The organism is Streptomyces yatensis, assembly GCF_018069625.1.
Lineage (GTDB): Bacteria > Actinomycetota > Actinomycetes > Streptomycetales > Streptomycetaceae > Streptomyces > Streptomyces yatensis.
The window spans coordinates 6,178,843-6,236,014 of the sequence record NZ_CP072941.1 but is presented as its reverse complement, the minus strand read 5'-3'; the positions used below and the strand labels follow the sequence as shown (position 1 = coordinate 6,236,014).

51 protein-coding genes and 1 other RNA gene (1 of these 52 cut by a window edge) are annotated in these 57,172 nt (G+C 71.7%); 34 read left to right on the top strand and 18 right to left on the bottom strand.

Annotated elements, in window-relative coordinates; genetic code table 11:
* Positions 1–812: 812 nt before the first annotated feature.
* Positions 813–1,181, top strand: a complete 369-nt coding sequence (locus J8403_RS26185) for a DUF6247 family protein (RefSeq protein WP_211125296.1) — start codon at positions 813–815, stop codon at positions 1,179–1,181.
* A complete protein-coding gene (locus tag J8403_RS26180; protein WP_211125295.1) occupies positions 1,178–1,462 on the top strand; it encodes a hypothetical protein in 285 nt (94 codons plus the stop codon). Before J8403_RS26185 ends, J8403_RS26180 begins: the two co-directional genes overlap by 4 nt.
* Here the strand turns inward: J8403_RS26180 and J8403_RS26175 are convergent.
* Positions 1,437–2,426, bottom strand: a complete 990-nt coding sequence (locus J8403_RS26175) for a LysR family transcriptional regulator (RefSeq protein WP_211125294.1) — start codon at positions 2,424–2,426, stop codon at positions 1,437–1,439. The genes J8403_RS26180 and J8403_RS26175 overlap by 26 nt on opposite strands.
* Positions 2,427–2,554: 128 nt before the next feature.
* Between J8403_RS26175 and J8403_RS26170 the strand changes: the two genes are divergently transcribed.
* The 3 genes from J8403_RS26170 (at position 2,555) to J8403_RS26160 (ending at position 4,556) form a co-directional block, all read left to right on the top strand.
* On the top strand, positions 2,555–3,865 hold the full coding sequence (locus J8403_RS26170; RefSeq protein ID WP_211125293.1) for an MFS transporter: 1,311 nt from the start codon (positions 2,555–2,557) through the stop codon (positions 3,863–3,865).
* An 85-nt stretch (positions 3,866–3,950) separates the two neighbouring features.
* Positions 3,951–4,307: a hypothetical protein gene (locus J8403_RS26165; RefSeq protein WP_211125292.1), complete on the top strand. Its 357-nt coding sequence runs from the start codon at positions 3,951–3,953 to the stop codon at positions 4,305–4,307.
* A gap of 72 nt (positions 4,308–4,379) precedes the next feature.
* Positions 4,380–4,556 (top strand): hypothetical protein, encoded by a 177-nt coding sequence (locus J8403_RS26160; protein WP_343245307.1) that lies wholly within the window; start codon positions 4,380–4,382, stop codon positions 4,554–4,556.
* 10 nt (positions 4,557–4,566) lie between these two features.
* Here the strand turns inward: J8403_RS26160 and J8403_RS26155 are convergent, their stop codons facing one another.
* Entirely contained in the window at positions 4,567–5,487 is a 921-nt protein-coding gene (locus tag J8403_RS26155; RefSeq protein ID WP_211125291.1) for an alpha/beta fold hydrolase, read from the bottom strand.
* A 93-nt stretch (positions 5,488–5,580) separates the two neighbouring features.
* Here J8403_RS26155 and J8403_RS26150 point away from each other — a divergent pair, with 93 nt between their 5' ends.
* From J8403_RS26150 to yicI, 5 genes are all read left to right on the top strand, one after another.
* On the top strand, positions 5,581–6,474 hold the full coding sequence (locus tag J8403_RS26150) for a LysR family transcriptional regulator (RefSeq protein ID WP_211125290.1): 894 nt from the start codon (positions 5,581–5,583) through the stop codon (positions 6,472–6,474).
* Between the two features lie 160 nt (positions 6,475–6,634).
* Positions 6,635–7,939, top strand: coding sequence for an extracellular solute-binding protein (locus tag J8403_RS26145; protein WP_211125289.1), 1,305 nt, complete (start codon positions 6,635–6,637; stop codon positions 7,937–7,939).
* Between the two features lie 7 nt (positions 7,940–7,946).
* Positions 7,947–8,879, top strand: coding sequence for a carbohydrate ABC transporter permease (locus J8403_RS26140; RefSeq protein WP_211125288.1), 933 nt, complete (start codon positions 7,947–7,949; stop codon positions 8,877–8,879).
* Between the two features lie 71 nt (positions 8,880–8,950).
* Positions 8,951–9,715 (top strand): carbohydrate ABC transporter permease, encoded by a 765-nt coding sequence (locus tag J8403_RS26135; RefSeq protein WP_059144561.1) that lies wholly within the window; start codon positions 8,951–8,953, stop codon positions 9,713–9,715.
* Between the two features lie 13 nt (positions 9,716–9,728).
* Positions 9,729–11,996 (top strand): alpha-xylosidase, encoded by a 2,268-nt coding sequence (gene yicI, locus J8403_RS26130; protein WP_211125287.1) that lies wholly within the window; start codon positions 9,729–9,731, stop codon positions 11,994–11,996.
* 109 nt (positions 11,997–12,105) lie between these two features.
* Here the strand turns inward: yicI and dacB are convergent, their stop codons facing one another.
* Complete coding sequence (dacB, locus tag J8403_RS26125; protein ID WP_211125286.1) at positions 12,106–13,689, bottom strand: D-alanyl-D-alanine carboxypeptidase/D-alanyl-D-alanine endopeptidase; 1,584 nt, start codon at positions 13,687–13,689, stop codon at positions 12,106–12,108.
* 174 nt (positions 13,690–13,863) lie between these two features.
* Here dacB and J8403_RS26120 point away from each other — a divergent pair, with 174 nt between their 5' ends.
* Positions 13,864–14,265, top strand: a complete 402-nt coding sequence (locus J8403_RS26120; protein WP_211125285.1) for a DUF3592 domain-containing protein — start codon at positions 13,864–13,866, stop codon at positions 14,263–14,265.
* Positions 14,266–14,487: 222 nt separating this feature from the next.
* Here the strand turns inward: J8403_RS26120 and J8403_RS26115 are convergent, their stop codons facing one another.
* The gene (locus J8403_RS26115) at positions 14,488–15,162 is read right to left on the bottom strand and encodes a TetR/AcrR family transcriptional regulator (RefSeq protein WP_246585993.1); all 675 of its coding nucleotides are present in this window, start codon (positions 15,160–15,162) and stop codon (positions 14,488–14,490) included.
* Between the two features lie 98 nt (positions 15,163–15,260).
* Between J8403_RS26115 and J8403_RS26110 the strand changes: the two genes are divergently transcribed.
* Complete coding sequence (locus J8403_RS26110) at positions 15,261–16,187, top strand: zinc-binding dehydrogenase (RefSeq protein WP_211125283.1); 927 nt, start codon at positions 15,261–15,263, stop codon at positions 16,185–16,187.
* A gap of 232 nt (positions 16,188–16,419) precedes the next feature.
* Positions 16,420–16,737, top strand: a complete 318-nt coding sequence (locus J8403_RS43790; RefSeq protein ID WP_246585992.1) for a methyltransferase domain-containing protein — start codon at positions 16,420–16,422, stop codon at positions 16,735–16,737.
* Between the two features lie 101 nt (positions 16,738–16,838).
* On the opposite strand, the gene J8403_RS26100 is transcribed toward J8403_RS43790, so the two are convergent.
* Positions 16,839–17,597 carry a TetR/AcrR family transcriptional regulator gene (locus J8403_RS26100; RefSeq protein ID WP_211125282.1) on the bottom strand — a complete coding sequence of 253 codons (759 nt, stop codon included), beginning with the start codon at positions 17,595–17,597 and terminating at the stop codon, positions 16,839–16,841.
* A 90-nt stretch (positions 17,598–17,687) separates the two neighbouring features.
* On the opposite strand from J8403_RS26100, the gene J8403_RS26095 reads away from it, so the two are divergent.
* A complete protein-coding gene (locus J8403_RS26095) occupies positions 17,688–18,839 on the top strand; it encodes an FAD-dependent oxidoreductase (protein WP_211125281.1) in 1,152 nt (383 codons plus the stop codon).
* Between the two features lie 57 nt (positions 18,840–18,896).
* On the opposite strand, the gene ssrA is transcribed toward J8403_RS26095, so the two are convergent.
* The 5 genes from ssrA to ftsE all read right to left on the bottom strand — a co-directional run bounded on the left by ssrA (position 18,897) and on the right by ftsE (position 22,861).
* Positions 18,897–19,266: a transfer-messenger RNA gene (ssrA, locus tag J8403_RS26090) on the bottom strand.
* A 206-nt stretch (positions 19,267–19,472) separates the two neighbouring features.
* The gene (gene smpB, locus J8403_RS26085; protein WP_211125280.1) at positions 19,473–19,952 is read right to left on the bottom strand and encodes an SsrA-binding protein SmpB; all 480 of its coding nucleotides are present in this window, start codon (positions 19,950–19,952) and stop codon (positions 19,473–19,475) included.
* A gap of 18 nt (positions 19,953–19,970) precedes the next feature.
* Positions 19,971–21,182 (bottom strand): S41 family peptidase, encoded by a 1,212-nt coding sequence (locus tag J8403_RS26080; RefSeq protein WP_211125279.1) that lies wholly within the window; start codon positions 21,180–21,182, stop codon positions 19,971–19,973.
* A 68-nt stretch (positions 21,183–21,250) separates the two neighbouring features.
* On the bottom strand, positions 21,251–22,162 hold the full coding sequence (gene ftsX / locus J8403_RS26075; RefSeq protein ID WP_211125278.1) for a permease-like cell division protein FtsX: 912 nt from the start codon (positions 22,160–22,162) through the stop codon (positions 21,251–21,253).
* A 9-nt stretch (positions 22,163–22,171) separates the two neighbouring features.
* Positions 22,172–22,861 carry a cell division ATP-binding protein FtsE gene (ftsE, locus tag J8403_RS26070; protein ID WP_078641768.1) on the bottom strand — a complete coding sequence of 230 codons (690 nt, stop codon included), beginning with the start codon at positions 22,859–22,861 and terminating at the stop codon, positions 22,172–22,174.
* A gap of 329 nt (positions 22,862–23,190) precedes the next feature.
* Here ftsE and J8403_RS26065 point away from each other — a divergent pair, with 329 nt between their 5' ends.
* Complete coding sequence (locus J8403_RS26065; RefSeq protein ID WP_059144539.1) at positions 23,191–23,385, top strand: hypothetical protein; 195 nt, start codon at positions 23,191–23,193, stop codon at positions 23,383–23,385.
* A 127-nt stretch (positions 23,386–23,512) separates the two neighbouring features.
* Here J8403_RS26065 and J8403_RS26060 read toward each other — a convergent pair whose 3' ends face one another.
* The 4 genes from J8403_RS26060 to J8403_RS26045 all read right to left on the bottom strand — a co-directional run bounded on the left by J8403_RS26060 (position 23,513) and on the right by J8403_RS26045 (position 28,881).
* Positions 23,513–24,175: a hypothetical protein gene (locus tag J8403_RS26060; RefSeq protein ID WP_211125277.1), complete on the bottom strand. Its 663-nt coding sequence runs from the start codon at positions 24,173–24,175 to the stop codon at positions 23,513–23,515.
* Positions 24,176–24,466: 291 nt separating this feature from the next.
* Entirely contained in the window at positions 24,467–25,579 is a 1,113-nt protein-coding gene (gene prfB, locus J8403_RS26055) for a peptide chain release factor 2 (RefSeq protein ID WP_211125276.1), read from the bottom strand.
* 40 nt (positions 25,580–25,619) lie between these two features.
* Entirely contained in the window at positions 25,620–26,963 is a 1,344-nt protein-coding gene (locus J8403_RS26050) for a serine/threonine-protein kinase (RefSeq protein WP_211125275.1), read from the bottom strand.
* 208 nt (positions 26,964–27,171) lie between these two features.
* Positions 27,172–28,881: a serine/threonine-protein kinase gene (locus tag J8403_RS26045; RefSeq protein ID WP_211125274.1), complete on the bottom strand. Its 1,710-nt coding sequence runs from the start codon at positions 28,879–28,881 to the stop codon at positions 27,172–27,174.
* 535 nt (positions 28,882–29,416) lie between these two features.
* On the opposite strand from J8403_RS26045, the gene J8403_RS26040 reads away from it, so the two are divergent.
* The 15 genes from J8403_RS26040 (at position 29,417) to J8403_RS25970 (ending at position 47,516) form a co-directional block, all read left to right on the top strand.
* A complete protein-coding gene (locus J8403_RS26040; RefSeq protein WP_211125273.1) occupies positions 29,417–34,366 on the top strand; it encodes an FtsK/SpoIIIE domain-containing protein in 4,950 nt (1,649 codons plus the stop codon).
* Positions 34,367–34,654: 288 nt separating this feature from the next.
* Complete coding sequence (locus tag J8403_RS26035; protein WP_211125272.1) at positions 34,655–36,013, top strand: ABC transporter substrate-binding protein; 1,359 nt, start codon at positions 34,655–34,657, stop codon at positions 36,011–36,013.
* A 24-nt stretch (positions 36,014–36,037) separates the two neighbouring features.
* A complete protein-coding gene (locus tag J8403_RS26030) occupies positions 36,038–37,411 on the top strand; it encodes a carbohydrate ABC transporter permease (protein WP_211125271.1) in 1,374 nt (457 codons plus the stop codon).
* Positions 37,408–38,289, top strand: a complete 882-nt coding sequence (locus J8403_RS26025; RefSeq protein ID WP_211125270.1) for a carbohydrate ABC transporter permease — start codon at positions 37,408–37,410, stop codon at positions 38,287–38,289. Before J8403_RS26030 ends, J8403_RS26025 begins: the two co-directional genes overlap by 4 nt.
* Positions 38,290–38,511: 222 nt before the next feature.
* Positions 38,512–39,171 (top strand): TetR/AcrR family transcriptional regulator, encoded by a 660-nt coding sequence (locus tag J8403_RS26020; RefSeq protein WP_211125269.1) that lies wholly within the window; start codon positions 38,512–38,514, stop codon positions 39,169–39,171.
* Positions 39,172–39,514: 343 nt separating this feature from the next.
* Positions 39,515–40,558, top strand: a complete 1,044-nt coding sequence (locus J8403_RS26015) for a medium chain dehydrogenase/reductase family protein (protein ID WP_211125268.1) — start codon at positions 39,515–39,517, stop codon at positions 40,556–40,558.
* A 283-nt stretch (positions 40,559–40,841) separates the two neighbouring features.
* Entirely contained in the window at positions 40,842–41,453 is a 612-nt protein-coding gene (locus J8403_RS26010) for an ABC transporter permease (RefSeq protein ID WP_211125267.1), read from the top strand.
* Between the two features lie 62 nt (positions 41,454–41,515).
* Positions 41,516–41,929, top strand: coding sequence for a Dabb family protein (locus J8403_RS26005; protein ID WP_211125266.1), 414 nt, complete (start codon positions 41,516–41,518; stop codon positions 41,927–41,929).
* Between the two features lie 192 nt (positions 41,930–42,121).
* A complete protein-coding gene (locus tag J8403_RS26000) occupies positions 42,122–42,664 on the top strand; it encodes a DUF4232 domain-containing protein (protein ID WP_211125265.1) in 543 nt (180 codons plus the stop codon).
* Between the two features lie 308 nt (positions 42,665–42,972).
* Entirely contained in the window at positions 42,973–43,839 is an 867-nt protein-coding gene (locus J8403_RS25995; protein ID WP_211125264.1) for a hypothetical protein, read from the top strand.
* A 103-nt stretch (positions 43,840–43,942) separates the two neighbouring features.
* The gene (locus tag J8403_RS25990) at positions 43,943–44,170 is read left to right on the top strand and encodes a hypothetical protein (protein WP_211125263.1); all 228 of its coding nucleotides are present in this window, start codon (positions 43,943–43,945) and stop codon (positions 44,168–44,170) included.
* A complete protein-coding gene (locus tag J8403_RS25985; RefSeq protein ID WP_211125262.1) occupies positions 44,148–44,660 on the top strand; it encodes a DUF6879 family protein in 513 nt (170 codons plus the stop codon). Before J8403_RS25990 ends, J8403_RS25985 begins: the two co-directional genes overlap by 23 nt.
* A gap of 27 nt (positions 44,661–44,687) precedes the next feature.
* Positions 44,688–45,533 (top strand): helix-turn-helix domain-containing protein, encoded by an 846-nt coding sequence (locus J8403_RS25980; protein WP_211125261.1) that lies wholly within the window; start codon positions 44,688–44,690, stop codon positions 45,531–45,533.
* Between the two features lie 189 nt (positions 45,534–45,722).
* Entirely contained in the window at positions 45,723–46,616 is an 894-nt protein-coding gene (locus J8403_RS25975; protein ID WP_246585991.1) for a radical SAM/SPASM domain-containing protein, read from the top strand.
* Positions 46,617–46,688: 72 nt separating this feature from the next.
* Entirely contained in the window at positions 46,689–47,516 is an 828-nt protein-coding gene (locus tag J8403_RS25970; RefSeq protein WP_246585990.1) for a protein kinase family protein, read from the top strand.
* 47 nt (positions 47,517–47,563) lie between these two features.
* Here the strand turns inward: J8403_RS25970 and J8403_RS25965 are convergent, their stop codons facing one another.
* Complete coding sequence (locus J8403_RS25965; RefSeq protein WP_211125260.1) at positions 47,564–48,088, bottom strand: MarR family winged helix-turn-helix transcriptional regulator; 525 nt, start codon at positions 48,086–48,088, stop codon at positions 47,564–47,566.
* Positions 48,089–48,140: 52 nt separating this feature from the next.
* Between J8403_RS25965 and J8403_RS25960 the strand changes: the two genes are divergently transcribed.
* A complete protein-coding gene (locus tag J8403_RS25960) occupies positions 48,141–49,088 on the top strand; it encodes a DMT family transporter (RefSeq protein ID WP_211128433.1) in 948 nt (315 codons plus the stop codon).
* A gap of 31 nt (positions 49,089–49,119) precedes the next feature.
* Here the strand turns inward: J8403_RS25960 and J8403_RS25955 are convergent, their stop codons facing one another.
* A complete protein-coding gene (locus J8403_RS25955; protein ID WP_211125259.1) occupies positions 49,120–49,440 on the bottom strand; it encodes a winged helix-turn-helix domain-containing protein in 321 nt (106 codons plus the stop codon).
* Entirely contained in the window at positions 49,427–49,951 is a 525-nt protein-coding gene (locus J8403_RS25950) for a hypothetical protein (protein WP_211125258.1), read from the bottom strand. Before J8403_RS25950 ends, J8403_RS25955 begins: the two co-directional genes overlap by 14 nt.
* A gap of 254 nt (positions 49,952–50,205) precedes the next feature.
* Here J8403_RS25950 and J8403_RS25945 point away from each other — a divergent pair, with 254 nt between their 5' ends.
* From J8403_RS25945 to J8403_RS25930, 3 genes are all read left to right on the top strand, one after another.
* The gene (locus J8403_RS25945; RefSeq protein WP_246585988.1) at positions 50,206–52,857 is read left to right on the top strand and encodes a bifunctional glycosyltransferase/CDP-glycerol:glycerophosphate glycerophosphotransferase; all 2,652 of its coding nucleotides are present in this window, start codon (positions 50,206–50,208) and stop codon (positions 52,855–52,857) included.
* A gap of 89 nt (positions 52,858–52,946) precedes the next feature.
* Positions 52,947–54,788: a stealth family protein gene (locus J8403_RS25935; protein WP_211125257.1), complete on the top strand. Its 1,842-nt coding sequence runs from the start codon at positions 52,947–52,949 to the stop codon at positions 54,786–54,788.
* A complete protein-coding gene (locus tag J8403_RS25930) occupies positions 54,761–55,843 on the top strand; it encodes an FkbM family methyltransferase (RefSeq protein WP_211125256.1) in 1,083 nt (360 codons plus the stop codon). Before J8403_RS25935 ends, J8403_RS25930 begins: the two co-directional genes overlap by 28 nt.
* 506 nt (positions 55,844–56,349) lie before the next feature.
* Here J8403_RS25930 and J8403_RS25925 read toward each other — a convergent pair.
* Positions 56,350–57,172, bottom strand: the 3' portion of a protein-coding gene (locus J8403_RS25925) for an NsdA family TPR-like regulatory protein (RefSeq protein ID WP_211125255.1). The gene runs 431 nt beyond the window's last position; only the last 823 of its 1,254 coding nucleotides appear in the window; the start codon falls outside the window, past its right edge; the stop codon is at positions 56,350–56,352.

Below are 57,172 nucleotides of genomic sequence, written 5' to 3'. Positions count from 1 at the left end.
GGGTGCGGTCCCGGGGCCGGGGTGCGGTCCCGGGGCCGGGACCGGCGCCGGAGCCCCGCAGGGGCCCGGGCCTCGGGGTCCGGTCCCGGAGCCCCGGAGCCTCGGGATCCCGGAGCCCCGGGACGCCGGGATCCCGAGGCCGGGGTGTCGGGGCTGGAGTCCTGGGGCCGGTGTCCCGAGGCCAGGAGCCGAGGTCCCGAGGCCGGGAGCCGGTGCCCCGAGGCCGGGAGCCGGGGCTGGGGTCCTGGGGCCGGGGTCCCGAGGCCGGGGTGCCGGGACCGGCGCCGGGATCCCGAGGCCGGGGTGTCGGGGCTGGAGTCCTGGGGCCGGTGTCCCGAGGCCAGGAGCCGAGGTCCCGAGGCCGGGAGCCGGTGCCCCGAGGCCGGGAGCCGGGGCTGGGGTCCTGGGGCCGGGGTCCCGAGGCCGGGGTGCCGGGACCGGTGCCGGAATCCCGGGGCCGGGCCCGGTGCCGGAGTCCCGCCGGGGCCCGGGCCTCGGGGTCCGGTCCCGGAGCCCCGGGACGCCGGGATCCCGAGGCCGGGGTGCCGGGGCTGGAGTCCTGGGGCCGGTGTCCCGAGGCCGGGGTGCCGAGGCTGAGGTGCCGGGGTCCCGAGGCCCGGCCGCCAGGGTCCCGAGGCCCGGCCGCCAGGGCCCTGGGCCTCGGGGTCCGGACCCGGAGCCCCGGGAGGCCGGGACGCCGGGATCCCCGGGACTCCCTCATGCGGTGGAGTCGTGGCCATCGCATACGCGACGCGAGGTATCGCCCGGTACCGTACGCGGTGCACCGCCCGCCCGCCCCGCCGGAGGATCGCATGAGCAGCCAGCCGGACCACCCGCACGACCCGGTGGTGCCACAACCCGCCAGCACACCGGAGGCGCTGCGCGCGGCAGTGGCGCAGGTCGCCCCTGGGTCCCTGGCCGCCTTCGACGCCGAGCGCGCCGAAGCGGTGGGGCAGGCCCGCGCCGATGTGAGCGCGGCCCCGCTGCGCCGCTTCACCCGGCAATGGGCGGTCAATGTGGCGATCGCGCGCCACCCGGCGCGCGCTGCCCGTCTCCGCAAGTTGGAAGCGCTGATCGCGGAAACGGACGACCTCGTCCAGGCTCGCGAGGCCGCCACGGAAGTCGGCCGGATCCTGGACGTCGCGTTCGCCGAGGCCGGGCTGAAACGAGGAGACGCGTGAGCGACGCATGGCGCTGGGAGTACGACCCGGACGAAGCGCATGTCGTCGCCGGGTCGCCCGGCCACGTGATCAGTGAGGTCGAGCGCCTCGCGCATGAACTGGTCGACCTCGCCGGCCTGGGCGTCGACGTCGCCGATATCGGCAAGGGCCCTCAGCCGGGTGTCCCGGGCGGGCTGCGCCGCCTCGGTATCGGCGGGGATGGCTGGCTGTACTTCCTGGCCATGCCACGCCTGCGGCTCATCGTCATCACGCGCGTCATTCCGCCATACGAAGATCTCTGATCCCGCCCGCCTCCGGGCCTGGCAGCCAGGCGCCCGGTGGGCGGGTGAGCCAGTCGGACGTGGTGGCGAGCGTGTGGGCCGCCGCGTGGAGGGCGTCCAGGCCGGGGTGGTGCAGGTCGCGGCGCCAGAGCAGGGAGACCGGGGAGAGCGGGACCGGGTCGGTGAGGGGGCGCAGCACCGTGCCGGGGAGGTGGATGAACACCTCGCTGGCCAGCACCGACCAGCGGCGTTTGGTCACCACCCGGATGAACTCCTCGTCCCCCTCGATCTCCGGGAACGGCTCCGCCATCGCGATCCCGCGCCCCGCGAAGAGCTGTGCGGCCAGGTCGGTCCACTCGGTGGTGGTGGGGTTGCCCGCCGCCGCGTACAGGGTCTCGCCCGCGAGCGCGGCCAACGGGATCTCCTCGAGTCCGGCCAGCGGATGGTCCTCGCGCAGGACCACGGCGATGCGCTCATAGCGGATGAGGCGGTGTTCCAGCCGGGCGAGCAGGGCGGGGTCGAGGCCATGGGCCCGGCCGAAGGAGACGTCGAGGCGGCCGGCGAGGAGTTCGCCGGCGGCCCCGGCCAGCCCGCTGTGGAAGCGGGCCACCAGCTCGGTCTCGGGGCCGAGGCGGCGCCGCGCCTCCGTCAGCACCTGGCTCCCCGTGCTCACCGGTGCGCCCACGTCCACCAGCAGCGGGCGGCGCTCGGCCCCGCTGAAGGCCGCCGCCAGGTCGTCCTGGGCGTGGAGCACCCGCCGGGCGTACGGGAGCAGCCGCTCGCCCGCGGCCGTGAGGGCGACCTGGCGGGTGGTGCGGACGAACAGCTCCGCGCCCAACTCCCGCTCCAGACGGCGGATGTCGCGGCTGAGGGCCTGCTGGGCGACGTAGAGGCGGGCGGCGGCGCGGGTGAAGTGCAGTTCGTCCGCGACGGCGGTGAAGGCGCGCAACAGGCGCGGTTCGATGTCCCGGTTCACCCGCACCATGGTGGCCGACGCGATCCTCGGCCCTTCACCCGACCGGCATCACCCGCTCCGCATTGACAACGGTTATGCGTGAATGGGCCCGGATCAGGTGTTGGACCGGCCCCGGGCGGCCCCGCGACCGTGGTGGGGTGATCCTCTTCCTCGCCTCCCGGCCCGTCGTGCCGCGTCCCACCCGCCCCGCCTCCCGGCCCGCTTCCCGGCCAGCTTCCCGGCCCGGCGCCGCTCCCGCCCCACCGCGCCGCCGCCGGTCGCCGCTCGCCCCGTACCGCCGGCTCTTCGCCGCCCCCGGTGCGCTCGCCTTCACGCTCGCGGCCCTCGTCGGACGGCTGCCGGGCTCGATGCTCGGCGTCTCCACGGTGCTGATGATCGCCACGGTGCGGGACTCCTACGCGCTCGCGGGCGCCGTCTCGGCGACCGGAGTCGCGGTGACGGCGGTCGCGGGGCCGCTGCTGGGGCGGCTGGTCGACCGGTACGGGCAGGCCAGGGTCGCGGTTCCCGCCGTCCTCGTCTTCGTGGCCGGGGCGACCGCCATGGTGCTGTGCGTCCACCTCGCCGCCCCGGCCTGGGCGCTGTTCTGCTGCGCGGCGGGCTCGTCCGGCGTGCCCAGCCTGGGCGCGATGACCCGCGCCCGCTGGGCCGCGCTGCACCGCGACGACCCGGCCGCCCGGCACACCGCCGCCTCCTTCGAGCAGGTCGTCGACGAGGTCTGCTTCATGGCCGGGCCCGCGCTGGCCATGGTGCTGTGCACGGCGGTGCTACCCGAGGCGGGGCTGGTCACGGCGGCGGCGCTGCTGCTCACCGGCACCCTGCTGTTCGCCGCCCAGCGCCGCACCGAACCACCGCCGGAACCGCACTCCACCCGGGGCCGCGTGCTCCTCACCCCCGCCCTGCGGGTCGTCCTGCTGACCTTCCTCGCGACCGGTGCGGTCTTCGGCTCGATGGAGGTGGCGACGGTCGCCGCCGTCGGCTCGTACGGGGGCTCCACGGCGAGCAGCGCCGTCCTCGCCCTCCAGGCCGCCGGGTCCTGCGCCGCCGGGCTGGTCTTCGGCGCGCTGCCACCGCGCGGTACGGCCGGGGGCCGCATGGTGGCGGGCGTGGCCGCGATGGCCCTGGCCGTCCTCCCCCTCCTGACCGCCCACAGCCTCGCCACCCTCGCCCCGCTGCTCTTCCTGGCGGGCATGGCCACGGCCCCCACGATGATCACCGGCATGACCCTGGTCCACCGTCTGCTCCCGTCGTCCCGCCTCAACGAGGGGATGACCACCGTGTACACCGGCCTGCTCATCGGCATCTCCACGGGCGCCGCGGTGGGCGGCTGGACGGTGGACCACCTGGCCCCCACCTCGGCCTATCTCACCCCGGCGACGGCAGCCGCCCTCGCCTTCACCATCGCCTGGTCGGGCCGGGGTCGTCTGCGGGCCCCGCTACCGTCGGCCTGATTCCTCATACACGTCACCGAGCCGCGCGCGGGCCTCCTCAAGGCCAGTACGGTGCGTACGGACACCGATCAGCCCGGAGGAAACCATGAGCGCACATCCCGTCGAGCCGCCCGCCGATGGCCTCATCCCCCGGCCAGAACGCACCCCACAAGCGCTGCGCCTCGCACTCGCCCGGGTAGCGCCCCATCGGCTCGGCGAGATGGACCTTCAGAAGGATGAGGCGTTCGCATTGGCCGCCGAACATAACAACCTCGGCCCCATCCGTCAGTGGCTGACCATCTGGGCCGGGGAAGTCGAGATCGAACGCCGCCCAGACCTGGCCGCGCGACGGCGTAACGCGGAGCACGCGGTGCACACTCTCGACAAGGACGATCCAGCCTGGCGGGCCGCTACCAAGGAGCTCCTGGCCGTGGTGAACGAAGCTCGGGAGAACACGGCGTGAGCTGGGCTTGGGAGTACGAGCCCAGCGAAGATCATGTCGTGGACGGCGCCCCCACCAGCTCTGATCGCCGAAGTGGAGAAGAAGGCGGACGAACTGGTCCGCGCGGCTGCCGCCCTGTACCTGGACGGCACGGCTTACCAGGGATCCTCCCCTCGCGGCGAGAACGTTCTTGTGCCCGGCGGCATGTTCTTCTGCCAGGTGGTTCCCCGGCATGAGCGTGTCTACATCTTCCAGATCACTGTCTGGTGATCTGGAAGCGTCATAGCGGTACGGACCCGTCCGCCTCCGCCAGGAAGGGCCTGAGCAGCGACAGCAAGGGGCCCGGGCGCTCCTCCGGGAGGTAGTGGCCGCTGTCGTCGAGCACGGCACCGCGGGTCGCCGGGGCGACCTGGCCGAGGCTGTGGAGAGGGGCCGCGCCCCCGGCCCGGCCGCAGCCGACGGCCAGGGTGGGCATCGGCAGCCTCGTGCGGGCGAGTTCGGTGAGGGCGGCCGTGTCCGCGGGGGCGTTGCGGTAGTACGCGAAGCCGTTGGCCAGCCGGCCCGGCCGGGTGTAGCTGCTCAGATAGGTGTCGACATCGGCGGGGCGGATGGCCCCGCTCTCCATGGCGTGTGCGTAGAAGTGCTCCAGCAGGATCCGCTCCCGGCCCGCCGCCAGCTGCTCCGCGAGACCGGGCACCGAGAAGAAGCCGAAGTGCCAGAGCCCGGCGCGGGCGATCAGCTCACTCAGCCCGAAGCCGTGCAGCGGCACGGCGAGCAGGGTGAAGCTGCGCACATGGGCGGGGTGGGCGGCGGCCCACGCATAGCCGATGGGGCCGCCCAGATCGTGGCCGACGACATGGACCTGATCCAGGCCCAGTCCGGCGCGCCAGTCGTCGAGGAGGTCGGCGGCGATCCGGACGCCGTGGCCGCGCGGGGAGGAGCCCGAGTCGCCGAGGCCCGGCAGGTCCACCGCGAACACCTCGTGGTCGCGGGCGAGTTCGGGGATCACCTTGCGCCAGGCGTACCAGGTCTGCGGCCAGCCGTGGAGCAGGACGACGGGGGTTCCCGACCCCGCCCGTACCCAGTGCAGCCGTACGTCCTCGATCGTCGTTTCGCAATGTTCTTGGTGGTCTTGGTGCTGTTGGTGCTCTTGGTGTTCCCGGCGTTCCTGGTGCTCTCGCTGTTCTCGTGTCACGTTCATGCGGGCCAGTCGAGCACCGGCACCCCGGTACTTTCTCCTTTGATATATGAGAGGTGAAGGGATTATTCGCGATCAGATATAGGCTTGGCCCTCATGGAGCTGCGCCATCTGCGTTATGCGCTCGCCCTCTCCGAGCACGCCCACTTCGGCCGGGCCGCCGCCGCGCTGGGCATCCGGCAGCCGCCGCTGTCCCAGCAGATCAAGGCGCTGGAGACCGAGTTGGGCGTACAGCTCTTCGACCGCACCGGGCACGGGGTGCGGCCCACCGCCGCGGGTGAGGCGTTCCTGGCCCGGGCCCGGCAGGTGCTGGACCATCTCGACCTCGCCGTACGGGACGCGGCCGACGCCGGCCGGGGCGAGACCGGTTCGCTCGCCATCGGCTTCCTCGGCACCGCGCTGGCCGCCGTGCTGCCCGAGGTGCTCACCGCCTTCCGGACCCGCCGCCCGCAGGTCCGGCTGGAGCTGCGCGAACTCCCCAGCACCCGGCAGATCGAGGCGCTGCTGGACGGCAGCCTGGACGCCGGGGTCATCTGCGGCCCGCCGCCCGCGGCCGCCCGGCGGCGGCTGGCCAGCGTCCCACTGGGCCGGGAGACCCTGGTGGCGGCGGTGCCGTCCGGCCATCCGCTGACCGGCGCCGCGTCCGTGCCCGTACGGGCGCTGGACGGCGAGCCGCTGATCCTCTCCTCGCGGCAGGCCGAGCCCGCCGCCGCCGATGTGGCGCTCGCCGTTTGCCGCGCCGCCGGGGTCGAGCCGAGGATCGCGCATGAGGCTCACAATCTGCACACCCTGCTCGGGCTGGTCGCCTGCGGGCTGGGGATCGGCATCGGACCGGCGGGGATGCGGCGGTTCCGGCATGTGGGGGTGACCCTGCTGCCGCTGGAACCGGCCGCCGCCGGGCTGGAGTTCCACCTCGCGCATCGCTTCGGCACGGTGCCGAGCGTCCTGGGCGCCTTCCTCCGCACGGTGCGCCAGGTCCATCGGGGCTGAGACCTTCCCGCAACGCTCATGCCCGCTCCCTGCCCGTTTTGTCAATGGCATTGACATATTCATCCCACCCCTCGTATACCTCTCCCCATCGAAGCGCTTCGACGAACCTCGACGAACGTTGCACGTGCGCCATTCCTTCCCACCCTCCCGGAGGCAGCGGATGTTGACGGCACGGAAACGGACGAAACGAACGGTGGCCTTCATCGCGGCCGCACTCGCGGGAGCCCTGGTCATGGCGGGTTGCGGGGGCGGCGGGGACGAGGCCGGGGACGGCAAGTCGCTCAGGCTGTGGCACTACGAGGCGCCCAACAGCGCCATGGGCATCGCCTGGAAGCAGGCGATCGCGGAGTTCAAGAAGAGCCATCCGGGCGTCACGGTGAAGGTCGAGGAGAAGGGCTTCGAACAGATCCAGAAGACCGCCTCGATGGTCCTCAACTCCGGTGACGCACCCGACCTGATGGAGTACAACAAGGGCAACGCCACCACCGGGCTGCTCTCCAAACAGGGCCTCCTCACCGACCTCACGCCCCAGGTCACCAAACACGGCTGGGACAAGCCGCTCAGCCCCGGGGTGCGCACCACCAGCCGCTACGACGCCCAGGGCGTGATGGGCTCCGGCAATTGGTACGGGATTCCCAACTACGCCGAGTACACGATGGTCTTCTACAACAAGACCCTCTTCGCGAAGCACCACATCAAGGTCCCGACCACCTTCGCCGAATTCACCGCCGCCCTCCAGGCGTTCCAGGACAAGGGCGTCACCCCGCTCGCCAGCGCGGGCGCCGAATACCCCGCCCACCAGTACGTCTACCAGCTCGCCCTCACCAAGGCCGACCGGTCCTGGGTGGACGCCTACGAGCAGTACCAGGGCAAGCCGGACTTCCACGACGCCGCCTGGACCTATGGCGCCACCACCTTCGCCGACTGGGTGAAGAAGGGCTATGTCGCCAAGAGTTCGAGCGGGGCGAAAGCCGAGGACGCGGGCGCGGCCTTCATCGCGGGGAAGTACCCGATGTTCTTCTCCGGCAGCTGGTGGTTCGGCCGCTTCACCTCCGAGATGAAGGACCAGTGGGGCACCTTCCCCTTCCCCGGCTCCAAGCTCACGCTCGGCTCCGGCGGCAATCTCTGGGTCGTCCCCAAGGGCGCCAAGAACAAGGAGCTCGCCTACGACTTCATCGACATCACGATGAAGAAGGGCATCCAGAACACCCTCGGCAACCACGGCGGCGTGCCCGTGGCCGCCGATCCGTCGGCGATCACCGATCCCCAGTCCAAGCGCCTGATCCAGGACTTCACCGCCTACGCCGACGGCGACGGCCTGGCCTTCTACCCCGACTGGCCGGTCCCCGGCTTCTACGACACCCTCGTCTCCGAGACCCAGAAGCTGATCACCGGCAGCGCGGATCCCGAGGCGTATCTGGACGCGCTGAAGAAGGCGTACGACGCGGGCGCGCCGAAGGGATGAGCTCCCGATGAGCACCCACAGCCCCGGCGTACCGGACAGCCACGCCGTACAAGGGCGCCGCCGCGAGTATCCGTACGCCCTCTTCCTGCTCCCCGGCGCGCTCGCCTTCCTCGCCGTCATCGTCGTCCCGTTCCTGATGAACACCGGGATCAGCCTCACCCACTGGCAGGGGGTGGGCAGCCCGAAGTGGGCCGGTCTCGACAACTACCGCGCCCTGCTGGACGACTCCGCCTTCTGGGAGTCCTTCCGGCACAGCCTCGCCATGGTGGTGGCGATGGCGGTGCTCCCCACCGCGCTGGGCCTGGTGCTGGCCGCCGCGCTCTTCGACTACATCGCCAAGCACATCGGCACCCGCACCGCGAGCGTGCTGCGCGCCTGCTTCTATCTGCCGCAGGTCCTGCCGATCGCGGTGGCCGGGATCGTCTGGAGCTGGATCCTGGCCCCGGAGGGCGGCGCGCTGAACGAGGCGCTGGACGCCGTCGGCCTCGGCTCGCTGCGCCATGACTGGCTGGGCGACCCGGACTTCGCGCTGTACAGCGTGATGGCCGTGATGGTGTGGGTCCAGCTCGGCTTTCCGCTGGTGGTCTTCATGGCGGGGCTGCAGCGCGCCGATCCGTCCCTGCACGAGGCGGCCGAGCTGGACGGGGCCTCGTGGTGGCGGCGGTTCTGGCATGTGACGCTGCCGCAGATCCGCCCGGAGATCTCCGTCGTGCTGCTGTGGTGCACCATCGCGGCGCTGAAGGTCTTCGGCGCGGTGTATGTGCTCACCAAGGGCGGGCCCGGTGGGGCCACCAATGTCCCCTCGTACTTCTCCTTCCAGTCCTTCTTCGAGAAGACGCAGGTCGGCTACGGCTCCGCGGTCTCCACCGCCCTCACCGTGATCATCCTGGCGCTGGCCCTGGTGGCCTTGCGCCTGCAAACCCGGGCGGAGGACCGGTGAACGCCGTCAAGGGACATCGCGCGCCCACCCGCTACCCCGTCTTGGCCGCGCTGACCGTGGCGGCCGCTCTCATGGTGCTGCCGTTTCTCGTGGTGGCCCTCAACGCGGTGAAATCGCCCGCGGAGTACTCGGCGAACGGCCCGCTGAGCCTGCCCGAGGGGATCCATCTGGACGGGCTGCGGGACTTCTGGCAGCGGGTGGACTTCGGCCGGAAGCTCTTCAACTCAGCGCTGATATCGGGCTCGGTGGCGGTGCTCGCCGCGCTGCTGTCGGTGCTCAACGCGTATGCGATCGGCATCGGGCGGGTCAGGGGCCGCCCCTGGGTGCTGGCCTTCTTCGTGCTGGCCAACATGCTGCCGCAGGAGGCCCTGGTCTATCCCGTCTACTACCTGTCCAAGCAGGTGGGCCTGTACGACACCCGGCTGAGCGTGATCATCGTCTTCACCGTGATCCAGTCGGCCTTCGGCACCTATCTGCTCTCCTCCGTGCTCGGCGCCTTCCCCAAGGAGGTCATCGAGGCGGCCCGGATCGACGGCGCCAACAAGTGGCAGGTGCTGTGGCGGGTGGTGGTGCCGGTCAGCCGCCCCACCCTCGGGGTGCTGCTGGTCTTCTTCTTCATCTGGACCTGGAACGAGTTCCTGCTGCCCCTGGTGATGCTGATCTCCAACGACAACCAGACGGTCTCGGTGGCGCTCGGCGTCCTCCAGGGCCAGCGGCTGATGGACGCCACCATGACCAACGCGGCGGCCCTGCTCGGGGTGCTCCCCGCGTTCTGCTTCTTCCTGATCTTCCAGCGGACCCTGACCCGTGGCATCGCCATGGGCGCGGTCAAATGACGAGGAGGGCCGCATGAAGTTCAGCGACGGCTACTGGCGGCTGCGCGAGGGCGTCCGCGCCGCGTACCCGCAGGGGGTGCTCGATGTGGAGACCTGCCCCGGCACCCTCACCGTCCACGCCCCCACCCATCCCGTCCGCCACCGCGGCGATCTGCTCAAGGGCCCCGCCCTCACCCTGACCTGCACCTCCCCCATGCCCGATGTCATCGCCGTCCGGATCACCCACTTCGCCGGCGGGGTGGAGCGCGGCCCGTCCTTCGAGATCGCCCGCCAGGAGTGCGCCGCCGAGGTGAGCCGCGACGCCGAGGAGGCCCGGCTCACCTCGGGCGCGCTCTCGGTGCGCTTCGCCCGCACCGGGCCCTGGCGGATGGACTTCGAGGCGGCCGGGCGCACGCTCACCAGCAGCGGCGCCAAGGACATGGGCATCATGGAGACCCCCGACGGCCACCACCACCTGCGCGAACGGCTCGCGCTGCGGGTCGGCACCTCCGTCTACGGCCTCGGCGAGCGCTTCGGCCCGCTGGTGCGGAACGGCCAGGCCACCGACATCTGGAACGCCGACGGCGGCACCGCCACCGAACAGGCGTACAAGAACGTCCCGTTCTTCCTCACCGACGCGGGCTACGGCGTCTTCGTCGACCACCCCGGGCGGGTCTCCTTCGAGGTCGGCTCGGAGGCGGTCTCCCGGATCCAGTTCAGCGCCCGGGACCAGGAGCTCACGTACTACGTCATCCACGGCCCCACCCCCAAGGAGATCCTGCGCCGCTACACCGCACTCACCGGCCGCCCCGCGCTGCCGCCCGCCTGGTCCTTCGGGCTGTGGCTGTCCACCTCCTTCACCACCTCCTACGACGAGGAGACGGTCACCGGCTTCGTCGACGGCATGGCCGAGCGCGGACTGCCGCTGTCCGTCTTCCACTTCGACTGCTTCTGGATGCGCGAGTACCAGTGGTGCGACTTCACCTGGGATCCGCGGGTCTTCCCCGACCCGGAGGGCATGCTGCGCCGGCTGCGCGAACGGGACCTGCGCATCTGCGTCTGGATCAATCCGTACATCGGCCAGCGCTCCCCGCTCTTCGCCGAGGGCAAGGCGGCCGGCCATCTGCTCAAGCGGCCGGACGGCTCGGTGTGGCAGTGGGACCTGTGGCAGCCGGGCATGGCGCTGGTGGACTTCACCAGCCCCGACGCCCGCGCCTGGTACGCGGCCAAGCTGACCGCGCTGCTGGACATGGGCGTGGACTGCTTCAAGACCGACTTCGGCGAGCGGGTGCCGTTGGATGTGGTGTACGCGGACGGCTCCGACCCCGAGCGGATGCACAACTACTACACCCACCTCTACAACCGCACCGTCCACGAGGCGCTGCGCGAGCGGCGCGGTGAGCGCGAGGCGGTGGTCTTCGCGCGCTCGGCCACGGCGGGCGGCCAGCGGTTCCCGGTGCACTGGGGCGGCGACTGCGAGTCCACCTACGAGGCGATGGCCGAATCGCTGCGCGGCGGGCTCTCGCTGGGTCTTTCCGGCTTCGGCTTCTGGAGCCATGACATCGGCGGCTTCGAGGGCACCCCGGACCCGGCCCTGTTCAAGCGGTGGATCGCCTTCGGGCTGCTGTCCTCGCACAGCAGACTGCACGGCTCGTCCTCCTACCGGGTGCCGTGGCACTTCGACGAGGAGTCGGTCGAGGTGCTGCGCCACTTCACCCGGCTGAAGCTGCGGCTGATGCCGTATCTGTACGAGGCGGCGCGGCAGGCGCACACCGAGGGCGTCCCGGTGATGCGCGCCATGGTCCTGGAGTTCCCCGACGACCCGGGATGCGCGGGTCTGGAGCGGCAGTACATGCTCGGCGGGGAGCTGCTGGTCGCCCCGGTCTTCGACGACGAGGGCGAGGTGAGCTACTACGTGCCCGACGGCGTCTGGACACATGTGTCCAGCGGGCGGACGGTGCACGGCCCGCGCTGGGTGCGCGAGACCCACGGCTTCCTCAGCGTCCCGCTGCTGGCCCGGCCCGGAGCGGTGATCCCGTTCGGGGCGGCCGACGACCGCCCCGACGCCGACTGGGCGGACGGGATCACCCTGCGGGTGTACGAACCGGCGGCGGGCCGCCCGGTCACGGTGCGGGTGCCGCGGCCGGACGGCACGACGGCCGCCACCTTCACCGTCGTCCGGGACGGGGCGGAGCTGCGCGCCGAGGCCACCGGCACCTCGGCGCCCTGGCGGCTGGAGGTGGCCGGCGGCCCGTCGGCCGAGGCGGCGGCGGGAACGGCGGCGCTGACGCTGTCGCTCTGACGATGTGCGGCTCCGCCGCGGCTGTGTCGATATGCGGCTCCGCCGCGTGGCCGGCCACGACACAGCCGCGGAGGAACGACCGCACCTCGCGACACCTCCCGCGGAGCGCTCAGCAGCGCCGGGGCTTGGCCCAGGCGCATTCGAGTCCGGCGTCGGCCGTGGGTCCGGCGTCGGCCGTGGCGCCCCGTACGGCACGGGGCCGCACCGCCTCCGCATGGCCCGCTCCGGACTTCGCGAGCGTCACCACGATCGCGTCCTCCAGACTCTTCACCGAATCCGCGAGGTAGTTGTTGAGGACGACGCTGTAGACCAGCTCCCTGCCGTCCGCGTCGGTGACATAGCCGGAGAGCGCGGAGGCGCCGGTCAGGGAGCCGGTCTTGCCGCGTGCGTTGCCGGCCGCCGGGGTGGCGCACATCCGCGTCCGCAGCGTGCCTCCGACGAACCGGTCCGGGGCGCAGGCCACCGGCAGCGAGGCGTACCAGTCGGCGTACCAGGGCTCGTCGCGCACCGACAGCAGCAGTTCGGTGAGGCGCCCGGCCGCGATGTTGTCCATCCGGGACAGCCCCGAGCCGTCGACCTGGCGCACCGCGCCGGTGTCCACGCCCTGCTTCTTCAGCCAGTCGGCGATGGCGGAGAGCCCCGCGTCCCAGGTGCCGCGACCGGCCGTCGCATAGCCGATGGCCTTGGTGAGCGCCTCGGCGTGGATGTTGTTGGACAGCTTCATGAAGGGGATCAGCAGCTCCTTGAGCGGCATGGAGCGGTGCTCGGCGAGCGTCCGGGCGTCCGCCGGAGCGGCCCGGCCCACGCGGGTGGGCCCGGCCACGCGGACGCCGTGCCGGTCGAGGGCGTCGGCGAAGACCGAGGCGGCGTAGCCGGTGGGCTCCCAGACGCTGACCCACTCCTTGGCGGTCGCCGCCCCGGCCGGAATCGCGCCGCTGACGGTGATGGTGTTGGAGCCGTGCCCGCGCTCGACGGTGAGGCCGCCGTTTCCGGTGGTCGCGCGGTTGTCGATCCGTACGTAGGAGTTCGGCGGCGTGACGGTGACCTTCGGCCGGTCGCCGGCGGCCGCGCCCGGGGCCACCTCCACGATGACGCTGCCCGCGTCGTAGTCGGTGTCCGGGGCGAGCGTCAGCGCGGAGATCTGCGCCGCGTAGTACGAGGACTCGTCGTCGGCCGCCCAGGAGCGGCCCACCCGCTGCGCGTCGAAGCGGGTGTCATCGGCGATCAGCCGCCCGGTGACCTTGGTGAAGCCCGCGTCGGCGACGCTCTTGGCCAGGCGGTCGTAGTCCCCGGCCAGCATCGTGGGATCGCCGGTGCCGCGCAGATACAGATCGCCCCGGAGCGTACGGCCGTGGCGGCTGCCGTCGGTCAGCACATCGGTGCCGAAGCGGTGGTCGGGGCCGAGCAGCCCCATGGCGGCGGCCGAGGTGAACAGCTTGGTGTTGGAGGCGGGCATCAGCCGGTCGTCGGCCCGGTGCCGGTAGAGGGCGGCGCCGGAGTCGGCGTCGGCGACCACCACCCCGGCCGCGCCGCCCTTCAGCAGGGGGTCGGCGAGGATGGTGTCGAGGGCGTCGCCGATCCCGGCGCGGGAGGTGTCCGCACCGGCGGGCGAGCTCCAGGTGAGGGTGCAGGCGAGTCCGATGACGAGGGGCCAGATCCAGCCGCTCACACGACGCTTCATGGGTCTGCTCATGTCACGGGAGGATCCCGCACGCCGTCATTTCGCGACAGAGCGCGCGGGCGGCAACCGAAGCTCCGGATCGACGCGTCTCCTGTGGTAGGCAGGGGACGCGAACACAGGGATGCGAACACTCCGAACGCTTTGAACACTCCGAACACTCCGAACACGACGAGAGGCGGTTCAGCGATGGCCGTGCCCGGAGCCGATCTGCTGTGTATCGCGGTCGGCCTGCTCACCTACGCCTGCGCCGTCCGCGACGTCCGGCTGGTGCGACGGCTGCGTCGCGAGGGGCTCCGTACGGAGGGGCTGGTGGTCGCCAACGTCGTGAGCCGCAGGGACGACAGCACGATCCAGACGCCGGTCATCCGGTTCCACGACCACCAGGGCTATGTGGTGGAGTTCAAGACCGCGATCCAGGGCGTCGGGATGGGGCTGGCGACCGGCCGGAGAGTGGGCGTGGTGTACCTCCCGGGCAGCTCGCACAAGGCGCGGGTGGACATGCGGCGCCAGTTGGTGGGCCCGGCGCTGGGCATGATCCTGATGGGCTCGCTGTTCCTCGGCCTCGGCCTGCTGATCGCCTTCATGTGACCGTGGCCCGCGGGGCGGAAGGCGGGGGCACCGCCGTGGGCGGGCCACTTGGGCCGGCCACGGGCGGCCTGGTCCGGCTGCCGTCAGCCGTCGCCGGCGCAGAGGGCGCGGGCCCCAAGGGCAGGCCGACGTGGGGCGTCACTCATCAACCGCGCACGGCGGCAGGCCGCCCGAGGCGACGCGAAGCCGCAGGGGCCGTACACGGGCGGCCAGGCCCGAACATCAACCGCCGTCCCCGCCGGGCGTGGTGGGCAGCGCGAGGCTGCCGGGGAGGGCGGCGACGGCCTCGCGGAGGCGGGCGGCCAGCTCCTCCGTGGTGGGCGGCTCGTCACGTACCGCGTCAGTCGCCTCTTCGGCCTGTGCCACCCAACTCGCCAGCGCCCCGTGGAACGCGGCGATCAGCATGTCCACGGCCAGCCGCGGCCGCAGATCGCCCGGCCCTCCGAGGCCGAACCTGCGGTGCAGGATCTCCAGCGCCTGCTGCGTGGTGGCCTCGCAGAACTGCAGACCGTGGGCGCCCATCGAGGGGGTCCGCTCGGCCAGCCGCCGGCTGAGCAGCATCCGCCGGGCCCAGCCCTCGTCGTCCATCCGCTCCAGCGCGGCCAGCAGCGCGTCCCGCCCCAGCTCCACCACGGGCAGCGTGCCCGGGTCCGCGGTCTCCAGCTCCTCCAGGAAGGCCCGCCACAGGTCCTGGTCGGGGGCCATCGCGACATCTTCCTTGCTGGTGAAGGTGCGGAAGAAGGTGCGCTTGGAGACCTCCACCTCCTCGCACAGCTCATCCAGCGTCACCCCGCCGAAGCCGCGCCGGGTGAACAGCTCCAGCGCGGTGTCTATCAGGGCCTGGCGGGTGCGCCGCTTCTTGCGTTCGCGCAGTGAGGAGTGAGGAGCGGCAGTCACGGCGAAAAGTGTAACCGTCAACGACGGTGCCACTTGCGCGCTTTTGCCACTCAGTGGCATAACTGTGATCGTCACCCTTCACCGAAAGGCGAACCACCATGCGTGCCCTGCTCGTTGACCACTCCGCCCCCTCCGGCCTCCGCCTCGGCGAGGCCGCCGACCCCGAACCCGCCCCGCACCAGGCGCTGGTACGGGTGACCGCCACCTCCCTCAACTACGGCGAGGTCGCCCACCGCACCGAGGCCCCCGAGGGCACCGTGCTGGGCTGGGACGCCGCCGGGGTGGTCGAGCGCGCGGCCGCCGACGGCTCCGGACCGGCCGCCGGAACCCCCGTCGTCACCCTGGGCGCGGACGGCGGCTGGGCGGAGCTGCGCGCGGTGGACACCGCGATGCTCGGCGTCCCGCCCACCGGCGCCGACCCCGGCGCGATCAGCACCATCCCGGTCGCGGGCGCCAGCGCCCTGCGCGCCCTGCGCCGGATCGGCGACACCCTCGGCCGGCGCATCCTGGTCACGGGCGCCACCGGCGGCGTCGGCCGCTACGCCGTCCAGCTCGCCCGGCTCGGCGGCGCCCATGTCATCGCCTCCACCGGCGACCCGGCCGCCCACGGCGACGGCCTGCGGACACTGGGCGCCCACCAGGTGGTCAGGGACCCGGCCGAGATCGACGAGCCGCTGCACGGAGTGGTCGACAACGTCGGCGGACCGCAGCTGGTGGCGGCGTACGACAAGCTCGCCGCGCACGGCACCCTGGTCTCCGTCGGCCATGTCACGGGCCAGCCCGAGACCTTCCCGTTCGGCGCCCTCTACGGCAACGAAGGCCGCCACGACCGCTCGATCGTCACCTTCTACCTGCTGGACGGCGCCGCCATCGGCCCGGACCTCGGCTGGCTCGCGGAGCGCGTCGCGGCGGGCGACCTCGACCCCCAGATCACCTGGCGCGGCGGCTGGGACCGGGCCGAGGAGGCCGTCACCGCACTCCTGGACCGCCGCCTCCACGGCAAGGCGGTCCTGGACATCGGCTGACCGCCGACGGCCGACGTCACCGCACCACGCTCCTGGGCGTACGGCACCGGCCTCGCCAAGGTCACCGTGAACGAGGACGGCACAGCCGAGGGGCGGATCATCGGGGAGTCGTCGTTCATGCAGGCCCGCTCCCAGGTCGTGGTACCGCTCGCCGCGGGACCTGTCGGCGCGCACCGCCTACGCCGACAGCGAGCGTGCGGCGAAAGTGCCGCCGGCGCTGCTGGAAGAGTGGATGCCCGCCCTCCTCGCCCAGCTCGCCGCACCCGGCGCCCAGCTCGTACGCGCCACCGGGAGCGATGGCCGCCGACAGCTCTACGTCTTCGACGCCGACCGTGAATCCTTCGCCACGTTCGCTGGGAACGGCTCCGGCTGGACCGTCCGGCAAGGCGGACCGGTGGCACTGTGGGACGACATCCAGCGGGCGCTCATCGCCTGGCAGGACGCCGGACGCCCCGACATCAGTGCGATGCGGCTCCGCATCACCCCCCGCTCCCATAGGTACTGGATCGGCGACAGCCCCGCGTTGCGCTGGGAACACCGCCTCACCTGAGCTGAGGGCCGATTTGGAGGAGGAACCCCACCCTTGGGCGCGGACGGCGGATGGGCGGGCGGTCAGGGCGGGCGGTGAAGCGTTTGGCGTGCTGAGGCTGTTCACAGCCGTGACGGAACCAGCCCCTGCAGCAGCAGGGTGAGGGTGAAGGTGAACCGGTCGTGTCCGGTGCCCGAGGTGAGCTCCCGCGCATGGGCGACGGTATGGGGGAACAGGTCGGGCGGCAGCATGCGGAGCCGCTCCTCGATCTCGGCGCGGTCGATCACCCGGCCGTCGACGTCCTCGCTCTGCCGCCGGGCCGCGGATGCCTCCAGGCAGTAGCCCGTGATGTAGAGGAAGGCCGCGTCACTGGTCCAGGCCGCCTGGCGGGCGGGCGCGCCACTGGCGAGCAGGATCGCGAGCATCCCCTCGCCGACCCGCAGGGTCGCCAGATCGGCGGGCACCACGGCGAGGGCGGCCTGCGCGATACCGGGGTAGCGCAGAAACTGATCGCGCAGCTGTGCGCATACGTCCATGAACTGGTCCCGCCAGCACGCGGGGTCCGGTGCGGGGAGCGCGACCTGGGAGCAGAGCCTGCCGATGAGCAGGTCGCCGAGTTCCGCCCGGTTACGCACATGCGCGTACAACGAGGCGGGGCCGGTCCCGAGCCTCGTCGCGACCATGCGCATCGTCAGGTCCTCGAAGCCACCCTCCTCGACGGCCTGGAGAGCGGCGTCGATGATGCGCTCCACCGTGATGGGGGTCTTCTCCCGGCCGGCGGCCCGGCGCGCCCCGGTTTCCGAGGCGCCGTTCTGGGCCGAGATCAGCGCCGCCCACTGGTCCCGGGAGATTGCGTCACGTGCTGCCCGTCGTCCTGCCACGGCGCCACTCTACTCGTTGACGAACAATGATCGGCGTCAGAACAATGTTCGTCATAGGGTGAGAGGCAGCCCATCGCGAAAGGACTTCCCATGACGCCCTCGGTCTCGATCATCGGCGCCGGCCTCGGCGGACTCACGCTCGCCCGGATCCTGCATCTCCACCACATCCCCGCCACCGTCTACGAGGCCGAGAAGTCCGCGGGCGTCCGCACCCAGGGAGGACAGCTCGACCTCCACGAAGAGGACGGCCAGCTCGCCCTGGAGATGGCCGGGCTCACCGAGGAGTACCGCTCGATCATCCACCGGGGCGGCGGGGCACGACGCGTCGTCGACGAGCGGGGACGCGTGGTCGTCGACCGGCCGGACGACGGCTCCCTGGCACGGCCGGAAACCCTGCGCGGCGACATCCGCCGGATCCTGCTCGAAGCACTGCCGCCCGGCACGGTGCGATGGGACAAGAAGCTCGTCTCGGCGACCCCCGTCGGGGACGGACGGCACCAGGTGTCGTTCGCGGATGGTTCGTCGGCCGTGTCCGACGTCCTCGTGGGCGCCGACGGGGTCTGGTCCAGGGTCCGGGCGCTGCTGTCGGACGCACGGCCGGTGTACTCGGGCATGAGCTACGTCGACACCTACCTGCACGACGTCGACACGGCCCACCCGCGCGTGGCGGGCCTCGTCGGGAACGGCGCCCTGTACGCCCTGGTCCCGGGCAGGGGATTCCTCGCCCACCGGGAAGCCGGTGACGTCATCCACACCTACGTCGTGCTGCACCGTCCTGTGGAGTGGTTCGACGCGATCGACTTCACCGACGCCCCGGCGGCGAAGGCACGGGTGGCGGCCGAGTTCGACGGCTGGGCACCGGAACTGCTGGCCTTGATCACCGACGGCGCGTCCGCACCCGTCCTGCGCAGCATCTACGAGCTGCCGGACGACCACCGCTGGGACCGGGTCCCCGGCGTCACCCTCCTCGGCGACGCGGCGCACGCGACCGTCCCCGGAGGAGACGGAGCCAATCTCGCGATGCTCGACGGCGCCGAACTCGGTACGGCGATCGCCGCCCACCCCGACGACACCGAGCAGGCCCTCGCCGACTACGAGAGCGGAATGTTCCCCCGGAGCCGGAAGGCGGCCGCCGCCGCCCACCGCACCATCGACTTCGTCTTCGGCGCCAACGCCCCCGCCGGGGTCATCAGCCTGTTCTCGGAAGCCGCTCGCTCGCCGGACCCGGCCGAGCGGCGATGAGCACCGGAACACGACGAGGGCCCCGCCGGATGGCGGGGCCCTCGTCGTACATGGGATGAGTGGAGATGGCGGGAATCGAACCCGCGTCCACCGGTGTGGAATCAGGACTTCTCCGAGCGCAGTCCGCTGTGCTTTTCTCGGCCCCGGAGATCACGCGGACAAGTCTCCGACGGGCTCAGTCACTGTTTGATTTCCCACTACGCCCCGTGACCGGGCTTAGTGGTTTAGTTCCCTAGCTGATGCCAGGATCCGGGTCGGGAACAGCCCCGGGCTGACACTTCGCAAGTCGCTACTTAGGCAGCGAGGGCGAAGGAATCGCGCTTGGTGTTGGCGATTATTGGTTGCGACATATGGTTAACGAGATCATTGCCGCTTCCTCGGCTCGCTTCTCCTGCTTCGACAGCCGCTGTCGAAACCGATCATCCCCATGTGGCTCGCTATTGAATTGGATACTGCTCAAAGGTGGTGCCGCGCCCTCGGAGGGGCACAGCGCCATCATAGGTGAACAACGCGCGACGGGGCCACATCATTCCCGTCCCCCGGGGGGCGCGTGCCCGGCCGGTCAGGCCCACTGCCCTGACCAGGCCCGCTGGGCAGAGCGGGCCCGCTGGGCAGAGCAGGCCCCCTGGGCGGTCAGGCCCGCTGCCGCCGCCGCGCCGCGGACATCGCCCGCTCGGACTCCCGGCGGTCCTGCCGCTCGCGCAGCGTCTGGCGCTTGTCGTACTCCTTCTTACCCTTCGCCAGCGCGATCTCGACCTTGGCCCGGCCGTCCTTGAAGTACAGGGCCAGCGGCACCAAGGTGTGCCCGGTCTCCTGCGTCTTGCCGATCAGCTTGTCGATCTCCGCCCGGTGCAGCAGCAGCTTCCGCCGGCGGCGCGCCGAGTGGTTGGTCCACGTCCCCTGGCTGTACTCGGGGATGTGCACGTTGTGCAGCCATGCCTCGCCGCCGTCGAGCTGGGCGAAGCCGTCCACGAGCGAGGCGCGCCCCTGGCGCAGCGACTTCACCTCGGTCCCGGTCAGCACCAGACCGCACTCGTACGTATCCAGGATGTGATAGTCGTGCCGCGCCTTCTTGTTCTGCGCGATCAGCTTGCGACCCGTCTCTTTAGCCATAGCCAGGCCATTCTCGCACTAGGACCCGCCCCCGAGGCCACTCAATACCGTGCGCGCCCGCGCCTCGGCCGACGGGCCGTCGTCGCCCTTGACCGCCAGGTCGGGGTCGATGCCCTCGCCGTCGACGTTCCGCCCGGCCGGGGTCCGGTAGTGGCCCACGGTGAGCTCGGCGACCGAGCCGTCGGGCAGTTCGCTCGGCATCTGCACCGAGCCCTTGCCGAAGGTGCGGGAACCCACGACCACGGCGCGGCCGCGGTCCTGCAGCGCGCCGGTGAGCAGCTCGGCGGCGCTCATGGTGCCGCCGTCGACCAGCACCACCAGCGGGCTGTCGGTGTCGCCGCCCGGCCGCGCGTCGAGAACTCGCTGGTCACCACGGACGTCATAGGTGGCGACGAGGCCACCGTCGAGGAGCGAGGAGGCGGCGGTGACGGCCTCGGAGACCAGCCCGCCGGAGTTGCCTCGCAGATCGAGCAGGATGCCGTCGCCCCGGGGGGTGGCGCGCACCGCCCGCCGGATCCGCTCGCCGGTGCCCTTGGTGAACGAGTCGACCTTGATCCGGACGGCGCCGGGTCTATGGGCGTCGTAGCCGCTGAGCCGGTCGACGGTCACCGGGTCCGTGGTCAGCCGGGCCCGGCGGAGCTCTTGCGTCCACTTGTGTCCGCCGCGCCCCAGCCCGAGCTCCACCCGGGTGCCCGGGGAGCCGTCGGCGGGGCCGCGCAGCAGGGCCACGACCTCGGTGACCGGCCGCCCGGTCACGTTCTCGCCGTCGACCGTGCGCAGCCGGTCGCCGGCCCGGATCCCGGCCTTCTGGGCGGGGCTGCCGGGCTCGACGCGCTCGACCGCGATCCGCCCCTGGGCGTCCCGGTGGGCGGAGATCCCGACGCCGACGTACGCACCGTCGAGCTTCTGGCGGAAGCCCTCGTACTCACGGGCGCTGTAGACCGCGCCCCACCGGTCTCCGCTGCGGCTGACCACCTCGCGGGCGGCCTTCGAACCGGACTTCCCGTCCTCCTGGGCCGCGGCCGCGGCCGCCTTGACCTGGTCGCTCTCGACCGCGCCGACATAGGCACGAGCGGGCATCCCGGCGGGCTGGGGGTCCTTGCCATGTCCGGGCTCGGCGCCCCAGGAACCGACGGCCGCCCCGGTGGCGAGCACGCTCACGAAGACCAATGTCAGGGCGGCCCCGCGGCGAATGCGGCGGGGATGGACGAACAAACACGGGCCCGACATGCCGGTGAGTGTAGGGCACCAACAGGCGCCGTACCGGGGGTTGTCCGGTACGGCGCCGTAGGCGAATGTCACACCTTGAGGTACTTGCGCAACGCGAAGAACGCCGCGAGCGCGGGCATGAGCAGGCCAATCGCGAGCACCAGCGGCAGCTTGGCGAGCACCGCGTCCCAGCCGATGAAGTTGATCACATCGATCTTGTCCACCAGCCAGTTGTTGACCAGGAAGTACTGCCCGCTCACCAGCAGTACACAGGCGAAGCCCGCGCCCAGCAGCCCCGCGATGGCGGCCTCCATGATGAACGGCATCTGGATATAGAAGCTGGACGCGCCGACCAATCGCATGATCCCGGTCTCCCGGCGGCGGCTGAACGCCGACACCCGCACCGTGTTGACGATCAGCATCAACGCGACGATCAGCATCAGCGTCATCACGCCGAGCGCCGCGAAGTTCATGCCGTTGAGCAGATTGAACAGGTCGCCGACCAGTCTCTTCTGGTCCTGGACCTCCTGCACCCCGGGGCGGGCGGCGAAGGCGGTGGAGATGACGTCGAAACGCTCGGGGTCCTTCAGCTTGATGCGGAAGGACTCCTGCATCTGGTCCGGGGTCAGCGAGGAGGCCAGCGGCGAGTCGCCGAACTGCTCCTTGTAGTGCTTGTAGGCCTCCTCGCTGGTCTCGAACTGAACGGACTCGACGATGTTCATCCGCTTCAGCTCGGAGCTGATCTCTGCCTTCTGGGCCTCGGTGACCGCGCCCTTGGCGCAATTGGCCGCGGTCTCCTTGTCGTTCTTATTGCAGAGGAAGATCGAGACGTTGACCTTGTCGTACCAGTAGCCCTTCATCGTGCTCACCTGCTCGCGCATGAGCAGGGACCCGCCGAACAAGGCGAGCGAGAGGGCGACGGAGACGATGACCGCGAAGGTCATCGTGAGATTGCGGCGGAGACCGACGCCGATCTCCGACAGGACGAACTGGGCGCGCATGGCGTCCTTTCAGTGCTGGTAGCCGTAGACGCCGCGGGACTGGTCGCGGACGAGGCGGCCCTTCTCAAGTTCGATCACGCGCTTGCGCATCTGGTCCACGATCTGCTGGTCGTGTGTCGCCATGACGACGGTGGTGCCGGTCCGGTTGATCCGGTCCAGCAGCTTCATGATGCCGACGGACGTCTGCGGGTCCAGGTTTCCCGTCGGCTCGTCGGCGATCAGCAGCATCGGACGGTTGACGAACGCGCGGGCGATGGCCACCCGCTGCTGTTCACCACCGGAGAGCTCGCCGGGCATACGGTCGTCTTTACCGCCCAGTCCCACCAGATCGAGCACCTCGGGGACGGTTTTCCGAATGGCGGTGCGCGGCTTGCCGATCACCTCGAGCGCGAAGGCGACATTCTCCCCGACCGTCTTGTTGGGGAGCAGCCGGAAATCCTGGAAGACGGTCCCCAACTGGCGGCGCATCTGCGGCACCTTCCAGTTGGACAGCCGCGCGAGATCCTTGCCCAGCACATGGACCGCGCCATGGCTGGCGCGCTCCTCGCGGAGGAGCAGCCGGAGGAAAGTGGACTTCCCCGACCCCGAGGAGCCCACGAGGAAGACGAACTCGCCCTTCTCGATCTCGAGCGAGACATCCCGGAGTGCGGGACGGTTCTGCTTGGGGTATGTCTTGGATACGTTGTCGAATCGGATCACTGGAGCACCACGGTGACCTGGGTAGCGGTACGGGCTGCAGCCGAAGCGGCTCCCGTCGGTGAGCGTGACCATACGCGAAGCGCGTACGGGCGCGCAGTCCGCCGTCCGGCGTGGGTGGGTTTCTTCACTGCACTATTGGGGTCAAACGGTTGACAAACCGCCTGTCGTGGCGGCTGAAACGACCACGAAACCGGTACGGATGCGGCACGGAATCGTGCGGGGCGCGCCGAACCGGACGGAAGCTGGCACAGTGGAAGGGGAACAAACCCATTTCGCTGGGCGTTGGTCCCGTGTCTACTGCGGCACCGCCGCGCGGGAGGAGAAAGCGCATGACGTACGACAGGCTCGTCTGCGCCAACTGCGCGAGCCCCGTCAGCGAGGGCCGCTGCCCGGTCTGCCGGGCCAGCAGGGAGCGCCTGCAGCAGGACGGCATCTTCGGTGGGCTGACGCCGGCCGCGCTGATAGCGCTGCTGGTGGCGCTCATCGCGGTGGCCGTGCTCGCGCATGAGATGGCGACCGCGTAACCGAGCGTTACGCAGACTGTACCTCGGGTGTGGCACACCCTCTGAACGCACGGCACACCCTCTGAACGCGCAAGGGGCCCGGAGCTCTGGAGAGCTCCGGGCCCCTTGCTGTGCGTAGAGCGCGCGATCAGGCCACGTTGTTGCGGTTCACCAGACGCGGCACAAAGCGGAAGCCGATACCGCCGGCGATCATCGTCGCGGCGCCGACCAGCAGGAACGTGGTCTCGGAGGAACCGGTCTCGGCCAGCTGCTCCTTGGCCTTGCCCTGCTCCACCGGCTTGGAGCCGACGTTGTCGGTGCCGGTGTTGTCGTCGCAGTTGGTGCTGTCGAGGTCCACCGTGCAGGTGTTCTCGTCGCCACCACCGCTGCCGCCACCCTGGCCGGGCGAGCTCGGCCCGGCGGTCGGCTCGTCGGTGGGCTCGTCGGTCGGCGGCTGAGTCGGCTCGCCGGTCGGCGGCTTGGTGGGCTCACCGGTCGGCGGCTTGGTGGGCTCGCTCGTCGGCGGCTTGGTCGGGTCACCCGTCGGCGGCTGAGTCGGCGGGGTCGGCTCGGTCGGCCCAGTCGGAATCCCGGTCGGGTCGTCGGTGGGCCCGTCGGTCGGGTCGTCCGTGCCGATGCCGACACCGACGTCCAGACCCTTCTCGTCCGCGTTGGCGGAAACGTTCACACCGCCGATACCGACATCCACACCAACGGCCGATGCGGCGCCGGCGGCGGTGAGCGATGCGCCGGCGGCGATCACCGCACCGGCAGCTATACGCGCAACGCGCAGCCGCGTCTTCTTCGTCATCTGCCTGCTACCCCCAGTAGCTGTACTCGTCAATGGAGCAGCTATGCACGGGGCAACGGCTCGGGGTGTCGCATTCTCCGCGGTCCCCATCCCTCTGAGGCGGTCCGCCGGCCCCCGTTCACACGCGCCCCAGTCATACGCATGCCGCGCGTCAGCCTTCCCAGTTTTCAGATCATCGTCAAGGCCATTGCATGCGAGATGTCCGCTATGGAAGTGGATGCGGCATGCATGGGTACAGGACTGTGACCAAAACCGTGGTGTGCGGGGCCCGTTGGGGGCGGAGCGGGAAGGTTACTTCCCCTGCTCCTGCTGCTTGCGCCAGCGGATCCCGGCCTCCAGGAAGCCGTCGAGCTCACCGTCGAGCACCGCCTGCGGATTGCCGACCTCGAACTCGGTGCGCAGGTCCTTGACCATCTGGTACGGGTGCAGGACGTACGAACGCATCTGGTTGCCCCAGGAATTGCCGCCGTCGCCCTTGAGCGCGTCCATCTTGGCCTGCTCCTCCTGGCGGCGCCGCTCGAGCAGCTTGGCCTGGAGGACGTTCATCGCGGTCGCCTTGTTCTGGATCTGCGAGCGCTCGTTCTGACAGGAGACGACGATGCCGGTGGGGATGTGGGTCAACCGCACCGCGGAGTCGGTGGTGTTGACGCCCTGGCCGCCGGGGCCCGAGGAGCGGTAGACATCCACCCGCAGCTCGGACTCGTCGATCTCGATGTGGTCGGTCTGCTCGACGACCGGCAGCACCTCGACGCCCGCGAAGGAGGTCTGGCGGCGGCCCTGGTTGTCGAACGGCGAGATCCGCACCAGGCGGTGGGTGCCCTGCTCGACCGAGAGCGTCCCGTAGGCGTACGGGATCTGCACGGCGAAGGTGGTCGACTTGATGCCGGCCTCCTCCGCGTACGACGTCTCGTAGATCTCGGTCTTGTAGCCGTGGCGCTCGGCCCAGCGCAGATACATCCGCTGCAGCTGCTCGGCGAAGTCGGCGGCGTCCACCCCGCCGGCCTCGGCGCGGATGTTCACGACCGCCTCACGGGAGTCGTACTCACCGGACAGGAGGGTGCGCACCTCCATCTCGTCGACCGCCTTGCGCACGGCCTCCAGCTCGGCCTCCGCCTCGGCGCGGGCGTCCGCGTCGCCCTCGGCGTCGGCCAGCTCGAACAGCACCTCGAGATCGTCGATCCGGCCGCGCAGCTCCTCGGTCCGGCGCAGCTGCCCCTGGAGATAGGAGAGCTTGCTGGTGATCTTCTGCGCGTTCTCCGGGTCGTCCCACAGGGACGGGGCCGCCGCCTGCTCCTCGAGCACGGCGATGTCGGCCCTCATCTTGTCGAGGTCCAGGACGGCCTCGATCGACCCCATGGTCGAGGAGAGGGACTTCAGCTCTTCGGATACATCGACGACTGCCACGGGACCAGCGTAACCGCTACCGAAGACTGACCGTCCCCGGTCATGGCGTACCGGGGTCCTGGGAGGCGGAGTGCTCGCCGCCCTTGGGCGGATCGCCGCCGTCGTCGCCGCCCGCCACCAGCCAGCCGCCGAGCCCCACCGCGACCAGGGCGGCCAGCGTGACCGCGGCCACCTTGAGCCGGCGGCGGCGCAGCGCGCCCGCGACCGCGGGGTTACGGGCCGAGCCCGCCCGGCGCTGGCCGTGCACCCGGGGGGCGCGGGCGGTGCCGTGGGCGCCGCCCGCGAGCTCGTCCGCGCTGGGCACCCGCATGCTGGTGTGGGTCTCGCGGCTGGAGTCCGGCACCGCGCCGGGAACCAGCGGCACCGCGCCGCGCCGTCGCGAGGGCGTGGGCGTGGGGGCGGGCCCGGCGGCGGGCACCGAGACGCCGCGGTGCGGGGTCTGTGCCTCCGCGCCCTCCCGCCGCTCGCCCTCCTGCTGCTCATCGGGCTCGTCGATGTCCAGCGGCGGGTATCCGGCCAGGCTGGGCAGCAGCTCGCGCAGCCGGGTGGCCAGCTCGGAGGCGCGCAGCCGGGAGGCGGGCGCCTTGGCCAGGCACTGGAGGAGCAGTTGCCACAGCTCGTCGGGGATCCCGGGCAGCGGCGCCACGGTCTCGGTCACATGGCGGCGCAGGATCGCGCCCGGATGGCCGCCGCCGAAGGGCGTGAAGCCGGCCAGCATCTCGTAGAGCACCGTCGCGAGGGCGTACACATCCACGCTGGCCCGGGGCGGCAGCCCCTCGACGATCTCGGGCGCGAGATAGTCCGGGGTGCCGATCACGCTGCGCGGGTTCGGCGAGCGGCCCTGGGAGGAGGCCCGGTCGCGGGCCGGCTGGGCGCGGATCGGGGTCGGCTCGTCCACCAGGCGGGCGATGCCGAAGTCGGTGAGCAGGGCGGGGTGGGCACCGCCGGGGCCGAGCGGGCCCCCCATGTCCAGCAGTACGTTCTCCGGCTTGACGTCGCGGTGGACGACCCCGGCGGCGTGCGCGGCGGACAGCGCGTCGGCGATGTCCACCGCGATCGCGACGGCGGCCTCGGGGGCGAGCCGGCGCTCGCGGTCGAGCCGGGTGCGCAGATCCGTACCGCGGATCAGGTCCATGACCAGCGCGAGGTCATTGCCGTCGACCACCAGGTCGCGCACCCCGACCACCCGGGGGTGGTCGAGGCCGAGCAGTACGGTGCGCTCCTGGACGAAGCGCTCCACGAGCTCCTGGTCGGAGGAGAGGTCCTCACGCAGGAGCTTGATGGCGACGGGGCCCTCGGGTCCCTCGCCCAGCCACACCGTGCCGGCGCTGCCGCGCCCCAGGAGCTGGTGCGCGGTGTACCGACTGCCGATCTTCCGTGACAAGACTGCTCCGAATCCTCCGACAAGGGGGGCACGTTGGCGACAAAGCTACGCGGCTACTGGCGCGTTGGGTGCACCAGACAACGCCAACTGTCACTTCTGCGGCGGAAAACACCCTTCGGATGTCGACAAATCACCGGAGTCGGAGGTGGGGAGGCGAGGATCCGGCCGGAGAGTCGGGCCGGAAACGGCGATGGGTGACGCCGACGGATCAGCTGCTGGGGCCGCCCAGGTCCTCGATCCACTTCTGGACGTCCTTGGCCCAGCCGGTGACCGCGTCCCAGTAGCTCTGCCCCTCGGCGATCCAGTCCTTGAGCGGGGTCAGCTCCCAGACCAGCCAGGAGCCGATGATCAGGACCACGATCACGAACAGACAGCCCTTGAGGCACCCCAGGCCCGGGATCTTCATCCGGTTGGGGCTGGAGCCGCGCTGCCGGGGCTCCCGGCGCGGCTCCGGCTGCTGCGGCGGCGGGGCGTAGCGCTGCGGCTGGGGCTGCTGGGGGTGGTGCGGCGCCGGGGCGTACTGCTGCGGCTGCTGCTGGGCGTACGGCGGCGGCTGCTGGCGGCCCCGCTGGCGCTGCGGCGGCTGCTGGGGCTGCTGATACTGCTGCGGCTGCTGGTATTGCTGCTGCTGATACTGCTGCTGGGGCGCCGGGCGGTGCGGGCGGCGGCGCAGCGGGTCCTGGCTCGGGTCGAGGTACTGGACCTGGGTCTGCTCATTGCGGTCGCGGGCCGCGCGCAGCTGGTTCTGCCAGGGGTGCGGATCGTCCTGGCCCGGCGGCACGGGCGGCATGGCGCGCGTCGGATCGGCGCCTCCGGCCGGGCCGGAGCCGCTCGGCAGCACCTGGGTGGGGTCGGCGTTGCCCCCGGCGTTCGCCCCGGTGGTCGGCATCACATTGGTGGCCGCGGCAGGGTCGTACGAGGGGGTGCCCCCCGGTGCGTTGGGGAGCACCTGGGTCGGGTCGGCCGAGTCCCCGGGCCCGGTGTCCGGGACCGGCGCGGGCGCCGGGTCCGGGGCGAGCAGCGCGGCGACGCCGAGCGCCGCCTCGGCCTGCGCGGCGGAGGCGTGCACCCCGACACCGGCGGCGACCACGCGCAGCGCCTGGGCCAGGTTCTCGGCGCTGGGGCGCTCCTCGGGCCGCTTGCGCAGACAGCGCTCTATGACGGTCCACAGCGGCTCGGGCACGGTCGAGGGGCGGCGCGGCTCCTCGCTGAGGTGGCGGTGGAGGACCTCGAGGGCGGTGTTGCCGGCGAACGGCGGACGGCCGGTGACCAGCTCGTACAGCATGATGCCCGCGCCGTAGATGTCCACCGCGGAGGTCTGCGGACGCCCCTCGGCGGACTCCGGCGCCACATAGGCGGGGGTGCCGACGAACTCCTGGGTGCGGGTGAGGCCGGGTGAGTCGGCCAGGCGCGCGATGCCGAAGTCGGTCAGCATCGGGTGCATCTCCTGGCCCTCACCGGTGCCCGCGAGCAGCACGTTGGCGGGCTTGAGGTCGCGGTGCACGACGCCGTCGGCGTGGCTGGCGGCGAGCGCGTCCGCGATCTGGGCGGTGAGCAGGGATGCGGCGACGGGGGTGAACGGGCCGTTGCTGCGCAGGTACTTGTGCAGGTCCGGGCCGTCGATCAGGTCCATGACCAGGGCCAGCAGATCACCCTCGACCACCAGGTCACGGGTGCGGACGATATTGGGGTGGGTGAGCCGCAGCAGCACCGAGCGCTCGCGGAGAAAGCGCATGACGATGTCCGCGTCGTTCGCGAGCTCCTCCTTGAGGACCTTGATCGCGACGGTCTCGCCGGGCTGCCCGGCCACGGCGGCCTCGGCCCCCGCCGCCTCCCGCTGGCTGGCCCGCCATACGGTGCCCGTGGCTCCGCGCCCGAGCGGCTCCTCGAGCAGGTATTTGCTGCCTACCGGCCGCACGTCATGCGCTCCCTGATCGTGGTCTTACATCGGTGGTCTGCGATGGTCTGCTTGCTGCTCTGCTGGACTGCTCTGCTTGCTGCCTTGTTCGCTGCCCTGCTTGACGGTCTGCTTGTGGTGCTCGTCCGCACCACTGTAATGGCGACGCACGGTGAGCCCTATCCGATCACCACACCAGGGCCCGGCGCGGGGGAAGACGTGTGATCCGGACAGATGGTTGCCAGTGTTGGTCCGGGCCGCTCGATCGCCGCTCGAACCGGCACCCGCGGGCGTCTCAAGGGCGGCCGTTCCGGTCGCAATCAGCCAGTTTCGGCCGACTAGCCGACCAATCAAGATCATGTGGCGCCGGGCGGCGGGCGAAGTGTCGGTGGCAGGTGCGAGGATGCAGGCAGCACGAAGCGCCGAGCGGTTGGGGGCTCACGCTCCGTGACCCGTACGACCCCGTACGGACCTGTACGTGCCGAAGGGCCTGGGGGCGGTGGTGGGGGTCGGCACCCCTGCCCGGCCCCCCGGACAGAAGGGACCGTTGACGGCGATGCAGATTCGGCTGACCGTCCTCGGGCCGCGCAGCGCCCACCCGGGCCGTTCCGGCCACCATCCTGCGCCCGCGTCCGCGCCGCATGCCCTCATGGGCGCGGTGGACGTCCTGGTCACCGCCCCGGTCGGCACGGCCCTCGCCTCGGTGGCCAGTGGGCTCGCCGACGCGGTCGCCGCGGCCGGGTACGAGGCGGGGGGCGGCAGCGGTGGCGGCGGCGCGGTGGTGCTGTACGCGGGCGGTGAGCGGCTGGACCCGCAGCGCTGTGCGCTGGGCGAGCCGCCGCTGGTGGACGGCGCGGTGCTCTCCCTGCACACCCCGGCCGACCCCGACTCCGGCCACTACCCCGGCTATCCCGGCCTCCCCGAGACCGCCGTGGCCGACGCCACGGTCCATCTGGACGTGGTCGCGGGGCCCGACGCGGGCGGCGTCCATCTGCTCCACGGCGGCCAGGTCCGCATCGGCCGCTCCGCCGACGCGGACGTCCCGCTGGACGACCCCGACGTCTCCCGGCTGCACTGCGCGGTCACGGTCGCCGAGGACGGCCGCGTGACCATCGCCGACCTCGGCTCGACGAACGGCACCGCGGCCGACGGCGTCCCCGTGGGCACCCATCCGGTGCCGCTGGAGCCGGGGGCGCTGCTGCGGATCGGCGAGTCCGCCCTGCGGCTGCGCGTCCCCTCCGCGGATTCCGCGCTCCCGTCGGCCCCCGCGCGCCTTCCGGTCCACGCGGACGGCGAGGGCCACCTCCGCGTCACACCCGCCGGTGACCACCCCACCCACGCCGAGGGCCCCTGGACCGGCGCCCCCCAGTCCGCCCCCACCCACTCCACCGAGGGCACCTGGACACCCCCGCCCCACCACCCGGGCACCGGCTGGACCCGAGTCACCCAGCCCGGTGACGAGCCTCACTCGGCCTCCGGGGCGCGCGACCCCCGCGGGGGCGAGGAGAGCTGGAGCCCGGGCCCGGGCGCCGCCGGAGATCGCGGCAGGGGCGCCGCCGGAGCGCGCGGCGCGAGCGCGGGGGCCCCGGGCCGCGGCGCAGGCACCGGGGCCCCGGGCGGAGCGGGCGGCCAGGGCCACCGGGGCGACGACGGCTGGAGTCGCCCCGGCACGGGCGCCGCCGGAGCACGCGACGCGGGCGCCGGGGCCCGGGGCGGGACGGGCCGCCACGACCACCAGGACGACGGCTCAGGTCGCCCCGGCACGGCAGCCACCGGAGCGCGCGGAGCGGGCGGCCAGGGCCACCGGGACGACGATGGCTGGGGTCCGGGCACGGCAGCCACCGGAGCGCGCGGAGCGGGGGCCGGGGCCCGGGGCGCGACGGACGCCCATGGCCACCGGGACGACGGATGGCACCCCGGCGAGGGGGCCGCCGCTGGGAGACGCGGCGGCACGGGCGGTCACGGGTCCGGACACGATGACCAGGACAGGCGTGCTGACCGCCGGCCGACCGGGGACGGCTCGGTGAGCCCGGGCGGATCCCCTCACGGCGCCGCGGGCGCCGGTCGGCGCGGTGAGCGGCCACGTGGCGAAGAACACGGCGAAACGGGCGGACGCGGGCGGGGCCAGCAGGGGCCCACAGCCCTTGGCGACCAGCCGTACGACGACCCGTCCACCACCCCCACCCGACGCGGCGAGCGCGTCCCCCGGCCGGGAGCCGCCGGACACGGCCCCGCGGGCCAGCCCGAGCGGCCCGCCCAGGACCGGCCCGGCACGGGCGGCAGCGGCGGGCAGCCGCACGGTCGAGGGCGCGGCGAAGCCCCCGAGCGTGCGTACCCCGGCGGCCAGCCGGGGTCGCGCGGCGGGCAGGGCCCGGCCGACCGCTCGGCCGACCCCGGCCGCACAGGCCACGGCCCGCCCCCTCGCGACGGGTACCCCGACGACTCGCCGTACGGCGGCGCGGGCGCGGGCCGCGACGCGGGTTACGGCGCCACCCCGGGCGGCGGGCAGCCGTACGGCCAAGGGCGCGGCGACACGGACGGACGCGGCCGACGCCCCCAGCGGCCCTGGTCCGCCGGCAACCAGCCCGCCGACGCGAGCCCCGGCGGCTCGCCGTACGGCGGCGCGGACGCAGACCACAGCCGCCACCACGGCGGCGACGCCGACTCCGAGCGGCAGCCGGGTCCGGGCGCGGGTTACGGCGCCGCCCGGCGCGGCGGGCAGCCGTACGGCCAGGGACCCTCCGCCACCGGCGGACAGCCCGCCGACGCGGGCCACCAGGGAGCGCCGTACGACGGCCCATCAGCCGCTTCCGGACAGCGCGGCCCCTACCCCGGCGGCCAGCCGGGCGCTGGACGGCGCGGCGGCCACAGCTCAGCCGACCCCGGCCACGCGGGCCGGGGCGGGGCTCCAGCCGACAGCGGACAGCGCGGCGGACGCGGCCCGGGCGACCGATCGGCCGACGCCGGGCGGCCGGAAGCCGGGGGCTCCGGGGCCGGCGGCCCCGGGCGGCGTGGGGCAGGCGATCGTACGCATGCCGGGGCCTATGCGCTGGATGCGCCGGGGGCGCAGGCGCGGCGGCGGGGGATAGGGGCCTGGGTGCGGCAGTTGGCCGGGGGGAAGGCGGCCGAGCGGGTCGGGGCGCGGCAGGACGGGGGCGGGCGGGGCGCGGCGGAGCGGGCGGCCGCGGAGGCGGAGCTGCTGCAGCGGCGGTGGCCGGATCCGGCCACCGTGTTGATGACGGCGCTGGGGCCGGGCTCCCGGTTGTGGGAGCGCACCCAAGGACATCCGGACGCGCTCACCGTGCGTCTCGGCTCGGCCGACCAACTGGCGGCCGACGGCGGGCTGCTCGTCGCCGCGCCCGTGACCGTCGATCTGCGGCGGTGCGGTTCGCTGGGGCTGGCGGGGCCGCGGGCGCGGGTGGCGGGGCTCGCCCGGTCCGTCGTGGCGCAGTTGGCGGCCCTGCACTCACCGGCCGCGCTGGAGATCGTCCTGATCAGCGGCGAGGAGCGGCTCGCGGAGTGGTCGTGGCTCGGCTGGCTGCCGCAGCTCCAGCCGATGCGCGGCCAGGACTGCCGCCTGCTGCTCGCGTATGACGGGGAGCAGGCCACGGCCCGTACGGACGAGTTGACCCGACGGCTGGAGGACGGGCCGCTGGGCCCCGGCTGGGCGAGTGCCTCCCCCGCCGCCGCGGCGGCCGCGGCGGCGCGCCACGTCGGGCCGCGCACCGTGGTGGTCGTGGACGGCGCCCCCGGTCCGGCCGCGCTGCACAACACGCTCGCCCGGCTGGCGGTGAGCGGTTCCGCGGCCGGGATCCATCTGCTCTGTCTGACCGAGGCGCCCGCCGCGTCGCCCGTGTCCCCGCTGCCGATGAGCTACGAGGCCGCGTGCGCCGCGTCCCCGGCCTTCGCGGCCTCCGGGGTGGCGGCCGTGCTGAGCGGCGATGTGGCCACGGGGCTGCAGATCGTCCATGGGGACAGGGAAGGGGACGGGGACGGAGCCACGTCCGGCATTGCCGGGGTCACCGGTGTCTCCGGGATCACCGGCGCGACCGGCGCCACCACGACCGTCACCGTGGACGCGGTGTCGGCGGCGTGGGCCGAGCGGTTCGCGCGGGCGCTCGCGCCCCTGCGCCCGGCCGCCTCCGCGCAGGGCGGCGCGTTCGGCGGCTCCGACGGCCCGCCGACCGTTCCGCTGCCGGATTCGGCGCGGCTGCTGGACGAGTTGGGCCTGGCGCGGGCCACTCCCGCGTCGCTGCTGGCCCGTTGGGCGGCCGCGGCGGACGAGGCCCCGGCGGGCGGCCGGGCGCTGGCGGTGCTCGGCGCCGGGCCGCGCGGCGCGCTCGCGGTCGATCTGGCCGCCGACGGTCCGCACGCGCTGATCGACGGCACGGCGGGCACCGGTAAGACGGAGTTGCTGCGCTCGTTCGCCGCGTCGCTCGCGGCCGCCGAACGGCCGGACCGCCTCGAGCTCATCCTCGTCGACGGCGCCGGGGCCGGAGCGGGCGAGGGGTTGCGGGTCTGCACGGATCTGCCGCATGTCTCGACGCATCTGGCGGCCACCGACCCGGTGCGGATGCGGGAGTTCGCGCAGGCGCTCAGCTCGGAGCTCAAGCGCCGCGCCGAGTTGCTGGACCGGCTCGACTTCACCGCCTGGCACGCCAGCCCGCGGCACGGCGATGGCGAGGGCGACGGCCGAAGTGACGGCACCGCCGACCCGAGCAACACCGCGGGCTCCCCCGGCGCCGGTTCCGCCCGGGTCGTCTCGCCCCGCCCGCCCGGCGACATCGATCCGCCCCCGAGCGACACCCTCCACACGCTCAATCTGCGCGCTCAGCGCACCGCGAGCGCGGCAGCGGCAGCGGCAGCGGCAACCACCCGCTCCCGCCCCTTCCTCCCCCGTCTCGTCGTGCTCGTCGACGACTTCGACGCGCTGGTGGCCCCGGCCCTCGGCAGTCCCGGGCGCCCGGCGGCCGGTTCGGTCGTCCGTGCCCTGGAGGCGATCGCCCGCGACGGCGCCCGCCTCGGGGTGCATCTGGTCGTGGCGTCCGGCCGCCCGGACCGTACGGCGGACACGGTGGCCGTCGAGCGGGCCGGACTCCGGATCGTCCTGGACCCGCGCCCGCTGGACCCCGCACACCCCGCCCACCACGGGGAGGCCGAGCGGCCCGATACGGCCCCCGCCGCCTCGCCACGCTCGGTCACATCCACCCCCGCAGCCGCAGCAGCCCCGGGCGGCGACCCGGCACCGGGCCGTGGGCGGCTCTTCCGCCCGGAGGACGCCGGAGGGACCCCGTTTCAGGCGGGCCGGGTGACCGGACGGATACCGCGCACCGCCACCCAGCGGCCCACCGTCGTGCCGCTGGAATGGCGGCGGATGGGCGATCCGCCCGCCCGCCGGCCGCTGCGCGAGCTGGGCAACGGCCCCACCGACCTCGCACTTCTCGCCAGTGCGCTGCAGCGCGCCGCGCAGTCCGCGGACGCGCCCACCGCACCCGCACTGATCTGACCGCCCCCGATCACCCGCTGTCCGCCCCTGCCCGCCATACGCCACACCCTGCCCGTTTCCTGACCGTTCCCGGGCGATCCCGTCGCTCCTGACCGGCTTTCCGAGCCGTTCTGCCCAACCTCCCGTCTGACCCGCCTGCCCCGTTCTCTGCCGATCGTTCATCACGGCCCGGTCACGATCCGTGAGTGAACGCCGGACGCAGTATTGCCACGTTCGGTGACCGGGCGTAGGACTACTCGCACGGGACACGGCCGCACGGGGGCGGTCGGCATCGGAGGGAACACGGGGATGCACGTATCGCTTCCTGCGAAGCGTTCGACACGAGCTGCGGTGGCCCTGCTGGCGGCGGGAGCACTCATGCTCACCGCCGCGGGCTGCGGCGGTGGCGACGGAGACACGGTCAGCGGCGGTCCGCCGCCGAACACCGTGAAGCTGCCATCTCTCAAGGGGCAGAAACTCCAGGTCACCGCGGTATGGACGGGCACCGAGCAGGAGAACTTCACCAAGGTGCTGAAGGAGTTCGAGAAACGCACCGGCGCCAAGGTCTCCTTCGTGCCCAGCGGTGACGACATGGCGGGCTTCGTCGGCTCGAAGGTCGCGGGCGGCGCCCCGCCGGATGTCGCGATGGTCGGGCAGGTCGGCGTGATGCGCGAGTTCGCCCAGAAGGGCTGGGCCAAGCCGCTCGGCGCCGAAGCCAGCGCCGAGCTGGCCAAGAACTACGCCAAGGGCTGGCAGGACCTCGGCTCGTACGAGGGCAAGCCCTACGGGGTGTATTTCAAGACCAGCAACAAATCCCTGCTCTGGTACAACACCTCCGCGTTCGACTACGCGGGCGCCAAGGTGCCGAAGACCTGGCAGGAATTCCTGGCCCAGGCCCAGCTGATCTCCGACTCCGGCACCGACGCGGTCGCGATCGGCGGCCAGGACGGCTGGACGCTCACCGACTGGTTCGAGAACGTCTATCTCTCCCAGGCCGGCGCCGAGAAGTACGACCAGCTCGCCCAGCACAAGATCAAGTGGACCGATCCGTCGGTGAAGAAGGCGCTCGAGACGCTCGCCGAGCTGTGGGGCACCAAGGGTCTGGTCGCGGGCGGCCGGAGCGGTGCGCTGCAGACCGCGTTCCCGGACTCGGTCACCAAGGCGTTCGGCAACAAGGCGGAGCCGGACGCGGGCATGGTCTTCGAGGCCGACTTCGTCGCCGCCAACGTCGCCGACGCGGGCGCGGAGCTGGACCAGGACGCGAAGGTGTTCCCGTTCCCGGCGGTGGGCGGCAAGGCACCGGTGGTGACCGGCGGCGACGTCGGCGTGGCGCTGAAGAACAGCAAGGCGGCGCAGGCGCTGCTCACCTTCCTCGCCTCCCCGGACGCCGGGACGATCTGGGCCCAGTCCGGCGGATTCATCTCGGCGAACAAAAACGTCAAGTTCAGCGCCTATCCCAATGCCTCGATGCGCAAGATCGCACAAGCGCTGATCGCGGCGGGCAATGACTTCCGGTTCGACATGTCCGACCAGGCTCCCGCCTCCTTCGGTGGCAAGCCGGCCCAGGGCGAATGGAAAGCGCTCCAGGACTTCCTCAAGAACCCGAGGAATGTCGAAGGCATCCAGCGCCAGCTGGAAGCGGATGCCGCCAAGGCGTACAAGAACTGACCACTCGACCGGGAGAACCACATCATGTCGACCGCGACAGCGGACGGCGCGGCCACACCTGGCCGGGCATCGTCCGCCCCACCGGCAAAGCGACCGAGCGCCAAGAAGAGGAAGAGCGTCATGGGCACCCGCCCCTGGCTGGCGGCGGTGTTCCTGCTGCCCGCCCTGGTGCTGCTCGGTGCCCTCGTCGTCTATCCGATCGGCTACTCCGTCTACCGGAGCTTCTTCGACGCCTCGGGCAATGGCTTCGTCGGCCTGGACAACTACCAGGAGATGTTCTCCGACGACGCCACCAAGACGGCGATCAAGAACAACATCATCTGGCTGATCCTGGCCCCCACCGTCTCCACCGCCCTGGGCCTGATCTTCGCCGTGCTCACCGAACGGGTGCGCTGGGCCACCGCCTTCAAGCTGGTCGTCTTCATGCCGATGGCGATCTCGATGCTGGCGGCGGGCATCATCTTCCGGCTGGTCTACGAGCAGGACCCGGACAAGGGCGTGGCCAACGCCATGTGGGTGAGCGTGCATGACTCCTTCAGCGAGTCGCCGCCGTTCCCCGGCGCCCATCCGCGTCCCACCGCCGGGCTGACCGAGGCGCCGGGCGGCTCGTTCACCACCCGGGACACCGTCCGCGCCGGCACCCCCGCCTCGCTGCCGCTGGTCGCGGCCAAGCGCGGGGACATCAGCGGGGCGCAGGACGCCAAGGCCGCCAAGGCCGAGCCGGGGAAGGTGACCGGCACCGTCTGGTTCGACTTCACCCGGGGCGGCGGTGGCGAGCAGGGCGCCATCGACAAGGGCGAGAAGGCGATGGCCGACCTCAAGATCGAGGCGGTCAAGGACGGCAAGGTCGTCGCCCGGACGACCTCGGCGTCGGACGGTACGTACACCCTCCCGGCCAAGGCCGAGGGCGCCCAACTGCGGCTGCCCGCCTGGAACTTCGCCCAGCCGTACAACGGCGTGGACTGGCTCGGCCCGTCCATCGTCACCCCCGCCATCATCGGGGCGTACGTCTGGATCTGGGCCGGTTTCGCGATGGTGCTGATCGCGGCGGGGCTCGCGGGGGTGCCGCGTGAGCTGATGGAGGCCGCGCGGATGGACGGCGCCACCGAGTGGCAGGTCTTCCGGCGGATCACGGTGCCGATGCTGGCGCCGGTGCTCTCGGTCGTCGTCGTCACACTGATGATCAACGTGATGAAGATCTTCGACCTGGTGTACATCATCGCGCCGGGCCCCTCGCAGGACGACGCCAACGTGCTGGCGCTCCAGCTCTTCCAGTCGTCCTTCGGCACCGATGTCAACCAGGGCCTCGGCAGCGCCATCGCCGTACTGCTGCTGTTGCTCGTGCTGCCCATCATGTTCATCAACATCCGCCGGATCCGAAGGGAGAGCCGCCGATGACCAGCGCGGACACGGTCGTACAGGCGAAGCAGTCCCTGGTCGCGCGGATCGCCGCCCGCGCCGGCGGCGGGGTGATGCGGGTCGTCCTCCTCCTGATCGGCCTGCTGTGGCTGATGCCCACCGCAGGACTGCTGCTGTCCTCCCTGCGGGACCCGGCCGAGGTGGACCTCTCGGGCTGGTGGAAGGTCTTCACCGACCCCGGGCAGCTCACCTTCAGCGGCTACGACAAGATCCTGGGCAATCAGCAGATCACCGACTCGCTGTGGACCACCCTCGCGATCACCGTCCCGGCGACCCTGCTGGTCGTGGTGATCGGCGCGCTGGCCGGTTACGCCTTCGCCTGGATGGACTTCCCCGGCCGCGACTGGTGGTTCCTCATCGTGGTCGGCCTGCTGGTGGTCCCGGTCCAGGTCGCGCTGATCCCGGTGGCCAAGCTCTTCGGTGAGATCGGCATCTTCCAGACCACCACGGGCGTGGTCCTCTTCCACACCGCCTTCGGCCTCCCCTTCGCGATCTTCCTGCTGCGGAACTTCTTCGCGGAGATCCCCCGGGAACTGCTGGAGGCGGCCCGCCTCGATGGCGCGGGCGAACTGCGCCTGTTCCTGCGCGTCGTGATGCCGCTGGGCGGCCCGGCCATCGCCTCGCTGGGCATCTTCCAGTTCCTGTGGGTCTGGAACGACATGCTGGTCGCCCTGATCTTCGCGGACAGCGGCAACCCGCCGATCACGGTCGCCCTGCAGCAGCAGGTCCGGCAGTTCGGCAACAACATCGACATCCTCGGCCCGGGCGCCTTCGTCTCGATGCTCATCCCGCTGGCGGTCTTCTTCGCCTTCCAGCGGCAGTTCGTGGCGGGCGTGATGGCGGGCGCGGTGAAGTAACACCACCCCCCGAACGACGGGCGGCCCGGCACCTCCTGGGTGCCGGGCCGCCCCCTTTTGCGGTCAGTGACAGCCGGACCGCGTCCCGGCGGTGGGTCCTTGCCCCGGCGGTGCCCGTGCCTCGGCGGTGCCCGTGCCTCGGCGTGCCCTTCAGCCGTCGCCCCAGTCCTCGAGGCCCACGTCGAGGTCACACCGATAAACTTCGGGGTGTAAGGTTACGGGGTGGAGAAGACCAGCGCGGCAGGCCCGGCCGCACCGAAACGGGCGCGCACGCGCAACCGTCGCGGCGAGGGCAGCCGCCTGCGCGAGGACATCATCTCCGCCGCCGCGGCACTGCTCGACGAGACCGGCGACGAACACGCCATCACCCTGCGGTCGGTCGCCCGCAAAGTGGGCATCGCCGCCCCGTCGATCTACCCGCACTTCCCCGACCAGCCGGCCATCATGCTGGCCGTCGTACAGCGGGAATTCGCCCAACTGGAAACCCTCCTGCGCTCCGTCGCACAGGAGGCCGGCGATGACCCACGAGAACAGCTGTATGCGGTCTGCCGGTCCTACCTCGCCTTCGCGAAGAGCCACCCCGAGCGCTACCGCACGATGTTCGGCGGCCTCTGGATGCCGACCCTGGGCGACAACTCCCTGACCGAGGAGGACCTCGTCAGCCTCGGCTCGGGGGCCATTCAGGTACTCGTCGACGTCCTCACGGACTGCGCCGCCGCAGGCCAGTGCGCCACCAGCGACCCGTCGCTCGACGCGATCACGCTGTGGCTCAGCCTGCACGGTCTCGCGCACCAGCGTGCCGTCATCCGGGCCTTCCCCTGGTCCGAGGAGAGCATCGCGGACTCCATCATCACCGGAATCACCCGGCTCAAGGACGCCTGATCACCGACCCGGGCACCACCTGATCACCACCTGGTCACCACCCCCGGGCAACGCCTGATCGCCACTCCCGGCGACCCACACACCCGCCTGGGACGACGGGTGCCGTCGCGACGGCACCCCACCCGCACGGCGCCATGCCGGTCGCACGGCGCCGAGCCCGGCGATCCCCTCTTCGAGCGCCTTCATCCCCTCCTCGGGCCGGTCCGCACCGAGCCCCGCGCCGGCCCTCTTCGTTCCGTAACCTTACAGCGCGAAGTTTACGGTCGTAGCCCCTTGCCCGCACTCGACTTACATGCGTAGCCTTACTCGCGTAAACACACAGTCGATGCCTCAAGGAGCCCCCATGAGCACGCCGGTCGCCACCCGTGCCACCGAGATCGTCCTGCCCGGCGCGGTCGAGCCGAGCGGCCTGGAGGTCCGGACCCGCGACCTTCCCGCTCCGGACACGGGCCAGGTCCTCCTGCGGATGGACGCGACCGGAGTCTGCTTCGCCGAGCAGCAGATGCGCCGCGGCAAGTACTACGACCAGCCACCGTTCCCCTTCGTGCCCGGGTACGACGTGGTGGGCACCGTCACCGCGACGGGGCCCGGCGTGGACGCCGGGATGACCGGACGCCGGTTCGCCGCGGTCACCAAGGTCGGCGCGTGGGCCAGTCATCTGCTGATCGACGCCGCGGAGTTGATGCCGGTGCCGGACGGCATGGCCGCGGCCACCGCGGAGACCGTGGTCGTCAACGGGATCACCGCCTGGCAGATGCTGCACCGGACGGCCAAGGTGCGCGCCGGCGGAACCGTGGTGGTGCTGGGCGCCAACGGCGGTGTCGGCTCCATCCTCGTGCAACTCGCCCGGCACGCCGGGATCACGGTGATCGGCACGGCCGCGGCGCGGCACCACGCAAGCGTGCGCGAACTGGGCGCGATCCCGGTCGACTACCGCGACCCGGACATGTACGACCAGATCCGGAAGATCGCACCGGACGGCGTCGACGCGGTCTTCGACCACGTCGGCGGTCCCGGAGTGGTGCAGTCGTGGCGGCTGCTGCGCCGGGGCGGAACCCTGGTCTCGTACGGCACCGCGGCGACGAAGGACGAAGAGGGCAGCTCGCAACTGCCGGTGCTGAAGCTGTTCGGGCAGCTCGCGGCATGGAACTCACTGCCCAACGGCAAGAGCGCGCACTTCTACAACTTCTGGGCGGGCCGGCGCTGCCGGACGGAATGGCGGCGCCGGCTGACCGAGGACCTCACCGAGGTACTGCGCCTCGTGGCCGACGGCGTCCTCACCCCGCGGATCGCCGCCGAGATCCCGCTGCACGAGGCCGCTTCGGCGCTGGCGCTCGCCGAGTCCCGCACCGTCATCGGAAAGGTCGTCCTCGTCCCGGGGGCCTGACCGGCGCGTTCTCGTCCCGCCCGCCTCCGACCACGACGGCCGCACGCCTCTGACCACGACGGCCGCGCGCCTCTGATCACGACGGCCGACCCGCTGATGCCGCCCCCCGCATCGCGCGGCCCACCGCCAGCCACGCACCACCCACCCAGCCCGATACGGGCAGCTTCCCGGACCACGTACGACGTGTATACGTGCCGACTCTCGGCCACCTCGGCCACCTCTGCCGGTCCGCCCGTCCGCCCGTCCGCCTCATCAGTTCACCCACCACTCCGGAGGTTCCGTCATGCCTTTCGCCACCGCCGTCCCCCAGGTCACCGCCCCGCACACCGCCGCCGCGACGCGCTCACCGGGCGAGGTCGACAACCGCGCGGCCTACATCGGCTTCGGACTCGCCTACGTGTTCGGGCACGGCTCCGCCGCGCTCTCCAAGGGCACCAGCCCGCTGCTCGATCTGCCCGGTTGGCTGCCCATGGCACTCCTCGGCGCCGGACTCGCGGCCGGCACCGTCCAGGCCACCCGCGCCGCCCTGCGCGCCCAGCGCGGCGCCGCCGGGCCGGACCTCCTGTCCGGCAAACTGCTCGGCGCCTCCTGGCTCATCGGCTTCGCCGCCCTGTTCCTCGCCATCACCGGCCTGTCGTCCGCCGTCGAGATGCCCGACCTGCAGTCCATGCTCTGGCCCACCGGATCCGGCCTCATCGTCGGCCTGCTCTACGTCAGCGAAGGCGCCGCACGCCGCAACGTCCTGCATTACGGCCTCGGCGTCTGGCTCGCGCTGACCTCCACCGCCGCGCTCTTCCTCGGCACCCCCGGCCTCTACTGGGTCCTCGCCATCGCCGGTGGGGGCGCCTACGCCGTCGCCACCGTCCTCGAACGCCGCCGCCTCGGCATCCGCTGACGCCCCACCTTGACCCACCACGTTCACCCGCCACGTTCACCCACCACGGCAAGGAGAACCCGATGATCTACCACGGCATCCGCATGAAACTCAGGAAAGGCGTCACCGCCCAGCAGATCGACGAGGCGCTGGACTGCCTCAAGGACCAGGGCCGGGCCATTCCCGCCGTGAAATCGTTCATCTTCGGCCGCGAATACAACAGCGACTTCGACTGGAGTGCGGTGTTCGCCCTGGAAGATCTGGACGCGTACTGGGAGTACCTCATCCACCCGGTGCACGTGACATCGGAACGGGTCGGCTTCCCCCTGATCGAAAGGTTCGAGAGCTTCGACATCTCCGACACCCCCCACCCCGAACTGGGCGCCAAGATCGCAGAGCTGCAGAAGCGGCACTACGAAGCCGACCCGGGGCTCGCCGAGCTGTTGTCCGGCCTCGACTCCCACACCGGCAGCAGCGCTCTTGGGCACAGCGGTTGACCCGCACCCGAGCCCCTATCTGAGCTGTGCGCACCGCATAAGTCCGCCCAATTCGGCCACACTTGGGAGCCTGAATGTCCGAAATAGGCTCTCTGCCGCACGGAACCTCCCCCGGGCACCGCCCCTCTTCCGGTGCACAGGCGCCAACTGACACCGCGCGCCGATTCGTATGCGAGGGGAACCCCGAACTTCATGAAGAACAAGCTGACCGCCGTGGCCCTTGCGGCCCTCGTCGTCGCCGGCACCGCCGCCACGGTCATCCCGGCCTCGGCCGCCACCGCCAAGGCCGCGCCGACCCGCTGCCACACCGCCGATCTGAAGGCCGGCTTCGCCATGGGGGAGGACGCGAGGCCGGAGATGGATCAGGCCGAGAAGGAAACCCAGGCGCACATCTGGTTCAGCAACAAGAGCACGCGCACCTGCACCCTGTCCGGCTTCGCCGGTGTCGACATGATCGGCGCTCAGGGGACCGACGGCACCTGGTCGCTGGCACGCTCCTCCAAGACGCCCGAGAAGATGGTCCTGGAGCCGGGAGACACGACGGACTTCAGCATCAATCTGCTCCCGGTGGCCGCGTCCACGCCGCAGAAGGAGAAGTTCGTTCCGGCGAAGTTCCTGGTCACCCCGCCGAACGAGACGGAGCACTTCACCCTGAAGTGGCCGTTCGGCGGCCAGATCCTCAAGCAGGACGGCGCCACCCACCCCGGCACCTACCTCAACCCGGTCGGCCTGTAACCAAGCCGGACCGGCCCCTCACCGCCGTCCCCGAGTCGGCCAGGGGCCGGTCCGCGTCGTCCTTCCGGGCCCGCCGGGCCCTCGTACGCGGGGGTCCGGCGGGCCACGAACTCTCCCAAAGAACCGGGACAAAGAACTCCCGCCCACCCACCCTTCCTGCTGCTCACCCGTACGAGTGACCAGCTTGCGGGCGAAGCACACCGGTCGTTACGTTCACCGCAACACAACCGCAAACAGACGACGGCCCCCGGCCGGGACTGGCATCCCGATCGAGGGCCTGACCGATCAGGAAGTAAAGGCCCTTCCCGATGGCTGAGCCGCAGTCTAACGCGCGCCCGCGCGCCGACGCCGGAGCTCCGACCTCCGGCGTGATCCACGTCCGTACCCGCCTCACCGCCGACTTCACCGTGATCGCCAACGCCCTCGCACAGCGGCGCGGAAGCGCGGTCACCATCGGCGTCGCGGCGTACATCTCCTCGCTCCCCGACGGCACACCCGTGAGCATCGCCGCACTGTGCGAGCACTTCACCGAGGGCGAGATCCTGATCTCGCGGGCGTTAAGAGAGTTGGAGTCCGCCGGCTACCTGGAGCGCCGACGCGAACGCGGACCCGGGGGCATCATCCGCACCCGGACCTACTTCTACGACGTACCGGACCGTGGCTCGCCCACCCCACCGCGCCCCCGAAAGCCCCGCCCGAACGCGGCACAAGAGGCACCCGCAGCACACACGCCCGAGCCGGAAGCCGCTGCCGACACCGGCCGCCCCGCGCCCTCACTCGCTGAGAGCGACGAGCGGGCCGTCGCCATCCTCACCTCGCTGCGCATCGCCGACCCCCGGCTGATCCTGTCCCGACGGGAGGTGGCAAGCCTCGCTCCGGCCGTTGGGCAGTGGCTCGCTGCGTGTGTGGGACCCGCGCAGATCACCAATGCGCTCACCACACGCCTCCCCGACCGCCTCCTGACCCGCCCGGCCCGCATCCTCGCCTTCCGCCTCAGCGAGCCCCCACTCCCCGTACCCACCCCGGCCGCCCCGCCCAGCCCACCGCCCGTCCTCCCCTGGCGCACCTGCAAAAGCTGCGACCGCGCCTTCCGCTCCGCAAACGGCGGCCACTGCCGCGACTGCCGAGCGGCACCCGAAAGGCCCTCCGGGGAGGATCTGCGGACGGCCTGCTGAGCGCAGGATTTCCCTGGCAAGTCTTGGCAAGTTCCTCGCTCCACTACGCAGTCACGGGCAAGCTCGGGCACAGAGAGCGTTACGGGCATCCCAGGAGGACTGCATGGCCCTGCGTAGGCTCGGTAAGGACCCGGAGAGCCCCAGTGGTGGCTCCCCCACCATCTACCTCGACGAGGAGAAGGACAACTACCTCGTGCAGGGGTGGAAGGTGGAGGACGCGGAACGACTCGGGCAGATGGACATCCCCGGCCATGAGTCGGTGGTGGAGATCCCCCGACGCATGGTGCAGTTCTTCTTGGAGGTGCAGGATGACGAGGATCCCGACGTTTGAGGAGCTGTTCCGCGACTGCCGGCGGACTGCCGTCCATCTGGAGATGCGCGACGCCTATATGAAGTCGGACCCGGCCTTCATCGATTGGAAAGCCGGTGAGGTCCTCGACCCCGCCGAGCGCTGGGCCGACTGGCACGCCATCGTCACGGAAGCGGCCTCACGAGGCGTTGAGGTCCGACGGGCCCGCGTCGTTTCGACACCTGTCAGCGAGTACATCCGCTTCGAGTACGACGTGACGAACGGACTGAACATCATTGCTGGTGAAGAGGTGCGCTGGCTCTCCCGGCGTAGCGCGTCCGACCTCGCTCTTCCAGGCAACGACTTCTGGCTGTTCGACTCCAGCCTCGTCCTCGTCAATCACTTCGACGGCGAGGGCGAGAACATGGAGGTGGAACTCGCAGAAGATCCAGAGGTGGCGAAACTGTGTGAGTCGGCCTTCGAGGCCGTGTGGAAGCGGGCTACGCCACACGCGGAGTTCGAGTTGGTCTGACGGCCTCAACAGCAGCTTCGCACCGAGATGACATCGCCATCATCGAGCGTTCAAGAAGCCCGCAAGGCGCTCGGTCAACGCCTCGGCGAAATGCGGCAAGCGGCCGGTCTCACCAAGCGAGCACTCGCCAACAGTCTAGGTTGGCATGAGTCGAAAGCTTCACGCTTCGAGAGCGGAACCCGCGCACCCTCGGAACGCGACCTTCGCAATTGGTGTTCGGCGTGTGGCACTGAGAGTGAAACAGAGGATCTCATCTCGACAGCCCGCGGAATTGAGGGCATGTATGTCGAGTGGCGCAAGATGGAACGCAATGGGCTCAAGTGGGCCCAGGAGTCCGTCCTCCCTCTCTGGGAGCGCACGCAGCGATTCCGCATTTACTCGCCGTGGCTCATTCCCGGGCCAGTGCAGACGGCTCCATACATTACCGCGCTTCTCACCTCCATTCGTAATCGCCGTGGGCTCATCGACGACGTCCCGGCGGCCGTCAAGGTGCGCGTGGAGAAGCAGCGGGTCGTCTACGGTCATCACACGTTCGCCATTCTCCTGGAAGAGAGCGCGCTCCGATATCGCATCGGGGGAACGGATGTGATGGCCGGGCAACTCGGCTATCTGCTGAGTGCAATGGCGTTTCCGTCAGTGAGCATCGGCATCATCCCCCAGGACGCGGACCGCTCAGCTCTTTGGCCCGTCGAGGGATTCTTCTTGTACGACGACAGAACAGTGAACGTCGAACTCGTCTCGGCCCATCTCACCGTTGTGCAGCGACATGAACTTGCCATGTACGCCCAGACGTTCAGCGAGCTGGCCGAAATCGCCGTCCACGGCCCGGCGGCGCGGGCAATAATAAACGCCGCCATCGAAGCTCTGGAGTGAATGTCGGGCAAGTTCCGGCACACTCGTGGAGCGTCATTCGTCCCCTCCCTAAGTTTATGAGCACGGCTGGAAAGCCGCAGCTCCGGCGGTCAGCAGCCCCCGTGCCGGTCGCTCGCCGAAACGGCAGGAACGTTACCCAGGCGGCCGGTCGGGACGGGTCCACCCGCTCTATCTCGGAAAAGGACCATCGTGACGGCGATCATCGAAGAGCCGACGGCTCTGCAAGGGCCCACCGAGTTCCTGTGGCTCGACCTCACCCGTAAGTGCCAACTCCAGTGTGGCCCGTGCTTCAACTCCTCAGGGCCCGAGGGGACGCACGGCACCATGACGCGCCAGGACTGGATCAGCGTTATCGGCCAAGCCGCCGGAGGTGGCGTCCGCCGTCTGACGATCATCGGCGGAGAGCCGACACTGCACCCGGATGGTGTTTTCCTGGTGGAGCGCGCGCTGAGCCTCGGCCTGAACGTCGAGGTCTACAGCAACCTCGTACACCTCTCCCCAGGCTGGTGGTCGCTCCTACAACGAGAGGGTGCCTCACTGGCCACGTCGTACTACTCAGACCGGGCGAAGGAGCACAACACAGTGACCGGCCGCCCCAGTCACGCCCGGACCATGGCGAACATCAGGAAGGCCGTACAACTCGGCATCCCTCTGCGCGCCGGGATCGTCGCGACCACCGGGACACAGCGAGTCGACGAGGCGCGGCGGGAGCTGGAGGCGCTCGGAGTGAAGCGCATCAGCATGGATCACGTCCGCCCCTTCGGGAGGGGCTCGAAGGGCGCGGCGCCGGACGCCTCGGGACTGTGCGGGCGGTGCGGTACCAGCAGGGCTTCCATCGGCCCGGACGGCGGCGTGTCGCCATGCGTGTTCTCCGCCGGCTGGATGGATGTCGGCAACGTCCGGGACACGCCCTTGGTCACTATCCTCGGCGGCGACGCGATGGCCGAGGCCAACACAGTCATTCGTGCGGCTACGGGCTCCGACCCCTGCGACCCGGACTCATCGAGCGGCTGCGACCCGGACAACGTCCCCGACGAGTGCTCGCCGGGCTTCCCAGGCAGTGAGTGCACCCCACGGAACTGAGCGAAGGACTCAATGAGCAACAGCCTTCCCCCGGAAGAGTTCTGGAGCCTTGTTCACCCCTACACGGGGCCCGTGACCGACGTGGAGACCGCCTCGCGCGGTTTCAGTTCGGACCTCACAGCCCTGGTCCGCTGCGGGAAGGGCCCGTTCTTCGTCAAGGCAATGCTTAACCGGCCGGGCGGGCGGCGGGACTCCCTGGTTCGAGAAGCGCTGGTCAACCCAACGGTGAAGCCGGTCGCCCCGGCTTTGCTGTGGCACGCGGAGAACGAGGGCTGGGTTGCTCTGGGGTTCGAGGTGGTGGAAGGGCGGTCGGCAGACTTCGAGCCCGGGTCACCGGATCTGCCCGCTGTGGTCGACACCTTGAACTGGATCAACGCGCTCGACCCGCCCGAGATCGCACGGGACTGGCCTGAGACCCGGTGGGACCGGTTCGCCCGCGACAAGGCGGAGGCGGATCTGTTCCGAGGCGAGGGCCTGCTTCATACGGACATCAACCCGAGCAACCTGATCGTCGGCCAGGATCGCATGTGGGCTGTGGATTGGGCCTGGCCGACGAGGGGGGCCGCGTTCATCGACGTGGCCTGCCTCGTCCTTCAGCTCATCGCGGCCGGGCACACGGCCCAGGGGGCCGAGTCCTGGGCCGCTCACTGCCAGGCATGGAGGAATGCGGACCCCGCCGCGATCGACGCGTTCGCCACCGCCACCTTCGGCATGTACCGGTCGCGGGCCAGCCGGTTCCCTGATGCCTCCTGGCTCGATGACATGGCCACAGCCGCTCGGGCGTGGGTGCTTCACCGAGGAGTGGCGCCCCGCCCGCCATCCCCGGCCCATGCCAGCTGCGACGGCTGCTCCGCAGACGCCGACGCCCACGACCTCGGCTTGGGCGCGGCCGATCGTTAGTCCAGGGCGGCCGGGCGAAGCGTCGGCCGCAGTCCGGGGGTGATCGGTCAGTCGCTGCCGGACGTGTCGGGGTGCTCCATGGCGGAGAGCCACGTCGACAGCAACGTTTCCAGCGCCGAGGCGTCCGTGGGCGTCAGGAGATCCAGCAGGCGGCGTTCGTTGCGCATGTGGTCGGCGAAGGCTCGGTCGATCAGCTCCAGCCCGGGGGTGGTCAGGGCGACGATGCGGCCTCGTTGGTCGCCGGTGGAGCGGCGGCGGGTGACGAGGCCGGCGCGCTCCAGGCGGTCGATTCTCTTGGTCATCGCGCCGGTGGTGACCATGGTGTGCACGGCGAGCTCGCCGGGGGCGCGTTCGTACGGCTCGCCCGCGCGGCGGATGGCGCACAGCACGTCGAACTCGCCCTCGCTCAAGCCGTAGCGGCTGTAGACGAGGCGGAGTTCTTCGCTGAGCCGGTCGGCCAGGCGGTGCAGTCGGCCGATCACTCCTTGCGGGGTGACGTCGATCTCGGGTCGCTCGCGGCGCCACTCGGCCTGGATCCGGGCCACATGGTCCATCGGTCGTCGGTCCTCCATGGAAGACAATATAGCTTCCATGGAAGTTATATTACCTTCCATGGAAGCTAATATGCGTTGGGTGGCGCTGACCGCGGTCGCGCCGGTGGCCTGGGGGGCCAACTACTACGTCACCCGGGAGTTCCTCCCGGCGGACCACCCGCTGTACGGGGCCGCCCTGCGGGCGCTGCCCGCGGGGCTCGCGCTGCTGGCCGTGCGGCGGCGACGGCCTCGGGGCGTGTGGTGGTGGCGGTCCGCCGTGCTGGGGCTGCTCAATGTGAGCGTGTTCTTCGTCCTGGTCTACGCCGCCTCGCAGTTGCTGCCGACGAGCGTCGCCTCGACCGTCATGGCGGTGTCCCCGCTGACGATGATGTTCATCGCATGGCCCCTGGTGGCCGAGCGGCCCCGGCCCGCGCATCTGTCCGGTGCGGTGATCGGGCTCGCCGGTGTGTGTCTCATGTTGCTCATGGGGGCGGGGGCGAGCGTGCCGGGGATCCTTGCCTCGGGGACGGCCGTGCTGGTGTCGTCCTTCGGGCACGTCCTCACCAAGCGGTGGAGCGGCAACGCCGACCTGCTCGCCTCGACCGCCTGGCAGCTCACCGCCGGAGGGCTGTTCCTGCTTCCGGTGGCCGCGGCCGTGGAGGGCGCTCCGCCCGCGCTCTCGCCATCCGTCTTCGTCGCGTTCTGCTACGTCGCCCTGGTGGCCACCGCGCTGGCCTTCACCGCCTGGTTCACCGGGCTGCGGCATCTGCCCGCGGGCACCGTGGGCCTGATCGGACTCCTCAACCCCGTGACGGGAGTGCTGCTCGGCACCGCGCTCGCCGGGGAGGCGCTGACCGTTCAGCAAATATGCGGGCTGGCCATGGTCCTGGCGGGCGTCACCCTGGGGCGCCCCACGCGCGTCCGCCGACGCGCCGGTGGTCGGGCATCCGGCGACGGGAACGTCAGCTCCCCCGGCCCACGGGAACGTCAGCTCCCCCGGCCCGCATCAGACGCCCGCCCTGGCGGCGCACACCTGTGACCCGGCCGCGGAGCGGCCTGGCCACGGCTGATCAGGCGTCGGGGCGCTCCGCGGCCGCCCGCCGCGACTCCTCCACGACGCGGTGCAGCGCCGCCACATGTCTTTCGAGGGCGGCCCGTCCGGTCGGGGTGAGGGCGAGCCAGGTTCGGGGGCGCTTGCCCACGTAGCCCTTCTTCACCTCGACATAGCCCCGGGCCTCGAGCGTGCTGACCTGCTTGGAGAGCGCGGAGGGCGACATTCCCACCGTCTCGCGCACCCAGCCGAACTCGGCCCACTCCACGCTCACCAGCAGCGACACGATCGACAGCCGCGTCGGGTCGAGCAGGGCGGCGTCGAAGTCAGCGGGATCCATGGGCGACACCGCTCATGCCGTCCTTACCGTCGCCACGCATCGCCAGGGAGTTCAGCCCCCGCTGCAGACTGCGGCCGAAGATGATGAGGGTGGCGCCGAGCACCGCACCCGCCACCGTCCCCGCGTACGGGAACAGATGGTCCGGCATGAAGAGTGCGCCGACGAACCCGAGCAGCACGATGGCGAGGATCGTGAGCTGGGACGTCCGAGCGAAGCGCGGGGAGATCTCGCTCCTGCGCACCCGGGTGGGCCGGCCCAGGAGGGCGGCGCCGCGCGGGGTGCGCAGCATCACCGCGTACGCCACGACCAGTGCGGTGACCGCAAGGGAGACCCCGGAGCGCACGCCGTCGCCGAAGAAGTCGGGTGCCGCCAGCTCGGCGAAGATCGCGAGGCCGAACACGACGCCGACCCAGCGGGATTGCCGCTCCGAGGCGCGGCCCTGGGCTCGGAGCCGCTCGATGTCGCGCAGTGCGCGGGCGGCCTCGGCGGGCGGGGGGACGGGGTCAGACATGGGGGACCTCCAGGAGCTTGCGCATGCTTCAACCGAACCAGTTTCCTGAATGGAAACTAGTTCCCCGCAGTGGAATAGTCAACCGAGAGGACAGGTCATGCACACGGAGGCGGGCGGGCCCACGGGAGCGGCCGGGCGCTGGGCCGAACGGGGGGCTTTTGCGGGGCGGTCCGCCACGTCGCCGCCCCATCTGACAGGCGTTCAGATGATGGTGTGAGGAATCATCATTGCCGCGTCGACCGATGGGATGCGCCGTGCCCCGGTTCAGCGTCATCGTGCCCGCATACGAGGTCCAGCCGTATCTGAACGACTGTCTGCGGTCCGTGCTGGAGCAGGACTTCACGGACCTGGAGCTGATCGCGGTCGACGACGCCTCCCCGGACGCCTGCGGCGCGATCATCGACGAGGCGGCGGCGTGCGACCCCCGGGTGCGGCCCGTGCACCTGCCGGAGAACGCGGGGCTCGGCCGGGCCCGGAACGCCGGGATCCGCCGGGCCACCGGTGACTATCTGCTCTTCCTCGACGGCGATGACATCCTCGCCCCCGGCTCGCTGCGCGCCATCGCCGACCGGCTGGCGCGGACCGGCGAACCACAGGTACTGGTCTTCGACTACGCACGCGTGGACTGGACGGGCGAGGCCGTGCGCAACGTCCGGGCCGAGCTGCTCCGGCAGGGCGATCCCGAGAGCGTCCGGCAGGTCTTCCGGCTCGACCAGCGGCCCGAGTTGCTGCGGCTGCTGATGGTCGCCTGGAACAAGGCGTACCGCCGGGACTTCGTCCGTAAGGAGGGCTTCGCCTTTCCGCCCGGCTTCTACGAGGACACCCCCTGGACCTTCCCCGTGCTGCTCACCGCCGACTCCATCGCCGTCCTGGACCGGGTGTGCGTCCACTACCGGCAGCGGCGGCGCGGCGGGATCCTGCGCACCACCAGCCGTCGCCACCTCGATGTGTTCGAGCAGTACGACCGGGTGTTCCGGTTTCTGGACGCCCGGCCCGGGCTGGCCCACTGGCGCCCGGCACTGTTCCAGCGGATGGTCGACCACTTCGGTGTGATCGCCGCCGCGCCGGGGCGGCTGCCGGTGCGGGCCCGGGCCGAGTTCTTCCGCCGGGCGGGCGCCCACCACCGGCGCTACCGGCCGCTCGGCGCGGCCACCCCGCCCGGCCGCGCCCGGTGGCGGGGGCTGCTGCTGCGGCTGGGCGCCCGCCGGGCGTACGAGCTGCTGCGCGGCGCCGACCGGCTGCGCCGCCGCACCGCCGACCGCGGCCGTACGGCGTACGCCAGGGCCCGCCGGGCGGCGCTGTGGCTGCACTACCGGCTGCAGCGGTGCCGGCCCGTCGATCCCGGGCTCGCCGTCTTCGCCGCGTACTGGCACCGGGGCTACGCCTGCCATCCGGCGGCCATCGAGGCGAAGGTCCGCGAGCTGGCGCCGGGGGTGCGCACCGCCTGGATCACCACCCCCGAGTACGCGCACACCCTGCCGCCCGGGGTGCGGCGGTTGCACCCCGGCTCGGCCGCGTACTGGACGGCGCTGGCCCGCGCCCGCTTCCTCGTCAACAACGTCAACTTCACCCAGGGGATGCGCAAACGGCCCGGTCAGATCCATCTCCAGACCCATCACGGCACCCCGCTCAAGCACATGGGCCTGGATCTGCGGGACCGCCCGGCCGCCGCCCGCGGCATGGACTTCGGCAAGCTGATGGAGCGGGTGGACCGCTGGGACTACAGCCTCTCCGCCAACCGCCACACCACCCTGGTCTGGGAGCGGGTCTACCCCTCCGGCTACACCACGCTCCCCTACGGCGCCCCGCGCAACGACGTCTTCCAGCACACCACCGAGGACGAGGTGGCCCGGCTGCGCGCCCGGCTGGGCATCCCCGCCGGTACCGTCGCCGTGCTGTACGCCCCGACCCACCGCGACTACCAGCGCCGCCATGTGCCGCGGCTGGATCTGGAGCGGGTGGCCCGCGCGCTGGGCCCCGGGTTCACCCTGCTGGTCAGGACGCACTACTTCCATGCCGCGACCACGGGCGTGGCGAGTTCCGGCGGGCGGGGGCTGGGCGTCCTGGGACACGGGCAGGTGCTCGACGTCCCGGGGCACGGGCGGGGGCTCGACGTATCCGGGCACCGGCAGGGGCTCGACGTCCCGGGGCACGGGCAGGGGCTCGACGTCCCTCGGCACGGGCAGGGGCTCGACGTCCCGAGGCACGGGCAGGGGCTCGACGTCCCGGGGCACGGGCAGGTGCTCGACGTCTCCGGGCACGCCCGGGTGGAGGAGCTGTGCCTGGCGGCCGACGCGCTGCTCACCGACTACTCGTCCCTCATGTTCGACTACGCCAACCTCGACCGCCCCATCGTCATCCACGCCGACGACTGGGACGCCTATCGCGCCGCCCGCGGCACCTACTTCGACATCACCGCCGCCCCGCCCGGCCCGGTCTCCCGCACCGAGGACGAGCTGATCGCCCTCTTCGCCGGAGGCGCCTGGTGCGGGGCACGCTCGGCCGCGCTGCGCGCCGCGTTCCGGGCCCGCTTCTGCCCGTACGACGACGGGCGGGCGGCCGAACGCGTGGTGCGCCGGGTCTTCCTCGGCGAGCGCCCCGCGCTGCTGCCGCCCGTCGTCCCGCTCGCCGAGCGCCGCCCCGCCCCCGCCGCCGTCCGCACCCTCCCGAACGTTCCCGCCGGTGCTGCCGGTGCTGCCGGTACTGCCGGGACTGCCGGGACTGCCAGTACTGCCGGGACTGCCAGTACTGCCGGGACTTCCGGTACTACCGGGACTGACCGGGCCGCCGAGCCCCTGGCGGCGCGGCGCGCCGGGGTGGTGTGCGCCCCATCGGCCGCCCCACCGGCCGTCACCCCCACCAACGCCCCCGCCCCCTCACTCCCCCACCGGAGCCGCCCCCACTAGCCCCCGCCAACCCCACCGGCGGCCCCCGCGCCCCACCCGCCGCGAGGACCCCGCGCCCGCCGTCCCGACGCCTCGACCCAGGACGCACGATGCCCCTCACCGCACCGCCCGCCGCCCCCCGCCCCTGGCTCGCCGACCCGCCGCCGCTGGTGCGCGGATACCGGCGAACGGTCCCGCTGCCACTGCGCCGCGCGGTCGTCGCCGTGACCGGTCCCGGGCTGCGCCGGGCGGCCATGCGGGGCCTCGGCGGGCTGTCGGCCGCCTCCGGCGCGCTGCGGCTGCGCCGGGCGCGGCGGCGGATGCGCCGGGCCGGGCTGCTGGCGGGGGGCGACCGGATGGTGATCGCGAGCCGGCGGGGCGCCCTGGTGGCGACCCTGGTCCCCTCCCCCACCCCGCTGTTCGCGCGCGGAGAGAATCTGCGGCTGGTGTGCGAGGCGCTGGACCGGGCACGGATCGACCACTTCGTGGTCCGCTGCCACAGCAACGTCGGCTCGGCCGTGGGCGTCCGGGCCGATCAGCGGGCGGAGGTGGTCAAGGCGCTGTCCGCGCTGTGTGCCGAGGAGGCCGGGTATGTCTCCCTGCCCCCGCGGCGGGGCCGGGCGGCGGCCCCGCCCCGGCTCGGCGGTACGCGACGGGCCTGGCGGCGGCTGGCCGCCGCCCCCGTGGTCCGCTTCACCCGCTTCCACGCCGGGCCGGGCGGACGGCTGGTCCTCGGCCCGGCACACGGCTGCGACATCGAGTTCTGGGAGCCCGGCGGGCAGGGCGAGGAGCGGGTGCTGATCGCGCCGCGCTTCAACCGCACCACCGCGTCGGTGCCGCTGGTGGGCGAGCCGGTCCGCGCCCCCGACCATGTGTTCACCCGGCTCGCCCCGGCCATCGGCTGGCAACCGGGGCCGCTGGTGCGCACCCGCCCGGAGTTCCTCACCCGGCTGCCGGACGAGGTCCGCTTCCCCATCGACGTGGTCTACACCTGGGTCGACGGCTCGGATCCGCAGTGGCAGCGGCGGCGGGCGGCCCTCGCGGGCGCGGGCTATCACGCCCAGGCCGCCAACGCCGCCCGCTACGCCAACCGCGACGAGCTGCGCTACTCCCTGCGCTCGCTCTATCTGTACGCCCCCTGGGTGCGCCACATCTATCTGGTGACCGACCGTCAGGTGCCCGACTGGCTCGCCGTCTCGCACCCGGGGATCACCGTCGTGGACCACCACGACATCTTCGACGACGCCAGTGTGCTGCCCACCTTCAACTCCCACGCCATCGAGACCCGGCTGCACCACATCGACGGACTCGCCGAGCACTTCCTCTACTTCAACGACGACGTCTTCCTCGGCTCACCCGTCACCCCGCAGGACTTCTTCCTGGCCAACGGCGTCTCCAAGTTCTTCCCGTCCCGCGCGCTGATCCCGCTGACCCCGGTGGGCCCCGGCGACGTCCCCGTATCGGCGGCGGGCAAGAACAACCGGGCGCTGCTGGAGAAACGGTTCGGCCCGGCCGTCACCCAGAAGATGAAGCACACCCCGCACGCCCTGCGCACCAGCGTCCTCACCGAGATCGAGAAGGAGTTCCCGGACGCGGTCCGCGCGACCATGGCCAGCCGGGTGCGGTCGACGTCGGACATCTCCGTACCGTCCTCGCTCCACCACTACTACGCCTTCCTGACCGGACGCGCGGTCCCCGCCCAGCTGCGCTACGACTACTTCGACCTGGCCCAGCCCACCATCCGCGCCCGGCTGGCCAAACTGCTGCGGGCGCGCCACTGCCAGGCGTTCTGCCTCAACGACACGGTCTCCTCCGAGCACGACCTCGAGGACCAGCTGGCTCTGGTCCGCCCCTTCCTCGACGCCTACTTCCCCCTCCCCAGCCCGCTGGAGCGGGCCGTCACCCGACAGGAGACGCGGCAGCCATGCCCCTCGCCATCACTCTTCCCCTGAACCCGGACGTCCTCGAGGCGGGCGGACCGTACCCGCGGGCGCTCAATGTGCTCAGCCGCAAACAGACCGCCGTCCAGCGGCAGTTGCGGCGCGCCGGGCTCGCGGGCTACGAGCCGACCACCCAGGCCACCTTGCTGGCCCTGGCCCAGCAGGCGCCAGCGGGCAGCGTGGTGTACGACATCGGCGCGCATATCGGGCTGTACTCGGCGCTGATCAGCGCGGTGTACGGGAACGGCGGGCGCGGGCCGCGAGCCATCGCCTTCGAGCCGACCCCGGAGACGGCCGCGCTGTGCCGCCGGATCCGGGACTGCAACCGCCTCGGCTTCGAGGTGCAGCAGACCGCGCTGGCCGCCGAACCGGGCACCGCCGAGCTGTACTTCTCCCACAAGTCGGAGTCCTCCAACTCGCTCAACCCGGCCCACCGCCGGCACACCGAGTCGGTGACGGTGCCGGTCACGACGGTCGACGCGTTCACCGGGGAGCGCGGTATCGCCCCGCATCTGATCAAGATCGATGTGGAGACGTTCGAGGCGGCCGTGTTGCGCGGATCGTACGAGACGATCCGCCGCCACCGGCCCTGGATCGTCTGCGAACTCCTGCCCGGGGCCGACCACAACGCGCTGCGCACCGCGCTCGCGCCGCTGACCGCCATGGACTACGGGCTCCACCCGATCACCCCGGAGTCGCCCTGGCACCGCTACGACGAGACGACCTACCGGTCCGCGGTGAGCGGGCAGTGCCGCGACTGGCTGCTGGCGCCGCGGCCGCTGACCCCCGCCTTCCACCGGGCGGTGCGGCGGTGGCTGATCGCGATCCTGGCGTGCGACGAGACGACGAACATCATCAGCACGGACAAGGCGTCGTTCCCCTACGGCTGGAACGCGCCGTACCGCTCGCCGCGAGGTGCGACGCGGGTGCCCCGGACGGGGCTGCTGCGGCTGGCGGGCGCGGCCGCGCTGGCCCGCCGGGCGGTGGTCCCGGCGCGGCGGGCGGTGGTCCCGGCGCGGCGGGCGCCTGGCGCGCAGGCGACGGGCAGTGGGTCGTTGCGGGGGTGAGGGGGTGGGGGCTTGTGGTGGGGGTTCGCCGGTCGCGGGTGGGCCGTGGTTCTCCCCACTCCACCCCTTCCCGATGCTCCAGACGGGTAGTTCTGGAGCATCGGCAGTGGCGGTAACGCGGCAGGTCAAAGCAGCCTCGCACCTCTTGCGCCCCCCGGAGGAGACGAATACGACGGTAGGGGTCGGCGCTGCTCGGTAGCCCGCCCGCTCCGGCCCCGCTCGGACTCGAGGCCATACCCGGCGCCACGACCGTAACCGCCGGGGTGGCCCGCGTGACGCTGATGACTCCTACCGTCAGGGCTGCCGAATCGTCCGACGGCTGAAACAATTTCGGTTCAAGGGCATTTGACAGGTTCGTAAGACTGCTCGGCGATCCAGTCCGGCCAACATCGCGATCGAAGTTATTCGCTGTCAGGTGTTGCTCGTCAAAGCGATGCCCAGAATTGGCGGCGCGGCGGTGCCGAACAAAGCAACGCCCCCGACCACAACGGGGCAGACTGAGAACATCAGTCGTACTCACGGAGCGCCGTGACCAACTGGCGACCTTCTTTCGCACCTCGTCGCATGAGTACGGCGGCAGCGGTATGCAGCTCATTCCATGAGTGCGGACGCCCCAGGGAGGAGGCATCAGGAATGCTCGCCACAGCCACCGACACGGCTTGTGTCGACTCACCCGCCCCGGCGAACGCGTGTGCCAGGCACGCGCGATACCAGGTCTTGTCACGGCGGTACTCGTCCGGCAGCGCGCCAAGACCGACCGTGAGGTGATCCACCGCCTCACGCCAGTCGCGTAGGTGCAGCGCCGCCATGCCACGTTGCAGGGTGAACCATGTCTCGTCGTAGAAGTACATCCAGACAGGCTCGGCCTCGGGGCGCTCGGACGCCCGGGTGATGAGCGCCTGCGCTTCGTCGAGGAGGCGGCGGGCGTCGTCCGCCTCACCTTCAAGCGCGTGTCCTCGGGCGGCCATCTGCGCGGCCATGCCCTGTACGCCGAGAGACGTGCCAGGGGCCGACCAGCGGGCGGCCTCGGCCAACCGTACGCACCGGGTTCCACGCCCGCCCGACCATGCCATGTGTGCCTTCATGCTGAGCGTCGTTGCGGCCATGTTGGCATCCCCGGCTTCCAGCGCCCATTCATGAGAGCGGTCGTACCACGCCAGTGCGGAGGCCGTCTGTGCCTGGTCCTGTGCCATCCACGCGAGGAACTGCGCATGTTCGGAGGCGAGCCGTACAACGCGGCCCGTCAGCCGGCCACGAGCACCCGCGTACAAGTTGACGACGGTATGGAGCTGCTGACGCATCACATCGACAAGCGGCCTTGATCCAATT

Coding starts and splice junctions, on each gene's coding strand:
- J8403_RS26185 (WP_211125296.1), top strand. CDS start 813: ATGAGCAGCCAGCCGGACCACCCGCACGACCCGGTGGTGCCACAACCC.
- J8403_RS26175 (WP_211125294.1), bottom strand. CDS start 2,426: ATGGTGCGGGTGAACCGGGACATCGAACCGCGCCTGTTGCGCGCCTTC.
- J8403_RS26165 (WP_211125292.1), top strand. CDS start 3,951: ATGAGCGCACATCCCGTCGAGCCGCCCGCCGATGGCCTCATCCCCCGG.
- J8403_RS26155 (WP_211125291.1), bottom strand. CDS start 5,487: ATGAACGTGACACGAGAACAGCGAGAGCACCAGGAACGCCGGGAACAC.
- J8403_RS26150 (WP_211125290.1), top strand. CDS start 5,581: ATGGAGCTGCGCCATCTGCGTTATGCGCTCGCCCTCTCCGAGCACGCC.
- J8403_RS26145 (WP_211125289.1), top strand. CDS start 6,635: ATGTTGACGGCACGGAAACGGACGAAACGAACGGTGGCCTTCATCGCG.
- J8403_RS26140 (WP_211125288.1), top strand. CDS start 7,947: ATGAGCACCCACAGCCCCGGCGTACCGGACAGCCACGCCGTACAAGGG.
- J8403_RS26135 (WP_059144561.1), top strand. CDS start 8,951: ATGGTGCTGCCGTTTCTCGTGGTGGCCCTCAACGCGGTGAAATCGCCC.
- yicI (WP_211125287.1), top strand. CDS start 9,729: ATGAAGTTCAGCGACGGCTACTGGCGGCTGCGCGAGGGCGTCCGCGCC.
- dacB (WP_211125286.1), bottom strand. CDS start 13,689: ATGAGCAGACCCATGAAGCGTCGTGTGAGCGGCTGGATCTGGCCCCTC.
- J8403_RS26120 (WP_211125285.1), top strand. CDS start 13,864: ATGGCCGTGCCCGGAGCCGATCTGCTGTGTATCGCGGTCGGCCTGCTC.
- J8403_RS26110 (WP_211125283.1), top strand. CDS start 15,261: ATGCGTGCCCTGCTCGTTGACCACTCCGCCCCCTCCGGCCTCCGCCTC.
- J8403_RS43790 (WP_246585992.1), top strand. CDS start 16,420: ATGCCCGCCCTCCTCGCCCAGCTCGCCGCACCCGGCGCCCAGCTCGTA.
- J8403_RS26095 (WP_211125281.1), top strand. CDS start 17,688: ATGACGCCCTCGGTCTCGATCATCGGCGCCGGCCTCGGCGGACTCACG.
- smpB (WP_211125280.1), bottom strand. CDS start 19,952: ATGGCTAAAGAGACGGGTCGCAAGCTGATCGCGCAGAACAAGAAGGCG.
- J8403_RS26080 (WP_211125279.1), bottom strand. CDS start 21,182: ATGTCGGGCCCGTGTTTGTTCGTCCATCCCCGCCGCATTCGCCGCGGG.
- ftsX (WP_211125278.1), bottom strand. CDS start 22,162: ATGCGCGCCCAGTTCGTCCTGTCGGAGATCGGCGTCGGTCTCCGCCGC.
- J8403_RS26065 (WP_059144539.1), top strand. CDS start 23,191: ATGACGTACGACAGGCTCGTCTGCGCCAACTGCGCGAGCCCCGTCAGC.
- J8403_RS26060 (WP_211125277.1), bottom strand. CDS start 24,175: ATGACGAAGAAGACGCGGCTGCGCGTTGCGCGTATAGCTGCCGGTGCG.
- J8403_RS26040 (WP_211125273.1), top strand. CDS start 29,417: ATGCAGATTCGGCTGACCGTCCTCGGGCCGCGCAGCGCCCACCCGGGC.
- J8403_RS26035 (WP_211125272.1), top strand. CDS start 34,655: ATGCACGTATCGCTTCCTGCGAAGCGTTCGACACGAGCTGCGGTGGCC.
- J8403_RS26030 (WP_211125271.1), top strand. CDS start 36,038: ATGTCGACCGCGACAGCGGACGGCGCGGCCACACCTGGCCGGGCATCG.
- J8403_RS26025 (WP_211125270.1), top strand. CDS start 37,408: ATGACCAGCGCGGACACGGTCGTACAGGCGAAGCAGTCCCTGGTCGCG.
- J8403_RS26015 (WP_211125268.1), top strand. CDS start 39,515: ATGAGCACGCCGGTCGCCACCCGTGCCACCGAGATCGTCCTGCCCGGC.
- J8403_RS26010 (WP_211125267.1), top strand. CDS start 40,842: ATGCCTTTCGCCACCGCCGTCCCCCAGGTCACCGCCCCGCACACCGCC.
- J8403_RS26005 (WP_211125266.1), top strand. CDS start 41,516: ATGATCTACCACGGCATCCGCATGAAACTCAGGAAAGGCGTCACCGCC.
- J8403_RS26000 (WP_211125265.1), top strand. CDS start 42,122: ATGAAGAACAAGCTGACCGCCGTGGCCCTTGCGGCCCTCGTCGTCGCC.
- J8403_RS25995 (WP_211125264.1), top strand. CDS start 42,973: ATGGCTGAGCCGCAGTCTAACGCGCGCCCGCGCGCCGACGCCGGAGCT.
- J8403_RS25990 (WP_211125263.1), top strand. CDS start 43,943: ATGGCCCTGCGTAGGCTCGGTAAGGACCCGGAGAGCCCCAGTGGTGGC.
- J8403_RS25985 (WP_211125262.1), top strand. CDS start 44,148: ATGACGAGGATCCCGACGTTTGAGGAGCTGTTCCGCGACTGCCGGCGG.
- J8403_RS25980 (WP_211125261.1), top strand. CDS start 44,688: ATGACATCGCCATCATCGAGCGTTCAAGAAGCCCGCAAGGCGCTCGGT.
- J8403_RS25965 (WP_211125260.1), bottom strand. CDS start 48,088: ATGGAGGACCGACGACCGATGGACCATGTGGCCCGGATCCAGGCCGAG.
- J8403_RS25960 (WP_211128433.1), top strand. CDS start 48,141: ATGCGTTGGGTGGCGCTGACCGCGGTCGCGCCGGTGGCCTGGGGGGCC.
- J8403_RS25955 (WP_211125259.1), bottom strand. CDS start 49,440: ATGGATCCCGCTGACTTCGACGCCGCCCTGCTCGACCCGACGCGGCTG.
- J8403_RS25950 (WP_211125258.1), bottom strand. CDS start 49,951: ATGTCTGACCCCGTCCCCCCGCCCGCCGAGGCCGCCCGCGCACTGCGC.
- J8403_RS25935 (WP_211125257.1), top strand. CDS start 52,947: ATGCCCCTCACCGCACCGCCCGCCGCCCCCCGCCCCTGGCTCGCCGAC.
- J8403_RS25930 (WP_211125256.1), top strand. CDS start 54,761: ATGCCCCTCGCCATCACTCTTCCCCTGAACCCGGACGTCCTCGAGGCG.